Origin of the sequence: Nostoc sp. (assembly GCF_036917275.1) — a bacterium.
GTDB lineage: Bacteria > Cyanobacteriota > Cyanobacteriia > Cyanobacteriales > Nostocaceae > Nostoc.
Genome location: NZ_JBALDF010000059.1, coordinates 173,014 through 224,301 on the forward strand (window position 1 = coordinate 173,014; position 51,288 = coordinate 224,301).

Below are 51,288 nucleotides of genomic sequence, written 5' to 3' on the forward strand. Positions count from 1 at the left end.
AATTCAGTAGTTAATATTTTATTTTAATAATTTTTATGCTGAATTATAACCGTATAAGTTCTGAATTTTTTTTTAAAAAAGATTAGCAGCCTCTAAAGATTTTTACTTTTAGTAGTTTTTGAAATTGTAAAAATTATTGTAAAAATTAATATAAATATTGATTTAAATTTATATTTTGTAATTTTGAGCAGTTTGAGTAAACTTTTATAGGAAATATTATCTTTAAAAAAAGGCCTGCTACTAAGACAAGTAGCAGCCATATATAAAGTATTTATTTAGAAAAATTTTTTCAAGGTTGCTTGTCGTTTTTGTAGCTCACAACAGCTGCCCTAAGATTACTTTGGTGTTCTGAAAGAAGCCGATCGCCCTCGTCTTTTTCCAAACCAGTCCAGTGCATTAATAATGCTAGCTTAACCCACTTGCCACTACGTTCTAATAAAAAACCAGCAGCTTCCCGACTTAAGCCTGTGAGGTCTTGCAAAATTCGCAAAGCGCGATCGCGTAACTTTTGATTTGTTACCGCCACATCCACCATCCGATTGCCGTAAACTTTACCCAACTTGACCATCACCCCAGTGGAAAGGATATTTAAAGCTAACTTAGTGGCTGTACCAGCTTTCAGGCGAGTTGAGCCAGCTATTATTTCTGCCCCTGTCAATATGCGAATGTCAATATCAGCATCAAAGCTAACTTGTTCAGCTGGAACACAGGCGATAAAAATAGTAGTAGCTCCCCGCTGACGAGCAGCATAAAGCGCACCGTGGACAAATGGCGTTGTACCACCAGCGGTAATACCAACTACCACATCTAGCTGGGTAATGTGTCGCCCAGCGATCGCCGCCTCCCCATCTTCAATGCTGTCTTCTAAATCTTCGGAACTGCGTACTAGCGCACCTGCACCACCAGCAATAATCCCCTGTACCAACTCTGGGGGCGTACAAAAAGTAGGTGGACACTCAGCAGCGTCTAACACCCCTAACCTGCCACTTGTGCCGGCACCGATATAAAATAGGCGTCCGCCGTGGCGCAAACGCTCTGCGGTGCTATCAATAGCTTCTGCCAACTGAACTTTCACCGCCGCCACCGCCGCGACTGCTTTTTGGTCTTCGCTATTAAACAGCTCCACCAATTCTAGAGAACTGAGCTGATCTAGGTTTAGACTGTTAGGATTTACCAGCTCGGTTAAAAGATGCCCGCGTTCCTGCAAGTTTGTCATTTGTCCTTTATCCTTTATCCTTAGTCATCAGCCAGTTGCTAATGACTAATGATTAATTACAACAATCCTTCCAATTTACGACGCATCTTCTCTAGTTCAGAATCAGATAATTCTGGTTCTTCTAGTGGCTGTTCATTAAGGGGGAAGGTGTCTTCAACAGTATCCTCCTTCTGGGCATCTACTTGCCAGTCAGTTTCTTCCACATTCAGTTCCGGGGGAGTGACAACTAAATTGCTGTTTTCCGGGATGATTTCCCATTCATATCCAGCACTTTCGCAAAATTCCTTGATTTCCTCAGCATCGATTGGCTCTGGTGTAGGTGAGGGGAAATCTTGAGCTTCCAGCATCAGGGCAAAGCGCGTGGCGTCGTCTTCTGACTCGAACATCAGAATTTTATTGCGATCGCCCTCCCGAATCGTGTGAATCCCCTCGTTTTCCGTTCGAGCATTAAAAATTAACACAAAAAGACGCATTGGTGTAATCATCTGTCTTTTTTAAGGTCTATTAATATTAAAGTTCTAGGTTGTGCCTCAGCGAAAGTCACAGGAACAATTTATTTTCACTCTATTCAGATTTTCCTGAAAACGCCAATATTATAAGCATAAGTATTGGATCAAGGAAATACCATAACTCAACAATCAGGTCTTGGGTTTAGTTGGCGTATTCTGGAAATGGCATACTGAATCAATGTGCCAGTTAATGCTTGTGTGTGCCAGCGATATCCGGCAGTTAATACAGTAAAAGCAAATGACCAAATCTCCCAATCAAGATATTCACTTCCCGTCCCCTATCCGCAAGCGTCTATGGTTGCTGGTGTTGAGTCGCGGTAGCATTGCCTTGGGCGGACTTTTACTGTTAGGAATTGTTGTTGGTATTTGGCGGTTGTGGACTTTTGTCCAAACAGAGTTAACGCCGTTGGCACAACAAAGTCTCACGACTACACTCAACCGTCCAGTAAAACTGGGAAGAGTCACACAATTTTCGTTGACAGGAGTGGAGTTTGGGGCTTCAGCTATCCCAGCGACACCCACAGATCCAGATCGGGCCACAGTCGAAGTTGTAGAGGTAGGCTTTGACCTGTTACAACTAATTTTTAATCGCCACTTAAAGCTAGATGTCACCTTAGTCAATCCAGATATTTACATTCAACAGGATGAACAAGGGCGCTGGCTTTCCACTAACATCGTGTCGTCAGGTGAAGGCAGCGCCATTAAAACCGATTTGGACAAACTATGGTTTCGCAATGCCAAGCTGGCGTTGATGCCGCAGAACAGGGGAGCAGAGGGGCAGGGGGGCAAAGGAGAATACCCAACTTTTAACTCAGCACCGGCTAAACAACAACTATCCGCTAACAAAACTCAGCACTTACCCGTAGGATTTTCTCAACTCAACGGTTCTGCCCAACTTTTAGCAAACAACCAGTTGATCAGGTTTAATGTCGGGGGTCAAGCAGACAGTGGTGGCAGTATTTCCATTCAGGGAGAGACACGTTCCAAGGTGCTAGCAGGCAACTTCCAGTTGCGAGCACAAGACTTCCTGGCTGAGGATATTACTCGGTTGATTAAGTTACCATTGAGCTTACAGGCAGGTCGAGCGAATGGCGACTTGTTAGTTCGGTTGACACCAGGACAGCGGACTTTATTGTTTGGCAGCGCTGCTGTGCAAGGGGTAACACTTCAAATACCCAAAGTCCCGCAACTGTTGAGCAATACTCAAGGAAACCTCCGCTTTCAGGGAACGGAGTTGCAGTTAAATAATGTTAATACCAACTACGGCAAAATTCCCCTAGTGGCTACGGGAATCATCGACACTCAAGCAGGTTTTAAGTTGGCGGGGCGTGTAAATGCGGTGAGTTTGGCTAATGCCCAGGAGACTCTGAAGGTAAAACTACCTGTGGCGATCGCTGGACAAGTACAAGCTTCTTTGCAGATTACTGGATCAACTAAAGAGCCAATTCTCTCAGGTTCAGTTGCCACGATCCAAACTGCCCGGATTGATAAAGTTGATTTTGATAGCATCAGTAGTAAGTTTGAGCTTGTTACTAGTTCCTCTTTAATTACCCTAAAAGATATTCAAGGTAAAGCCAAAGTTGGTGGTGAAATTACAGGCGCTGGCACAATTCAACTTGGCAAAACCCCGCAACTGGATTTAAATTTCGCCGCCAAGAATGTCCCAGGGGATGCGATCGCAAAAGTTTATCAAACAACACCCGCGTTCCAAATCGGCAATGTCTCAGCTACAGCCCAACTAATCGGCCCTTCTACCAATGTCCAAACTGTGGTACAGTTTCAAGCTCCTAATGGAACTTACCCCGGAACTGGTGAAGTTGCGTTCCCCTCTGGGGTTGCCGCAGGCATCGCTCCAAATCGCACTGTCTCCTTCCGCAATGTGGCTCTTAATGTAAGTGGTGGTACGGTACGGGCAACTGGTAGTTACGCCAATCAGCGTTGGCAAGCTGTGGCTGTTGCCTCTGGGGTAAAATTGCAACCCTTTGTAGACAAAAGTCAACTGCAAAATGTCTCTTTAGCTGGGGCACAGTTCAATGGTCGTCTCATCCTTTCAGGAAGCACAGCACCATTTGAAATTGCCACGATTCGCACTGATGGTGCAGGAGTTCAAATTGGTGGCGGCACAGTTGCAGTTTCTAATGTCCAACTGCAAGACCAAGGCTTCTCTGCTCAACTTGTAGCTAATGGCGTGCGGTTGGGACAAATATTGAAACAGTCTCCCCTAGCTTTAAATAATCCATTGGCGGGTACGTTCCAAATAGCAGGCAACAGAGATAATTTCAGCCTGAAAACCCTGCGTGGCAGTGGTGAAGGTAGCCTTGCTATTGGCGGTGGAACGGTTACAGCTAAAAATATTCAAGTTACTAATGGTGTGTATCAGGCGCAAGTTCAGGCTAAGAATGTGCCTGTGCAGCAGTTGGCAACACTACCAAAGCAGTTCCAAGGAGCCTTAAATGGTCAGTTCAACGTCGCGGGTTCTGTTGATCCTTTTAAACCGCAAACTATTCAAGCCAGTGGTCAAGCACGGGTAAATGTTGCGGGTGGGACTATTACAGCCTCTAATATCCAACTTGCTAATGGTGTATATCAGGCGCAAGTTCAAGCTAAGAATGTACCGTTGCAGCAGTTGGCAACAGTACCAAAGCAGTTCCAGGGAGCGTTAAATGGTCAGTTAAACGTCGCGGGTTCTGTTGAGTCGTTCCAACCGCAAACTATCCAAGCCAGTGGTCAGGGACGGGTGGATGTTGCAGGTGGAACGATCGCAGCTTCTAATATCCAAGTGGCTAATGGTCGCTATCAAGCTGTAGTTAATGCTTCAGGTGTGGAATTAAATCGGTTAAATCAGCAATTGCGAGGTCAGTTTGGCGGTCAATTGCAATTAGCTGGCACGCTAGGATCATCCAAATTAGCTGATGTGCGTGCCGCTGGACAGGTGCAATTATCCCAAGGTATCCCTGGTCTTGAGCGACCCCTGACGGCTGCGATCGCTTGGAGTGGTGAAAGGCTTACCATTGAACGAGCAACTGCTCCCGGTTTAAATGTTACTGGTAACATATTAGCCAATGCTCAGGGAGCAGGTATACCGAAAATTACTGCCCTAAATCTCAACGTCCAAGCCCAGAATTACAACTTAAAACAGTTACCCATCAATCTTCCTAATCAGGTTGCTGTGGCGGGAAGAGTAGATTTTAATGGTCAAATAACTGGTAAACTGCCCTTGCCAAATGTGGTAGGGCAAATTAATTTACGAGACTTGGTTGTTCAAGATATTGCTTTTGAGCCGTTGTTAACTGGAAACATCGATTCAGCACAGGGACGCGGTTTAAATTTGAACTTAGCAGGAAATAGCGATCGCCTGGCCTTCAATTTAGATGCTAATAATCGTCCTAAATCTTTTTTAGTAAAATGGCAGCAAGCATTCCTCACAGGTAATGTTCAAGGGAATGATTGGGCACTCAAAGTCGCAAATTTCCCCTTACAAATATTGAATTTGACTCCGCCACCAATTACTCGCCTGGGTGCTGGTAAGATAGCTGGGTTGTTAACTGGGGATTTGCTGTTTAATCAGCAGACATTGGCAGCAACGGGGAATTTAGCGATCGCCAATCCGCAAATTGGCCGAGTTAAAGGCGATCGAATAGCTGCTCAATTCCGCTACGGTAATGGTAAAGCCACACTCGCCAGTAGTGAATTTGTCAAAGGCAAAAGTAGCTACGCTCTTGTCGGTACTTTTGCTCAAACCCCTAAAGGCCCTCAATTACAAGGTAAACTGAACGTCAACCAGGGAGAGATCCAAGATGTTCTAGCGATAGCACAGGTATATGACATACAAAATTTGCAAGGTGGTTCAGCACCAATCTACGGCACAGCAGCGGATCTGACTACGAACCCCCAAGGAGTGCAAAATCAAACTTTATTAACCCAAATCCAACGGTTTTCTGAAATTGAAGCTTTGGTAGCAGAACAGGAGCAACAACGACTTGATTCCACTCCAATACCAGATTTGGCAGACTTGAAGGGGACTTTCAATGGGGAAGTGGCTGTAAATACAGCTACAGCCAATGGATTATCAGTGGATTTTAATTTGAATGGACAAAACTTTGCCTGGGGTAAAAAGGAAGAACGGAATCGTTTTTATACTGCCGACCAAGTGATTGCCGAAGGCAACTTTGAAAACGGTGTTTTGAGTTTGCGACCTTTACGGCTCGAATCTAAAAACAGGCTGATTGCCTTCACGGGTAATATTGGTGGTGATGAACAATCTGGTCAACTGCGGGTGAATAATTTTCCGGTACAAGTACTGGATAATTTTGTCAAACTGCCAGTTGGAATCACAGGTAATCTTAACGGTACAGCAGCAATAGCCGGCAGCATTGCTAATCCTCAAAGTAGAGGGGAATTGCAAATCACAGAAGGAAAACTAAATCAGAACAAAATAGAGTCAGCAACAGCAAGTTTCAGCTATGCCAATGGACGCTTAAACTTTAGTAGTGCTGTAGCAGTTGCTGGGCCAAAACCTGTTGATATTACTGGCAGCATACCTTATAAATTGCCTTTTGCAACCGTTGCACCAGACAGTGAGCAAATCAGTTTAGATATGAAGTTGGAAAATGAGGGATTGGCGCTGTTAAACGCATTGACTAAGCAGGTGGTATTTGAGAAAGGTGAAGGAGAAGTAAACCTCAAGGTGCGCGGAACATTACAAAAACCTGAAGTAGATGGAACTGCTACTATTAATAATGCTATTTTTTCAGCCCAGGCTTTGCCAGGTAAGTTGGAAGATGTCACAGGTAAAGTGCTGTTTAATTTTGACAGCATCTTAGTAGAAAATCTTCAGGGTAGATTTAGCGATGGAAAGGTAGAAGCTGCTGGAGAAATACCCATTTTCAACAATAACAACACTATCAATAATCCCCTGACTGTTAATCTCGATCGGCTGGCGTTAACTCTAAAGGGACTTTACCTGGGAGGTGCTAGCGGCAATTTACAGATTACTGGTTCTGCACTTAACCCAGTAATTGGCGGCCAAGTAAATTTATTTAATGGTCAGATATTGCTGGCAGAATCTACCGATGCCACTTCATCTGCAAATAGTCGTCTCGGTGTATCACCCACCAAAGCCAATAAGCAGAGCAAATCTGAAATTGAAAATGGGACGGGAAATGCGATTGCCAGATTTAATAATCTAGATTTGGAACTAGGCAAAAACGTCCAAATTACCCGTCCCCCTATTCTCAGCTTTCGTGCAACTGGTAATCTCATAGTTAACGGCTCAATCAATCAGCCAATACCCGATGGCACTATCCGGTTGGAACAAGGAGGGGTGAATTTATTTACTACCCAATTTAACCTTGCTCGTGGCTATACACACACTGCAACTTTTAGTCCCTCTCAACCCCGCGATCCTGAGTTAGATATTCGGCTATTTGCTAAGGTACTAGATGTAATTCAAAGTAATGATTTCAGTCGGATAAATACCACAGGTTTATCAGCCTTAGAGAGTATTCGAGTCGAAGCCACTATCAACGGTCTCGCCAGCAAACTAGATAAAAATCTAGAGCTAACAAGCAGTCCGTCACGTAGTCAAACTGAAATTGTTGCTCTTTTAGGAGGTGGATTTGTAGACACCCAAGGACGTGGTGACAGTACTTTGGGTTTGATTAACATCGCAGGCTCGGCTGTGTTCAACAATTTTCAGTCAGCTTTTAACCAGATTGGGAGTACCTTTGGCTTAAGTGAACTGCGGATATTTCCTACGATTATTTCTGATAATCCGGAAGCGGGAAGGAGCAGTTCAACGTTGGAATTGGCAGGAGAAGCTGGGGTTGATATTTCTTCCAAAATATCCGTTTCCAGTATCAAAATTCTAACAACAAATGACCCCTTCCAATGGGGTATTAATTATCGGATAAACAATGAATTTCGTGTGCGTGCTTCCACTAATTTAACTGATGATAGTCGTGCAGTAGTAGAGTATCAAACACGGTTTTAAATTCTTGTCTAAAACTATTTTGAATTTTGAATTGTTAATTACTTACTGTTTTCTCTTCTCCTTGCTTCTCAATAGCTTGTCGTACCTGTTCAACATCTAATTTTAATGCTTCGTCCTAATTTTTTGATTTATACTGAGGTAAATTGGTAGTGCAACGCCAGGTCTTGGGATTGTTCCAAAAGTTAAAATAAGACACTTGGAATTTGGAATAAGGTGTAAAAAATTATGTGTATTTTCATCAACTCTAGATATTTGAATATTTTAAGATTGTCGTAGCTGATAGGAGATGATTTTTATAAATTGAAGATATAGCAGTTCTCGCTTGGGTGCAGTACAGTTTTGACCTCTCTCCAAACCTCTCTCCTTTTAGGAGAGAGGCTTTGAATTTTACTCCCCAACGCTAGAAGGGAAGGGGCTGGGGGTTAGGTCTGTATTCCATGCAATTGAGAACCGCTATATAGTAATCCAATCTGATTTATGAAAAATTGCGGTGTCCAGATCCCCGACTTCTTTAATAAGTCGGGGATCTAACTTTTTACTTTATGATTGTGATATTTAACTTAAGTGAATATTAGATTGTGATATTATCATCACCCTGCTGATTAATAACTAATCGTAAAATTGATAACCCCAAGATTATCAAAAATAGCACTAGCCCAATTGTGCAAGCGTAGCTAATTTCCAAATTGTTGAAGGCTTGCTCATATAGATAATAAACAATCGTTTTCGAGCTACTGAGTGGGCCCCCTTGGGTCATAATATATACTTCTTCAAACACTTTGGTCGCAGAAATAGCCGAAATCACCGCCACTAGTGCTAGATACGGCTTCATCAAAGGTATGGTAATATCCCAATGTTTGCTAATACCATCAGAGCCATCGATCGCAGCGGCTTCGTACACATCACCAGGAATCGATTGCAACCCCGCTAAATAAATCACCATGTAGTAACCTAGTCCCTTCCACACAGTGACAGCCATGACGCTAGCAAGAGAAATTGGTACAATGCCAAAAATTTTTGCTGGGCTAGTTAGCCAAGGAATACCTTCTGGGAAAAGTCCCAAAGCTTTCAGTAACTGATTGAGTAATCCGTTTTCTGCATACAGCCATTTCCAAGCTATTCCCGCAACCACCATTGAAATTACCACTGGGGTGTAGTAGGCGGATCTAAACCAATTCATCCCCCGTAGTTTCTGATTTACCAAAATTGCCAGCACTAAGGGAGCAATTACTAAAATTGGGACTACACCCACAAGATATAGAAAAGTATTTTCTAAGGTTTTCCAAAAAACTGCATCCTTCCAAAGCTTGAGGAAGTTGGCGAAACCAATCCATTGTGGCGGTTGGGCAATATCTTCATACCTAGTGAAGCTGAGGTAAAACGCTTGCAGTGCAGGCCAAAAGACTGTTAACGCCAAAAGAAGTAAGGCGGGTAATAAAAATAAATAAGGGGTCAGATGCTGTTTGATGAATATCCAATTTTTAGGCGTCAATTGATTCATATAAGGTCTAATAGTTGTTTTCACTTTGTCAGCAATAATTTGGGGATATGAGTAGATTTAAGCTTCAATATTCTAAAGGCATATTTTTGCGTAGCGCTAATTAATAACTCAGAGATCAACTACGATGGAAACTCAGCATAACCCGCCAATTGAACATCAAAATGTCCCCATAAACCACCGTGGACTACATGACTTCTTGTACAGTTCTGACGACGAACACACCGCCACTGAGGTGAGTATAACTCCTGAACTAGCAAACAATGGTACTGAAATCATTGACCTTGAGGTTTGGAGTGCAGCTGCTCAGAACGCTAAAATTGCAGGTGTTTACGCAGTATTGGACGCAGAACACCATGTGCAGTACATTGGCTATTCTCGCAATGTGTTGCTTTCCCTAAACGGTCATGTCAGCCAAAATGGTGAGCAAAAGTGTGCTTTTGTGCGCGTGCAAGCATTCAAGTTTCCCAAGCGTCAAGAAATGGAAGATTTACGAGATGCGTGGATAGCAGAACTCGAAAGCACACCCTCTGGTAATGCAACTGATAGTGAAATGTGGGCTAGCACGGTAGGGGAAGCTGCGAAGGCGGTAATGTCAGAGGCGGAACGTCAAGCCTACGAGGAGAAAAAGCTAAAACTACGGAAAGCAATGGCTGACACAACCCTCTCTAAAGAGTCAGAAACAATAGATGCGAGTCAAGCCGAACGTCAGCGTCAACTTGAAGCTGCTGTGGAAAACGATGACTGGAGTGTAATTATCGACGCACAGACACAGCAAACCAAGTCTTAGGTGTCAATTAAATTAGTTATCCGTGCTAAAAAATTAGTGTTTATGTGGTAACGACATACAGATATGTGCCTTTACCACATATTCCACATATTACAAATTACTTTAACGTGCATCGCCAATTAGTACAAATGGCGACCAATAAAAAGGATGACGATGGTCTGCAATTAGCTTCAACTTAGCTTGTTGCAAAGCTTTCCCTTTGGTCATACCTTGCTCAAGCAGTCTTTCTGCTTCTTGCGATCGCGAGTTTTGAGTTTGTCCCCAGGTGGGTTGAGCCATCAGCATTACTGTTATAGGCGTTAGATAAACGCCCACAGCCAAAAGACTGGTGAGAATTTTTTTCATAGAATAGCCCAGAGGTAGCTGTTTTCAATTGGGTCTAGAAGCTGTCGTTACCAACATCGTGATATTTGTGATGAACATTGCAATGTTTCTTATTAATATCGTAATGTTTGTGATGAACATCGCAATGTTTGTTATTAATATTGTGATGTTTGTGATGAACTGACTTGGGAGTTGTGGTTAGCTCGTGATCTTGTTACTGACAATCCTTTACCTTGGCAGAAATCAATCGATAAATTGACCCCTGGGAGGGTTGCGATAAGCGTTGGGAGGAGTTTTTGCGGCCATTGGTACTCCAGCTGTTCCACCCAAACCTCGCGGAAAGTCCCCTGGTTGGAAAGCAGGAAAAAAGCGTCACCGTAAAAACCGATGCCCGATTGTTAAAAAAACCGTAACACAACCACGTAAAGAGCCATCAGTTGCGGTTTAATATTAAAGATTATTTATAATTTCGCTAAGTCTTTGATTAACTCAGCCCTGCTGGGTCGTTTTGCATAACTTAGTCTAAACTCCAGAAGGTTGACATGATGATTAAAGTGTTATTGGTAGATGACCAAGGTTTAATTCGTCAAGGATTAAGAGCGTTATTAGAATTAGAACCAGATTTAGAAATAGTGGGAGAAGCAGAAAATGGTGAACAGGCGATTAATTTGGTTGCAAAATTTCAGCCAGATGTAGTATTGCTGGATATCAGAATGCCAATTATGGATGGAGTTGCAGCTACGCGAGAAATTCAAAAACGTTTTGCAGAAACTAAAATTTTAGTACTGACGACTTTTGATGATGATGAATATGTGTCAGCAGCCTTGCAAAATGGGGCAATGGGTTATTTATTAAAAGATACGCCCTCGGAAGAATTAGCTGTTGCTATTCGTGCCGTTTATAAAGGATATACTCAATTAGGCCCAGGTATAGTTAAAAAACTATTGACTCAGTTTTCTCATGTTCCACTAACCCAATCACCACCTGTACCATCTAGTCTAGCTGAACTTACTCCTAGAGAAAAAGAGGTTTTGCGGTTAATTGCTACAGGCGCTAGTAACCGAGAAATTGCCCAGCAACTCTACATTTCTGAGGGGACTGTGAAAAATCATGTTACAAATATTTTAAACAGGTTAAATTTGCGCGATCGCACTCAAGCTGCGATTTGGGCAAATACATATTTATCCTATTTGAATGAGCCAAGTTAAATAATTTGTAATTCATAATTCGTAATTGTAATCTATAGATTAGCTGTAGGGTGTGTTACCGCGTTAGAAGATAATCTCGCCAATAACTAAAGTTCAGGACTGATAGCGAAAATCCACTCAATTAAACTGAATTCATGATTTAGTTCACTTTTATATAAATGTGATATATAAAAGTAAGTTTAGGGTTTACTAATGTGAATGTGATCGGTTAAATTGGTGGTATAAGTTGTTAGCATTCTGAGTATTATGAAGCGAATTTAAACTATGGTTAATATTTGTATAAAAACCTCATTCTCTGCTTTTATATTTGCTAGTGCCACTACTTTATTGCTAGTGCAGATAGTCACAGCTAAACCTATACACATAAAAAAGCAAGTCAATCAAGCAAAACCATTAAACTCAGGAGTACGAATATACCCTGCAAATAATAGCCTACCAGCAAGCCGCTTGATTACCATTGAACGTGCGCTTAAAAAGTCTAGTAATATGCAAATAACAGAAGTAAAACTTACAACATACGAATAATTTGCAGCCCAAACAGGAATGTACAAATCATCGATTTCTAACGACCGTATGGTGTGGATAGTGACTGGTTTTGTCCAAGGTGAGTTGAGAATGTCTAGAGGTCGAAGTGTCTGCACTGATAACGCCAAACTTGTGGGATTAATCGATGCAGAAACTGGCGATTCTTTTGGTAGAAGTATTCACTGTCCTCCAAACAATCAGATAAATTTTATGCCATAAATTGGACGTAGAAGCAGAGGGCAAAATTTCATTAAGGTATACGCTGATTAGTTAGTCTGGAAACCGAAAAATGTTGAATTAAATTACAGCTTATTTAAATAATTCCAAACATTCATTTTTTAAAACGTCTTTTGTGACTTTAATATTCCTAAATGACTTAGCGATTACCTCTTCACAAGATATACTAATTTGTGATTGATTTACAGTGATTAAATCTTGAATTGAAGCACCATATACAATTTCTGATAAACCACTCCAAACACAAGCAGTTGCACACATCGGACAAGGTTCGCCAGTTGTATATATGCTATAACCTTCTAAAGAAGGGTTTTTAAGTTTAGCTGTTAAACTACGAATGACGTTGATTTCCGCATGGGCTGATGGATCGTTGTCTCTCCTTACAGTATTGTGAGCTACTGCCATGACTTCCTTATCTTTAACAATCACTGCACCATAAGGTGCATCTCCTTTTTTTGCTTCTACCAATGCTAAACGCATAAAATATTCTGGGTTCATATAAGGTGGGGTTAACATAAGGATAATGATTAATAATATCGTATTTATAATGTTATAACTGGAAATTAAGATTAGTTAATGGTCGAATATGTTACTAAGCAGACAAGAAACCGAATTTTACTTAACAGACTTGGAAACACCATTAGGGAAAGCAATTAATTTAACACTTGCTGCGATGGTGCTATTATCATCAGGAATTTTTGTGGCAGAAACTTATAATATTCCTGATTCTGTACGGTTTCAATTGCATGTAGCCGATACTGCGATCGTTATCATCTTTGCGGTGGAATATTCACTCCGTCTGTGGAGTGCAGAAAATAAAATTAAGTATATTTTTAGCTTTTATTCGATTATTGACTTAATGGCGATTTTGCCATTCTTTTTAGGAATGGTGGATATCAGCTTTATCCGCCTACTGCGATGGTTTCGGATTTTACGATTGATCAGATTTATAGATAGAAAATTTTTATTCGCCACTATCAGTACTGAAGATGGCATGATTTTTGTGCGAATATTATTTACATTATTTGCAATTGTTTTTATTTATTCTGGCTTAATTTATCAAGTAGAACATCCGGTTAATCCTCAAAATTACAGGACATTTTTTGATGCATTTTATTTCTCTGTTGTCACAATGACAACTGTGGGATTTGGCGATGTTATTCCAATTTCTGAATTAGGGCGTTTGCTAACAGTACTGATGATTTTCACAGGAATTGCGCTGATTCCTTGGCAAGTGGGAGATTTAATTAAGCGAGTGGTGAAAACTGCTAATCAGGTAGAAACAGTTTGTTTAGGTTGTGGTTTGGCTTTCCACGATGTAGATGCTGGGTTCTGTAAAAGGTGCGGTACTAAGTTACCTAGTCGCAGGGTTGATTGAGAGAGTAAGTGGTGGCGCTGAGGGGGCGTAAATTTTAGTGTATGCTACCAAGTCCAGACGCGATGAATCGCCAAGCAACGATCGCAATTTGGTTTCGGTTATTAGAGCGATCACTACCTGCATAGCTGAGATATATAGTTGTCAAATAATGGCGTGCCAATTACAGGTTTTCATTTACGCTAAAATAATCATCTTCCGGTAGCCGCTTAGGAAAGAGAATATAACCAATGCCTAACCTCAACCTCATTTCAGAATATAAAAGCTTCGGTGGCAAACTTGGCTTTTATAGTCATCCCTCCTCAACCTGTAACGGTGAAATGCGCTTTGCTGTTTATCAACCACCACAAGCAACTCAACAACCTGTGCCGATTCTCTATTTCCTCTCTGGTTTAACTTGCACTGAAGAAAATTTTCTGATGAAGGCGGGGGCGCAGCGCTACGCAGCTGAGTATGGTTTGATGCTGGTTGTGCCAGATACTAGTCCTCGGAACACAGGTATTCCTGGTGAGAATGATGATTGGGATTTTGGTACAGGTGCGGGTTTTTATGTTGATGCTACAGAAGAACCGTGGCGTCAACACTACCAAATGTATAGTTATGTCGTCCAGGAATTACCTGCTTTAATTACTGCAAACTTCCCCACGCAACCGGAGAGACAAGGTATTTTCGGTCATTCAATGGGGGGACATGGAGCCTTAGTTTGTGCGATGAGAAACCCAGAACTCTACAAATCAGTATCAGCCTTTGCACCTATCACTGCACCTATGCGTTGTCCTTGGGGTGAAAAGGCTTTCAGTGGTTATCTTGGCAGCAATCAAGAAAGTTGGCGTGCTTATGATGCTAGCGAATTAGTCAAACAAGTAGGATATCACAGTCCAATTCTCATTGATCAAGGGACTGCTGATCAAGTTTTAGTTGAGCAATTAATGCCACAAGTGTTTGAACAAGCTTGTGCAGATGTTAAGCAACCCCTAAACTTGCGTTACCAAGAAGGCTATGACCACAGTTTTTATTTCATGGCCAGTTTTATTGAAGATCATATCCGCCACCATGCGTTAGCGTAGCTTACCGTAGGTATCGCTTTATGAATTACAGCAGTTTTCATTTATTTCAACCTCACATTTCTATAAGATTCCTATTTGATTGCAATTTTCATATATTTGAACCACAGACGTAATAACCGAGGACATTTGGATTTGATCACATAATTATGTCATTGCGATCAGAGCGTGGCAATCCCAAACCTTTGCGATTGCTTCATTCCACTTCGTTGCATACCCTTCGGGAACGCCAGGGGCGAACGCAATGACATATCGTAAGTGATTTACTGAACTTGATATAAGTCCTAACTAAGTATGAATTTGCTCTGCCTCTAATTTAGAACCCTTTTTGTAGTGGTAATTCATGAATCGCCCTTAAAAATCATCTGATGGGAGCAAAACAAACTATTTTGTCAATTAAGCACTCACAATATCAGGCGAGTCAATCGCCGCTACACTGCCAGCATCTACCAAGGCTTGGTATACCATCGCCGCTACCTCAGCGCGTGTAGCATCGCGGGTAGGATTAAGTTGTTTGAGGTTCGGGTGATTGACGATAATCCCCTTGTTTATAGCTTTTACTACCTCATCCTTGGCATATTCAGGAATCTTTGCTTGGTCATCAAAAGCTTTGATAGTTGCTGTACCATCACCAGATAACTTTAATCCATTCACCAGTGAGACAATCACTTGCACACGCTGGATATTTTTGTTGGGGGCAAAGGTATTGTCAGGAAAACCAGAGAGAAATGAACCTTGATATGCCTGCTGAATTACCTTGGATGCCCAGAAGTCTGCTGGTACATCTTTGAATTTGATCACGGGGCGGTTTGGCGATGGGTTGAAAGCTTTTACTAGTAATGCCGCGTATTGCGCCCGTGTCATCGTAGCATCAGGTTTAAATGTGCGATCGGGAAAACCATTAACTATCCCCAATTTGATTAATTCCCGAATAAACCCACTTGCCCAATGATTACTAATATCGGTTAATTCGATACTAGGAGTAGGCGTGGGTGTGGGTGTAGGAGTAGGAGTGGGCGTGGGCGTAGGGGTGGGCGTGGGTGTAGGAATAGGCGTGGGTGTAGGAATAGGCGTGGGTGTAGGAGTAGGCGTGGGTGTAGGAGTGGGCGTGGGTGTAGGAGTAGGTGTGGGAACTGAACTATCTGCAAACTCTACGTTTCCCGTGACTTTAGACGCATTTATCTTATTTCCCACAGAAACCAGCTTGTTGGAACTGGCATTTTGCAAATCAAATTTACCGTTATTTTGTAGAGTATTGCCGCCTGGATTATTAGTACTGCCGATATCCGGTAGGGCACTTCCAATTACTGTGATCCCATCATCAGTGTTATTCTCACTGACATTGTTACGCAATACAGGACGAGTACTACCAGAGATGACAATTCCAGAACGGTTTTCGGAAATTTTGTTATCTCGAAGTGTGGGTGATGCAGTATCACTAATAGCAATGCCAAAACCTGTTTTGAAGAAGGTATTATCTTGAATTTGACCTTTGGAATTTTTAGCGATGGCAATTCCATTGGCTGCATTTTCACTGAACACATTACCTAGAATAACTGGGTTAGCATCGCCTGTAGCAAATACTCCCTCCCGCTTACAGTTAGTGAAGGTGCTATTAGCAACAGTAGGGGCAGTTGATTCAATCCAGACACCACTACCACGACTAGCCAGATTTGTTACACTCACCCCCCGGAGTTCAGCTTTATCGAGCAGCACAAATGTGACATTCTGAGCAGCAAAAGTACGGCTCAGATAGCTACCACTCCCTTCAATCAAAATACCATTACCTTTATTGGTTTCATTACCCACGACTGTCACCCCAGATGCAACCGTTAGCGGAAAGACTTCCCCGTTAGCAGCATTGTAATTACCATCTGCTAGTTGAATCTTGGTGTTATCTGTAGCTACTTTGAGCGCTTGGGTAATAGTTTTGAACGGGGCTTGTTGGCTACCAAGGTTGGTATTGCTACCTGATACTGGATTTACATAAAAAGTCTGAGCCATATTTATACTTCCAAAAAATACATAGCTATCTTAGCGCTAACCATGAAAGTGAGTAGCGGTTGATGCATTAAATTACTTAAAGTACTTGTCACTGCAAAGTTAAAAAATTATGCCAGTGCTTTTGGGTTTTATTAGTACTCGACAACTCAAAATTGCTGGGTGAGGGTGGGGAATAGTGAGTGCTGAGTTAGGAGTTTGAGGTTCTGAGGTGGATAGAATGAGTATCTGAGGTGGATGAACGAGATTCTAACTCTCCTATGCTCAAGAACAGCCTACCTCAACACATAATATTCCCTTAACCCAAGCGTATTGCCCTATACAAGGATTAGAGAGACAAAAACTGAAATTATGAATTATGAATTAATATGAAATATTACCCGTTTGAAAAATCTGTTGTACAGTTAAATTTAACTCTGGAAATGTTGGGGACTGGATGCGGTCTGTACCCCTAAACTTGCTAACTTGATACTCACCTTCATCTAAAGAACAAATTAAGATAGTAGGTTGTTTTGGTTTACCAATAAACTCCCTACCACCTAAAGCCGCATAATCAACAATCCAATATTCAGGAATTCCCATCTCTTCATAATCTGCGTATTTTTTGAGGTAATCATCACGCCAATTTGTACTAACAACTTCAACAATTACAAGAATTGATGTAGGTTGAATAACAGTAGATTCTTTTTTCCACAAAGGTTCATTTATCAAATTAGGACGATTCAACAAGAGTATATCTGGCGAGTAACCTGATTCATTTACAGGTGGTTTAACTAGTACTGTCTTGGGTATGAAGTAGGGGAGATTTAAACGGATACATTCTCTAGTCAGTTCAAAAGCTAAAAATCCTGTTACCTCTTCATGATCTCCTACAGGTTGAGGCATTTTAACAATTGTTCCGTTGTGCAATTCATAGCGCTCATTTTCTGGCTTCCACTTGACAAATTCTTCAAAAGTAAAGATTTTTGGTAAAGCTTGAGTCATTTTCGAGCCTCCAAAATTTCGGTTAATGATTTAAAGTCAAATGTGTTCATTACTAGCTAAAGGTAGCTTAAGTAATGACCTAATTATTAATTTCCAACAACCCAGGCGGTGGCGTAATTTCAATCCGCTTGGATTTCAAGTCTACTACTGGTGCGATCGCTTCCACAAATGGAATCAAAACAGTCTTTTGCTTTTTGTCAGTAGCAAATGATTCATGCAACTTCACTTCTAATAAATCATTCCCCGCAGGAATGATATCTACCACCGTACCAACGAGTTCGCCAGATGCTTGCATGAAGACTTCCAAGCCAATCAAATCGAGGACATGATATTCATCTTCGCCTAATTGGGGGCGATCGCTTGCTGGTACCATTAACTTACAACCGCGCAACGCCTCCGCCTGATCGCAATTTTCCACACCAGCTAATTTGATCACATACAAGTTTTTGTTACTGATGTAACGTCCAGTCAATAATTCGATTGGTTGTGGTTCTGTGTCACCTGAACGCAACAACCAACGTTTTCCCGGCACTTCAAATCTTTCGGGGAAGTCAGATACAGGATAAACCCGTAATTCCCCAGACAATCCTTGAGGGGAAACAATCTTACCAATTTCTAGCCAATTATCTGATTTGTCATTTGTCATTTGTCATTTGTCATTTGTCATTAGTTTGCTTCCCCTGCCCCCTACTAGGCAGTCACCGCCACACCTTTATAAGCTTCTTCAGCCACTTTTGCTAAACGTTGCATAGCAGTGGCTATCTCTTCATCTGTACCTGTGAGGCTGATGCGGAAGCATTGATGCTTGTGCGCCCACTCTTCGTCTAAACCGGGGAAGAAGCTACTTCCAGGGACAATAATCACACCTACTTGCTTGAGTTGCTGGTAAAATTCCCAGTCACTGATGGGTAAATCTTGTAACCACAACCAAGCAAAAATTGCTCCTTCACCGCGATGGAGGAACCAAGGTAAATTCTTGGGCATTGCTTGTTCTAAGCTGGTTTCTAAAACGGTAAACTTATTTTGGTAAAAGGGACGGATAACAGAGTGAGAAATTTCCACTAAAGCGCCAGAATTGATTGCATAAGCTGCGATCGCTTGGCCGTAACGTGAAGAATGGAGACCAATATTTGCTTGGAAACACTCCAACGCCTCAATCCACTTTTCATCCCCAATGGCAATACCAACCCTTTCTCCTGGTAATCCCGCTTTCGATAAACTCATGCAGTGTAAGATATTATCACCAAACACGGGTGTCATTTCGGTAAAGTTCAATGCTGGGAAGGGAGGCGCATAAGCCGAGTCAATTAACACGGGCAGATTGTAAGGTGCAGCCAGGGCAACAATCTTTTTCACCTCATCATCAGTGAGGACATTGCCAGTGGGATTACAGGGGCGAGAGAAGAGGACACAACCCGTATTTTCTGTAATCGAGAGTTGGCTGAAGTCGGGGCGATATTTAAATCGGTGGGCAGCTGCATCAATATCAAGAGTCGGTTTGTGAGCGATTAGGGCTTTTGGAACTAAGCAGATACCACCGTAACCTGTGTAGTCAGGACAGAGGGGCAAAACAATTTGTTTTAACTCGCCGCTAGGAGTGTAGCCACCGAAGGTATTCGCAGCGTAGAAGTAGAGGGTTTGACTACCGGGGGTAATGAGGATATTGCGATCGGTTAATTTTAACCCGTAGCGTTTGTTGAAGTCGTTGGCGATCGCTTCAACTAACGGTGCATAGCCCTGACTTGAGCCGTAGCGACAAACTACCTCACCATATTCTGGACTAGCCAAAAGCTGTGCAGTACAATCCCGCCATAACTGCTCTACTTCTGGCAAAATCAACGGATTACCAGCACTCAAATTAATAAACTGCTGCCCTGCACCCGCTCGTAATGTTTCGATAATATCCTTCATGATTGCTCTTACGCCAGTCAGGTTGGACATTTGAGCGCCAATTTGAGTTAGGGCAGGGTTCATAAGCTGTGACAAAATTTATTAATTGAGGGGTGGATAAATTATTTGGGGGTTGCTGCTGACATCAAGTTTACATCGTTGTAAAAACAGCTGCTGCCTTTAACCAATCTAGCTAGAGAATGATATTTTAACAAAGTAATATTTATAGTTATAGGGGCGATCGTCCTTAGTAAATACGATGAAGTGATACAAAAGTGTATCATGCGCTCAATATGTTTAAGTGAAATAATCCCCGTGCTTCAGCATTGGAGAGAACGTCAAAAAACTATACAGGAGGGCTGACATTGCAAGTTAAAGCAGCAGTAGCTTACAGCGCAGGTAAGCCGTTGACAATTGAAACCGTTCAACTATCGGGGCCACAAGCAGGCGAAGTGTTAGTTGAGGTTAAAGCCAGTGGGGTTTGTCATACTGACGCCTTTACCCTATCTGGTGACGATCCCGAAGGTTTGTTTCCGGCAATTTTGGGGCATGAAGGTGCTGGTGTAGTAGTGGAGGTAGGCGCTGGTGTCACCAGTCTCAAACCAGGGGATCATGTAATTCCCTTATACACTCCCGAATGCCGTCAGTGCGAATATTGTCTGAGTTTCAAAACGAATCTTTGTCAAGCCATTCGCTTAACTCAAGGACGCGGTGTTATGCCCGATGGCACTAGTCGCTTTAGCATTGATGGACAGATGATTCATCATTATATGGGTACATCCACTTTTGCTAACTATACGGTGCTGCCGGAAATCGCTCTGGCAAAAATTCGGGAAGACGCCCCATTTGATAAAGTTTGTTACATTGGCTGTGGTGTGACTACTGGTGTTGGTGCAGTCATTAATACTGTCAAGGTGGAACCGGGAGCAAATGTCGTGGTTTTCGGCTTGGGTGGTATTGGTTTAAATGTCATCCAAGCGGCGCGGATGGTGGGAGCAAATATGATTGTCGGGGTGGATCTTAATCCCAGCAAACGCGCCTTGGCAGAAAAGTTTGGCATGACGCACTTTGTCAATCCCCAGGAAGTAGAGGGTGATTTAGTTCCCTATCTGGTTGATTTAACAAAAGGCGGTGCTGATTACAGTTTTGAATGTATAGGTAATGTCAAAATTATGCGTCAAGCATTAGAATGCTGCCATAAAGGTTGGGGTGTCAGTGTGATTATTGGTGTTGCTGGTGCTGGACAAGAAATAAGTACTCGTCCTTTTCAATTAGTAACTGGGCGCGTTTGGAAAGGTTCAGCATTCGGTGGTGCTAGAGGACGTACAGATGTGCCGAAAATTGTTGATTGGTATATGGAAGGTAAGATAAATATTGATGATTTGATTACCCATGTAATGCCCATTGAGCAAATTAATGATGCTTTTGAATTGATGCACAAAGGTGAATCAATTCGCAGCGTGGTGACTTTTTAGCTATTAGATGCAACGCTTTTTCTTAAAATACAATTAACTGTAAGAGCGCACAGATGTAATGCGTATCAACTTCAGCCAAAATACGAGAGAAAATCCTTGTTTACAGCCTCTGGCTACAAATGTTATATTCCCTGACATCTTTGCTCATCGGCGACAGCATCGCCAACGCCGCAGCCGCTCCCGACACCTGCTCGTCAGTCACTTCCAATCCGTAACTAAATTCAGAAATAGCTGGTAGTGGTGTACTAGTTTTGATACAACTGATTTACTTATTGACAGAGTATGCTAAATCTAGCATACTAACTATTACATGAGCGAAACGCACCAAAAAGCTTTCAAATGGATTGGAAGCGCTTTAGATGACTTAAAGGATTTCCCTGAAGACGTACAAGACGTAATGGGTTACGCCCTTGATGTAGCACAACATGGGGGTAAGCATCCCGATGCAAAACCCCTGCGCGGTTTTAGAGGAGGCGGGGTTTTAGAGGTTGTAGATGATTTTGATGGAGATACATACCGAGCAGTGTACACTGTAAAATTTGCGAGGTTTGTCTACTTATTACACGCGTTTCAAAAGAAGTCAAAACATGGTATTGCTACATCACAACAAGATATAGATTTAATAAAAAAGAGGTTAAAAGCCGCCCAGGAAGACTATTCGGAACAAGCTGCTAAACAAAAGGAGTAAATAAGTGACTAAAGAAAATAGCGTTTATACTAGCAGTGGAAATGTATTTGCTGATTTAGGTTTACCTAATTCTGAAGAAAGATTAGTGAAAGCTGAACTAGCACGTAAAATCAGTGAAGCAATCACTTTCCGTAAATTAACACAAGTCCAAGCTGCTGAACTTTTAGGAATTGATCAACCAAAAATTTCAGCATTGGTGAGAGGCAGACTTTCAGGTTTTTCAATTGATAGATTATTTCAATTTTTGAATGATTTAGATAATGATGTAGAGATTGTCATCAAACGAAAATCTGAAGACCGCAAGCAAGCTCGGACAATAGTTGTTTGCTAAGTAATAGATAAAACACTTGTGACGGCATATAAGATACCCCTTTAGTTGATTCTAAAGGGATATCTTTAAAAGTTAGCAATAATCTAGCTTTGCATCGTTAGTCCCCACAATCGGCATTTCCACCCAAATGGGAAGAGAAACCAGAAAAGTTTGACACCAATGCACATCTATGATCCTTTACTATAATTAGGGAAAGTTCACGCTTGTTTTGAACTCACTATGCAGATACCACAAACCGGACAACCTGCGGTAAACCTGATGCCAAACCTCTACGAAAATGACTTTTACACTTGGACTCAAGAACAGGCTAACCTTCTGCGTCATCACCAATGGAACCTGCTTGACTTGCCCAATTTAATTGAGGAAATCGAATCTTTGGGAAGAAAGGAACGCCAAGAATTGAGAAATCGTCTTAGTATATTAATTGGACATTTACTCAAATGGGAATATCAACCAGAGCAACGAAATCGTAGCTGGTTAGCGACAATTAGAATACAACGACGGGAAATTCTCAAGTTGATGAACGAAAATCCTAGCCTAAAGCCTTACCTTGAAGAAGCACTCCAGGAATCCTATGAAAACGGTAGGGATTTAGCATCAGGAGAGACAAATCTACCACTCTCAACTTTTCCCAAGCAATGCTTATATCCTTTTGAGGAAATTCTGAGCGATCGCTTTTATCTGGGTGAGCCTGCCACAGATGATTTAATGGGATAAAAGCAATGTTTAATCCCTCTCCCCCGTCTCCTACCCCTGTTAAAGAACTCCCCATCACGGTGTCAGATAATGGAAAGCCCCGTTGTGAGGGCAATTGTGGAGCAATTCATCCGGGCAAATCAGTCTCCTAGACGGCAGGAAAGGCAGCTTTGAGAGGAAATGAATTCCGTGGTAGAGCCGGAACTTATTTGGCGTCGTCGCCGTTAAATACGCAACACGACGCCACGAAACCCGACGACGAACGAGAAAAATCCGGTAGTACAGATGAATTAGAACCAAGTAGGACCATCATCATCATCATCCTCTCCATCACTTACTTCCTCCGGATCGTGCCTCCCTGTATCGTCTAAACCTCTAAAAGAAGCCTCTACGGCAGCAGGTGCTAAGATCCACGAGTCGCTAGCATTTTCCACGGTAGTTATATAACCATCGTATTTTGTATCGAGAGCTAGGCTTTGATTACTGTAGGAGATGTTGGTGATGCGAACGCGATCGCCATAGCGAATTGGACCTGCATCGCCATCCGCTTTCGTAATCTGCCAGCTCTGTTTATCCTCATCGTAGCCATCTTGCCAATAGTAACAATCATGGCTATCCGCAAAAGCCCCCAAAACATTACTGTTGCTTATTGCTGATTCTGTCGTTTTGATTTTAATGCGGCTGTTGGATTGAACCTCGCCATTGCCGCCCACAAGTTCAAGTTTTGCTAATTTTTTTTTCTCTTGGCTCAACTTTGGCCAGTTGTAGCGTCCTTGTTCAACTGCAATTAAGTATTTACTGCTCTCATGCTTGATATAGAAGGTATCACCAAATTTAACGACATCTTGATTAGACATGAGGATGTTCTCCTGATTAATTACATATTTGTGTTACCGAAACTTATCCAGAAGTAGCAAAAGGTTTCTTGACGACCTCAACAATCAACCGTTACACATCTATCACCCAACGCATAAAGTCTTCTCCTCAATCCCCACCATCCATCTAAATCGTATGTAAGCGATTGGTGCGCCCGTCCATATAATGAACTCGGTTGAGGAGTTTTTTGGCTCCAGTGCGCTTTAGAACCGAAGCGCATGTAACGTATTCGTGACTGGTATCATAGTGATTGTCATTATTTGTAAGTACTATTTCTTACGAGACATTCTCCCACTTTTCGTCTCAAGTAAAATACATAAAGATCATATTCTGAACGCAAAAATATTGCTCCTTTTACTATAATGAAGTAAATTTGTCAATACATAATATTCAGACTTTAACTATTAACAGCTAATCTATTAAGAATAGTATCAGCGCCATATCTTAAGATTTTTTAATACATAAAAAGCTATTAATATTCTCTAGGTTTAATAAAATCTTCTCATAAGTAATGGACGATACATCAAGTAACTCATCGCTCAATTTCGAGAGGTGCTTAATCTGGTGTTGCATCATTAAAACTGTTTGTCCGACTGCGCCAGTCTCGCCTAGCTTCAACTTGAGAAGCTGAACCCCGTTGGAGATGGGAGCAACGGGATTCCTCAACTTGTGAGCTAGCATCGCAATAAATTTATCTTTCAAGGCGTTTTGGTTCGTCAGTTTCTGGAAAAGTTGAAGGTTGGCGATCGCAACTGCTGTAGTGTCGGTCAAAATCTTAAGCATTCCGATCTCTTGGGGCGTGGCTAGGTGTGGTGTACTCCAGTAGGCTTTGATCGCATCCAGTGGATCAGAAATCCGTATGAAAACCATCACTAAAATCTTGACGAAAGTCACTTTGTAAGTATCAAGAGGAATTCGAGCATCCTGGTTAATGTCCTCAATCACGGCTGCTTGTTTATTGAGCATTGCCCAACTGGAGATGCAATACCTGAGCGGAAAACGCAAACATTCCAAACAAACTTACTTGGCGATCGCCAAATAATACTCAAATCGCCGTTGGAGTTGTTCAACCGTCAAATTTTGAGTCCAGTATTCCACTAGGGCGTGACCAAATGCCCAGGCGTTGCGATCGGGTGAAGTGGAATTTTCCAGGATTAGCGGCCAGAGGGATAGCAATTCAAAGTTGAGCGGGTTAGAGTTACTTGCATTCAAAAGCGAGAAAAGCTCATATCCCATTTGAAGTTTGCCAATTACAATCGGCAACTGTTCCACGGAAATTTGCTCCGCCAGCATATACGCTAGGGCTGGAGATCCGGTTGAGAGTGTAGAAACAAACTGGAGGACGGGACTTTTGAGCAATGCCGCTAGTCCCTGTGTTGTCGTCATCTGGAAAGTATAGTGGTCGATAATTTTGGCAGCGGCGACGGTGCGGGCTTCTAAATTACGCAAAAAGCGGGCGAGACGGAGTTGCTTTGTTGGTGCGATCGCATTTATTAATCCTAACGATAGCGCCTCTACTCCCCAAGCGATTCTACTTGTTTTGCTGTCACCTGTAACCACGGGTAGAACTAGATTACAGAAGTTTCCCAGCAGTTTGCTGCGATACTCAGTAGCTTCTCGGATGGCAATTTCCTTGGCGCGATCGCCCCATTCCCAATCATAAGGCGGTTGCCATTCGCGGATCGGACGCAGGCGATCTACTTGAGTGATGATCGCGATCGCAGGTAAATCTGCAACTTCTGCTTTCATATCTTGCAAAAAGTCTACATCCATTTGCAGGGCAGGATCGAGAGCAGGGGTAACTAACAGCAGCAAATCTGCATCAGTGGCATAATCAAGCACTAGGTCTCGAAGAGCAGCACGGTTGACTTGTTCATAACCAGGTGTATCCCAAAGTGTCAAGGCTTCCCCACTTTGAGTCTGCCATTGATAATTCTGAATGCGATCGGTACTGGGTAAAACATCTACCTCTGCTAAATCCGCCTGAAATAGTGTGTTAATTAGGCTACTTTTTCCTGACCCTGTGCGCCCCACCAGCAGAATATTAACAGGTTTTTGCTCAACTACCTCGGCTGGTTGAGCTTGAGTCAGGATTTCTCGGAGTGTTTGGGTTTTTGCTTTGGGTAGAGTTGGGGTAGAAACAGCGGTTGCTGAAGCTGGTAATGTCCCACCTCCGTAGAGAGCGATCGCCTGTCGGCATAAGTTTCTCAAGGCAGCTTCCCGGAATAACTGGCTCAAATTCCCCAATAATTGCTGAGTTGCCTGGTTACTAGAACCCTTGCTGACTTGTTTTGCCACCGCCGCCACTGGATTTAAGACCCACTGTGCCCAGTTCCAAGCTTTCCAGAATTTCCGAGCCGATGGTTCCAACTTTCGATAGACCTCGTATCCTTGGTATGCTTGCCCAACTGTCACCTGATTAAGGACAGGGGATAACTTCTGCATCCACTGATCCATGTCATCCACCGTTCCCCGAATCAGCCCATAAGCTTGGGGGACGTAAATGTTCAGCAGGGGATATTGAATTTGAGGATTGTAGATACGAGCGATCGCTACAACCAAATCCTGGCATCGTGTCCAAAAAGTTTGCCAGTCTTCCCAAATCGGGCGATCGCTCTGTGCTGCTTGCAGTATCTCTTGGAGTGCGGTTTCTGCAAGCTTTGTGACATCACTTCCCACTCGTGGCCCTACTGTATCCTCTGCTGTCGATTCCAGTTCTTCGCGGACTTGGGTTAATACAGCTTCCACTTGGTTAACAGCAGGTTGAGTCCATTTTACCAACAGCCAACGCCAACCCACAAATAAAAAGGTGAATACACCCCAAATCCAATTAATGCCCCACGCATGAATTTGTGAACCGGCGGCTACCAGTAAAAAAATGATGATAAAAGCGATCGGGATTGCTAAGACGACCCACTGCCACGGTTTTAATCGCACCATTGCCCTATACCTGCCTTGATTAGACTTCTTATATTGCTATTGTCGATCTAATTATCTTGTGGTGAGTTCTGGATTAATGCGTGTATTAAAGTGTAAGAATTTGCTGGTAATAGCTTACACTGCCTGCTAGTTCATATGATCTGTTGGGGTAAAAGTGGAGATTTGCCTACCTTTAAGATAATATTTACGTGAATAAATCACAAAAAACTGCCTTGTGGACGTTGAATTATGCTTGTAGATTTTACAGTCGAAAACTACCGCTCAATTAAAGAACCTGTAACCCTAAGTGCGGTTGCTCAAAAACAAAGCGATCGTCAGACAAGCCAAAGCAGCAAACGCAAACGGGTGAAGTCAGATCATGAAATTGCACCTGGATATCATGTTGAAGGGTGGGACATTGAGCTTTTACCTGTTCTAGCAATTTTTGGAGCTAATGCATCAGGCAAGAGTAATGTTATTCAAGCTCTGGATTATTTATTGCTGATGATGTTTCATGGTACACAGGAAGCAGTAACATTGCAGAGAATCTTTAAATATGCAACATTAAACCCTTTTAAATTAGATAGTATCTCTATTCATAACGCTACAAAATTTGAGTTAAGAACTGTATTTAATAATGCTATTTATACCTATTCTTTAACACTTAATCAGAATCATATACTATTAGAAAAATTGGACTATACTTTAAATACAACTAAGCGTCCGCGCCGTTTGTTTCATCGTCAATGGAATGAGGGTAACAAGAAATTTATATGGAAAACTGGTGATGATTTTGCTGGAGCGCATAATCAACTTCAGGAGAATATTAGAGAAAATGAGTTATTTATTACTACATTAGTAAAATTGAAAGTAGATAAAATTCAGTCTTTTTTAGATTGGTTAAAAGCTGCTTCACATGGAATCAGTTTGAGGATTGAAGATTTATTTTTAGCTATAATTACGGAGAATCCAAATATTTCATTGTTCAATAAATTACTTAAAGAAACATTAAAGATTGTACAAAAATTCGATACGGGACTGTCCAGAATAGAATTTCAAAAAAAATCTGATGAACGGATTGGCTATAACATATATGCTGTACATAATACTAATGACGGTAATGAAATTCACTGGCTTTTTGATGAAGAGTCTCTTGGTACTCAGCACTTATTTCAATTGGCATTCCGCATAGTATTCTCTCTGGAAATAGGAGGATTGGCAATTGTTGATGAATTAGGCACAAATATTCATCCTAATATTGTAAGAAGTATTATCAGAATATTTCAAAATTCTAAAACCAATCCAAGAAACGCTCAACTAATTTTGACAAGTCATGATAATACCTTACAAAGAAACAACTTGTTACGACGCGATCAAATTTGGTTTACTCAAAAGCGCTCTGATCAAAGCACTGAGTTGTATCCTTTGACTGATTTCCATGTGCGAAATGATTTGGCTATTGACAGAGCTTATTTAGATGGTCATTTTGGAGCCGTTCCGTTTCTCCCACCTGAAGAGGAAATGATCTTACAGGGTGATGAGCAGTGCCAAGAAAGTTAAACCGTCGCCCACCTAGTAGAAATATTGCTCAGAAAATACTAATTGCTTGTGAAGGAAGTAAAACAGAACCAATTTATTTTAATAGTATCCGCAATGAATTACGTTCATCAATTTTAGATATTATTGTATTACCTCATCAAAACAGAACTGATCCACGTAGCATTATTGAAAGACTCATCGAAGAACGACAGCAGAGGAAAGATAACCAGCAGTGGAGTAAAGAAGATAAAGCTTGGGCTGTTTTTGACGGAGATGAGCATATTGAAAAAAGTCTGGCAAATTGGCAAAGTGCAATAAATCGAGCTAAAAGCCAAAAGATTGATCTGGCAATTACAAATCCTTGTTTTGAACTCTGGTATCTAATTCACTTTCAAGACCATTTTGCACAAATCACTCGCGATAGATTAGTTAATTTGCTTGAAATGCATATACCAGACTATGACAAATCAATGTGCTTGTATCCAAAACCATTGAAATCCTTAACTCAACAAGCAATTCAACGTGCTGAGAAGATTGCAAAGCAGATAGAACTAAATGAATTATCTGAGCATTCAAATCCCTGCTGTAGTGGCTTGCCTAAACTGATTAGTAGTTTATTAAGTTTAAAGAATAGTTAGAGAAATTACTTAAAATTATTTTAATCAGCTTTATTTAATTAGTGCGTGATTACAAAAATGGTGGTTGTTCACGCGTCGTGGCTTTATTTGAATAATTTATGCGATCGCTAATGGAGTAATGATAATAGGACTTACGCACACTCTACGAATTCTCGGCGCTCTTGGCGTCTTGGCGGTTCGATAAATTAAGCTTTTTGGCAATTTTTGCGTAAGTCCTAGATAAATTTCATAATCATATAGGGTAGTTTTAAAGACAAGCCGAACTTGCAAAAGTCCGGCTGAGTTTAATCAATCGTCTATACGCAGCAGCTTGCGGTAAAACAGTTGTGAAAAATCGGTTGCACGATGACGTTTATAATTGTCCATAAGTTCAATTAAAAAATTAATAAACTCAAAACTGGCCATCATCAGTTCATAACTTAGATCAGCGTTGCCATCAAACTGGATTCGGCAACGCGTTAAGTCTGAGGGTAAAGTACCAACATTCCAGGAGGCTACAAAGGGGACATGCTCACTGGCTTCTATCTTCCGTTGTCCCTCCAAGACCCCTTTTTGATAGAGACTGATGGCATAGGGTAAGAAATTGCGCTTAGCACCCTGAATGTAAGGTAAGTAAACGCTTGCTTGTTGTTGAGTGACAGGCTGGAGTTGCTCAATAGACATTGTTAAATATTCTTCAAGTTAGTTAGCAATTGGGGATATTAACGTTCTTTTATTACTCTCATTAGAGAATATTTAAAACCTTGTTTCTCCGTGCTTGGTTCCAAACAAGGATTTTTTTGGTAATGCTTATCAAGCGGTGAGCATCTTATTTTTCTATTTTCAGAGATATAAAAGAGCGTTAGTAGCTCTTAGTAGTATTCCCAAAAAATGTGTCTAAAGCACACAGTAGGGGAGCATGGGAAGAAGAACTATTGACCCATAGCCCATGCTCAATGTCCCATAAATGAAGTTACTGCTAAGAAATATTAAAATTTCGGTTACAATGATGCTGCATTAACTTTTATCGAAGCTGGGGGCAATAACACTAAAAATCCTCACTGAAAAGTGGTGGATGTCCTTATTGCTATTGCTGGCAACGATAAACTGCTGCTATCTTGTGATTACTTTTCCTAATCTGGAGTTTCCATTAGTGAAAGTCCGATACAGGCTTCCTACCCAAGTGGTTATCAAAGGAATTAAGCCTCTGTATAAGAGTAGTAAAGGTGGTTAACACAAGGTAATTAAGCACAGTGACGGTGAAAACAAAGGTAGTCCCAGCGGCTTGTAGCTTAGGGATAGCGGGTATTGCAGTTTACCCATTTCGATTAATATCGGGAAAAGTAGCTTGGGGATATTTGTCCGTAAAATTACTAACTGTAGACAAATACTGGTTTTTAAATCAACTAACCTATGCCAGCGAATTCCTGGCCCGAAGAAGATTCTTATCAAGAGCTTGATTCGCTCAACTCCTTGTTGTCTGACCTATCAGTAGATGAGGAGTCAGCGTCTGAGACAGAACCTGTGTCTTTAACATCCCAGTTTCAAGGTCGTAGACGCAAAGCCGCTCTAGTCTTGACTATTGTCTGGAGTGGCACGATCGCTCTACATTTAGTTTCTTGGGCTTCCATATTAATTCTAGGACTGACCACCATTCTAGGATTTCATGCTTTGGTGGTAGTGTTTGCTAAATCCCGTCGCTATCCAAAAGAAATACAGGGAGATTTGCCCTTTATATCTATGCTAGTGGCTGCGAAAAATGAGGAAACGGTAATTGCTAAATTAGTCAATAATCTTTGTAATCTGGAATATCCAGGTGGGCAGTACGAAGTATGGATAATTGACGATCACAGCAGTGATAGCACGCCACATTTATTAGCAGAACTAGAACAGAAATACGAACAACTGAAAATACTAAGGCGTTCAGCAGAAGCTAGTGGTGGCAAATCAGGGGCGTTGAATCAGGTATTGCCGCTGACAAAGGGCGACATTATAGCAGTCTTTGATGCTGATGCCCAAGTGGCACCAGATTTGTTACTAAAGGTAATACCTTTATTTCAAAGGGAAAAGGTAGGGGCGGTGCAGGTGCGAAAAGCGATTCTGCAAGCAGACGCTAACGCGAACGCCAACGCTAAAGAAAACTTTTGGACTAAGGGTCAAATGGCAGAAATGGCACTTGATACCTGGTTTCAGCAACAGCGGACTGCCCTTGGTGGTATTGGCGAACTGCGGGGCAATGGTCAATTTGTCCGGCGTTCAGCCTTGGAAAGCTGCGGTGGCTGGAATGAGGAAACCATTACCGATGATTTGGATTTGACAATCCGCTTACATTTAGAAAAATGGGATATTGAGTGTGTTTTTCATCCAGCGGTGCAAGAAGAAGGAGTGACAAGTGCTGTTGCACTCTGGCATCAGCGCAACCGTTGGGCAGAAGGCGGTTATCAACGCTATTTGGATTACTGGGATTTAATTCTCAAAAACCGCATGGGAGGGCGCAAAAGCTGGGATTTGCTGATTTTTATGCTGATTATGTATATCTTGCCGACAGCAACAGTACCAGATTTATTAATGGCGATCGCCCGCCATCGTCCACCAATGTTAAGTCCGATCACAGGCTTGTCCATTTCTATGTCGATGGTAGGGATGTTTACAGGTTTGAAACGGATACGTCAAGATCAGAAATTCCCACTTTCTACATATTTTCTGTTGCTGGTGCAAACCCTGCGTGGCAGTTTATATATGTTGCACTGGTTAGTCGTCATGAGCACTACTACTGCCCGCATGTCGGTAAGACCAAAGCGCTTGAAATGGGTGAAAACCTTGCATACGGGGAATGGGGAATAGCCCTTAACGGAGAATTTAAAATTTAAAATGCAAAATTAGCAATAATAATTTTGCATTTTTTTATCGGAATTCAAAGGAATTCCCCATCCGTCTGTAGCTTAGGGGATGGATAGCGGAAAACGCAAGCGGAGCGCAGTAGACAATTGCCTTTGAATGTTAAAATAGAAAAGTGAGTATGAGCAACTGTCTACGTGTTGAAGCATTCTAGTTTTGGTGAGATTCCGGCGCAGTAAGTCACTACTGTTTTTAAGCAGCAAGCCTAAACAACTGACAAGCAATATCAGAATGCAGAGCGTACCTCATGAGGCTGAGTGATAGACTCTGAAAGCTTAAATCCAAACCATAAAAGTAAGCCCAATTCTTACGCCTCTTGTATGGGTGTTAGTTTGAGGGTCTAGAGGGATACTTGAATGTCCCACTGTCATCACGAGATGTCAGGAATCCCCATCCGCTTATGCGGTGGGGTGGTTCAATCATCATCAACTTCTGATTCCTCTACCCACTCAGATGTAGTTATAGAATCGGAGAATTGTGTTGAATCCTCTGCAAAGCGGATAATTTGTCCGTTGAAGAATTCTGCCAGACGTTGAGCTGCGATCGCTACTTCGTCAGGTTCCCAATCAGGTGTGGGTGTTCGCTTTGGCGCTGTAGGCAAAGCGAACACCCCATTTTCATTTGCTCCATTTCCATTTACCCCATTTCCATTCTTTCCTACCGGCTCGGTTTTTACTGGTGCTGTTGCTGGTGGTGGACTTGGTGGCTGTGGTACTGGCGCTGAAGGTGGAATTTGCTGGTTGTAACTGGGAGTAGGCGGTTGCTGAGGGCGAGTAGAGTCTTTTGGCGGAGGAGCTTTTTTAGCTGAGGTAGGAGTTACAGAGCTTACTTGTTCCAGATTTACTTGAACTTCACGCTTAAAAGTCTGCTGGAAAGCTGCCTTCATCATCGGCAGATCAGATTTGAGTGTTTCATACCATTTAGAACCTTTGACAGCAATACGCGCTACAGTACCGTTAAACTCTATTAGCTGGCACATTTGCCCCAATAAAGCTTGTCTGGAAGGCATCGGAAAATTAGCACGCACCTGTTGCCAAACCTGAGTTAAGTCATATTCTGCTTCTTCAACAACTTCTGAAGTTACTGGTTCGATTTTCGCAGGCGGCACAGGAACAGATACAGGTTCTGGGGTTGGTGGTGAAACTGAGTTAGCAGCAGAATTGTGATTTGTTTGCCGTTCAACTGCAGGAGATGAAGTGACGGGCTGATTTTGGGCAACTGCTAGGTGAGAATTGTGATTTATTTGCCGTTCAATTGGAGGAGATGAAGTGACGGGCTGATTTTGGGCAACTGCTAGGTGATTGGGAGATGCAGAATTGTGATTTGTTTTCGGTTCAGCTAGAGGTACAGAAGAGACGGGCTGATTTTGGGTAACTGCTGGAGGATAGCTTGGAGATACAGCAAGTGTGTTAAGCGGCGCGACACTTGGGGCTTGTGGCTGAATAATCGTCGCACTGGGTAACAATCCTAATAATGTTACCTCTAACCACAAACGCGGCTGGGTGGTATTTTTAATTTGCACTTCAGCTTCTCGCAGGTGTTTTTGTCCTGCTAAAATCACGCTCATATCAAAGTATTGAGCAAACTCAACCAGCGCTGTCCAGGTTTGCTGAGTACAAGCAACCAAATCGTGGCGGTTGGGTGCAGTTTTGGCAATAAGTAAATCGCGGTAGAAGGCGGCGAGATTTTGCAGAAGAGTTAGCGGTTCTCGACCACGATCTAGAATGTAGTGAATACAGTCTAGAACTGCTTCAGGTTTATCTTGAGCGATCGCATTTAAAAGCCCCAGTAAGTCTTGTTCGCTCACTGTCCCCACTAAATCCCAAACTCTATCCGGTGTCACAACACCTGCTAACAAACCCAATTGATCGAGTAGACTTTCGGCATCTCGTAACCCTCCCTGAGCAAGTTGGGCTACCAAGGTTACAGCATCGGGTGAAATATGAATGTTTTCTTTAGATGCGATCGCACTTAAATGCTTTACCATCGCTTCTAATTGAATGCGTCTAAAATCAAACCTTTGACAGCGCGAAATAATTGTTGGTAACACCCGTTGCGGATCTGTTGTCGCCAACACAAAAACTACATATCTCGGTGGTTCTTCTAGTGTCTTTAGTAGCGCGTTAAATGCCTGAGTACTGAGCATGTGACACTCGTCGATTACATAAACCTTGTAGCGACACTGCACAGGAGCAAACTGGGCTTTTTCAATCAACTCGCGGATATTATCGACACCAGTATTACTAGCGGCATCGATTTCAATTACATCTAAGGCGTAGCCCTTGGTGATTCCCTGACAAACTTCACACACCCCGCAGGGTTCAGCAGTAGGCTTGTCACTTTTGAGACAATTGAGGGATTTAGCCAGAATCCGGGCACTAGAAGTTTTCCCCGTACCTCTAGGCCCAGTGAATAAATAGGCAGGGGCGATTTTGGATGTGCCGATCGCGTTCGTGAGGGTGGTAGCGATCGCCTCTTGTCCCACCAGTTCAGCAAAACTTTTGGGGCGATATTTGTGGTGCAGGGGTTCGTAAGACATGAAAATATAGACTTCAATGCCTTTCAAAGTTAATTACTAGCACCGAGTCGAGTTTAGGATTCAACTATTTTAAACTCTCGTACCTGCTTTGTTTGTCGATATTGCCATAAGGCAAGACTCAACTAATGCCGTAAATTTTGGCACTCAGGAAACTTGCAGCCAGAGCATATCTTTTACTATGATTTCAAGATCAATCGTATTGGAATTATAGCATATCATTTAGTACATTTGTTCTATGAAGAGTTGGGAAGATTAAAGAAATAGACAAATCCCCAAGTTTCTTTCTTCAATAAGGGGTTAGTAGTACACCACATCAACAATAGACCTCTTGCATAAGTCGAATAGACCCCCCTTAATCCCACGCCACTTGCTACAACGGAGGGAACCTCCGCAACGCAGTGGCTCCCCGATATATTGGGGGGAAACTTTAAATCTTGCCCCCTCCCCTTCATAAGGGGAGCCACTGCGTTGGGCGGCTCTGCCGACTTGAAGCAAGTGGCGTGAGGGTTGGGGAGGGGTGATTCAAGGATTTTTGCAAGAGGTCTAATGCTTTGTGGATAAGTTCGTAGTAAGGACTTTAGCCCTATATTAAATTCGGGCAGTCGTTTATTGAATTCGGGCAGTCGTTTATTAAATTCGGGCAGTCGTTTATTGAATTCGGGCAGTCGTTTATTGAATTCGGGCAGTCGTTTATTGAATTCGGGCAGTCGTTTATTGAATTCGGGCAGTCGTTTATTGAATTTGGGTAGTCGTTGATTGAATTCGGGCAACCTCCAATAATTTACATAGAACCAGGGTGAGGTTTCTTTAAGCTATTCGACGTAAATTGCGTCGAGAGAGAGTGTGTTTTAGGGAGGATCTACGTTTCAGGCTTCAGTATCTAAGTCCTATACTTGTCTCAAGCAAGACTCAGAACATATAAAGAATATCGATAGTTTTTAAGGGTTTATACTGAATAACTTTTAAATAAATGTTGTTATATTCTCAATGGGCAACAAAAATGCCTTTTCAAACTACTCTCACAAACTTGTAATTTAGAGACTGATGCTAGATAAACTAAGGGTTTTAGGTTTATTTAGTTAAAGATTTTTATTGTTGGATAACCATAGCAATTGTGTAGTCTTTGTCTTTGTTCTACAAAGAATCAAGATACTATTTATGTGTGCTTTTAAATACCAAAAAGTCAGGAACGCAACATTTAAACACTAAACCAAAAATTTTTTACAACTATGAATTACAAACCAAGTCAACTGCTTTTTATTGATGCGACTGTTAATGATATTGAGACTTTATTGCAGGGGGCTTTACCTGGTATTGAAGCGCATATCCTTTCTGGTGAGCAAGATGGTGTAGTCCAAATTACCCAAATTTTGCAACACCGTCCAGAAGTTAATACAGTTCACATTGTTTCTCACGGTGCGCCCGGATGTCTGTATTTAGGTAATAGCCAACTTAACCTTGATACCTTAAAAAATTATACTTCACAGTTACAGGGGTGTTCAAGAGAAAATCTCAACTTACTTTTATACGGTTGTAATGTTGCTGCTGGTGATGCAGGAGAGGAATTTCTCTACAAACTACGTTCCTTAACTGATGCTAAAATTGCTGCTTCCGCAACAAAGACAGGTAATGCAGCATTAGAAGGAGATTGGGATTTAGAAGTGACTCTGGGTGAGATTACACCCAAACTCGCTTTTAGTCATCAAGAAATAGCAAATTATGCAGGTATTTTAGCCCCCACAGTACCATTTGATGTTTCATCAGCATTTAATGTTGATGCCATTGTCAACCGTACTGGTGGAGTTACTGACACTACCCAAACGGCGGTTGATGCGACTAACAGGGCTTTGATAACTCAATCCTTCGCGACTTTTGCTAATAGTACTTTGGGTAATGGACTGCCAGATAACGGATTGTTTAGCGCTACTAACTTTCATCCAGATATTCAACTCAGTTATAGAAACAGTGACAACGGCTATAATGCTCATCTGATTAAAACCTCTACTGGGAGTTTTACGTTTAATGTTTCTGGTCAGTATGCTTATGTGCATCTAGGTTTAACTTCAACGGAAGGAAGCAGCAATGTCGACTTGACCTTAAACTATAGTGATGGAACAACGAAAACTACTAATAGCCAAACGATTCCCGACTGGTATAACGAAATTACCGAATCGAAAACGCTTTACTATCTGATTAATGACTTAGACTTAAGTAATGCTGATGCGACTGGCTTTAACAATGCCAATGATCCGGCAATATTTGGGGTAAGGTTCTCAGCGAATGCAGCTAAGACGCTTCAGAGTATCACAGTTGAGAAAACTGCTTCCACAGGATATTTAGTCTTTTTAGGGGCGACGGGAGAGTTGAATACTGCACCTACCCTCAATACTCCCACTGTCATCAGTTATACTGATACACCCAATGATGACACCTTTACTGCTCAAACTGGTACCTTAGCTGCTAGTGACCCAGATAGCGAACAAACCCTCACCTACGGTATTGATGGTGGTACAGTCAATGGCACAACTGTCAATAAAATCGGCACTTACGGTACACTTAGTCTCGACACCAGCACCGGAGCATATACCTTTACACCCGTTGATAGTGCAATTGAAGCACTGACAAGCAACGCTACAGAAGGATTTAACGTTACAGTTAGTGATGGTACTGCTATTGATAGCAAAACCTTAAATATTAACCTGACTGGTGTAAACGATACACCGACTCTCAATACTCCCATTGCTATTAATTATACTGATACAGCCAATGATGACACCTTTGCCGCTCAAACTGGTACATTAGCGGCTAATGACCGAGATAGTGGACAAACTCTGACCTACGGGATTACTAGTGGTACAGTCAATGGCACAACTGTAACCAAAATCGGAGCCTACGGTACACTTAGTCTCGACACTACCACTGGAGCATATACTTTTACACCTGATGATAGTGGAATTGAAGCACTGACAAGCAACGTTACAGAAGGATTTCCCGTTACAGTTAGTGATGGTACTGCTACCGATAACAAAACCCTAGATATTAACCTCATCGGTGTAAATGATGCACCCATCTTACAAAATGCGATCGCTGATCAAATAGCTCAACAAGATACAGCTTTCAGCTTTACTTTTGATGCTAATACCTTCAATGATGTGGATGCCGGAGACAATCTTACTTACTCAGCAACTCTACAAGATGGCAGTAATCTACCTAACTGGTTGAAATTCAATGCAACTACGCGCACATTTAGCGGTACACCAACTAACGCCGATGTTGTCAATCTAACAATTGAGCTACAAGCTAAAGATAATGATGGTGTAAGTGCCACTGACACCTTCGCATTAGCCGTCGAACCCAATAATGGCACACCTACCCTTAAGCTTTCAAAAATTGCGGATGATATCTTTAAAATCTCTAATAGCAGTAGCAAATCAAAACTTCAAGTTACTCTCACTGGACAAAGCTCTAATCTTGTAAATGAACTAGGAGTGTTTACCGTTGACGATGCTCAAGGTAATATCAATGGTATTGCTCCAGGCGCAGCAGGTTATGCCCAAGCAGCTTTAGACCGAGCTAAGGTAATTTTCTCTGCTATTGCCAATCTTCCCAATGGGTTTAATACCGACAATTTGATACATCTGTTGGAATTTAACTCCGATGATAACTTCAGATTTTATTTGGTGAAAAATAGTACAACAGATGCTGTACGAACTGGAGTAACTCCACTCACAGACATCCTATTTTCTGATCCTTTAACGCAAAAGATTACAGATTTGGGGAATGATGACTTTTCCCTTGCGTGGAAAGATGGTGGTAATAACACTGCTGACTTCAATAATCTGGTAGTAAAAATTCAGTCCACAAATGATTCATTACCTCTGGGTACAAATCTGCAAGGAAACTCCCAAGGAGAAGTGATTGATTTGCGTGGTGTCACAAATCAGGTAAAAGCTGATTTTGTCGTCAACAGAGAAGCAGATTTCAAGAATTTCATCGGCTTCTATCAAGTAGCTGATGAAAATGGTGGCATTGACACCAACGGAGATGGTAAAGCAGATATTCTCACCGGACAGGCTGGTTATACTGAAGCCGCAGTTCGGGGGCGGGTTGCAGGCATTGACTTGACAGTTAATAACCAAGGTAGTGCAACTTTCACAGGAACTTTCCAGCCAGGTTCTATCTTTGTACCATTTATTATTAGTAATGGTACGCCTGATGCTTTACTTGATAGCAATCCAAATAACGATCCAGCAGTTTACTTCCCATTCTTAGGAGCTAACACTGATAAAGTAGATCACATTCGCTTGTTAGGGAATAATGTTTTTGGCTTTGAGGATTTAGCAAGTGGTGGTGACAAAGATTTCAACGATATGATTGTGCGAGTCAATCTGACTATCGCCTAGTACCGCAAGGCGGAAGTCACTCATTCAAAAGTCAAAAGTCAAAAGTATTACGGAATGGGCTTTTTAGGGTTCTTAAATGGTTGCTATATTTACGCCGTGTTGTACTAGTCTAAATTATTAAACATCGCCTATACTTAGTCGAGCCAATGTTGAACAATGTTGTTAAGCATCATTGGTTTAAGTAAGGAGCGGGAATAATTAAAGGTTTATAATAAGGGCTAAAGCTGAATGGCACTGAGTTTAATTACTTGTTAAAGCAAGCAAGGGGTGCAGGGGAGCAGAGGGAAAGTTGCAGTAAGTCTTTCCGCTTTGCCCAATGCCCTAGAGGAAAAAAGAGATTTTCTGTCTATACATACATTTTATTGACTGAACTAGCGCCATAGTCCAATGCGATCGCTACAATTTTAGGATAAGCAATATTCGATGGTGCAGCAGATGCTCAAGCGGCTATTTCAATGGCTCAAAAAGCTTTTTCAGAGCTTGTTTGGTGGAAAACAGACTGCCTCAAAATCTAGGGGGAATGTGGAAAAAGAACCAGCACCACCCCTAAGCGATACGGATCTGGAATTTCTGTTTACCGAACTGTTGCAAGGAGTGCATCAAGCACGAGGGGAAGCATGGGCCCAAAAGTGGCTGCATAATATTGAACATCGGATTACAACTGAAGACTGGGTTGAATGGTTAGGGCGCTTTGGTGAAAGATTGCTAGCATCACCTACACCCAATAATGAAATAGCTGCGCGGTTGGTGCAACTGGGTGAGTTGGGCATCGGAGAAATTGGAGATGTTGCCTATAGTATCGGGATGCAGTTGTTGACACGCAATCAAGGTGAACCAATTTGGGAATATGAAGAACCAGATGCTATTAGCACGATGCCATCTGAGCCAACCGCCCCAATATTAGAGTCAGCAGATGTGCCAGAGAACCTCCCGGAGGGAGAATACCAAACTGTCACGCTAGAACAGTTGTTTGTGATGTTGCAGGAGGATGAAAGCTTACGCCAGCAGATTGCTCAACAACTTGCCGTTGAGACAGATGATCCCCAAGTGCTTGTGCAGGCATTAATTAATCAGTTATATCCTGCTGGTGAATCGACTGTAGAGCAAACAGAAAATTAGTTGAATCTGAGAATTGTAACGTTGTAATGCTGGACTCTTGAAGTTTTGTATATTTTTTGCTAACCTGCTACGGATGCGTTATCCGGATCTAATTAGTTTTTACGTAATTGATGATTTTTTTAACACAACGATGGCTACAATCTAGAAAAACAAAATCCAAGAGTGTGGCAGATGCTCAGGCGGATATCACAGTCGCTTAAAAGATTTTTAAAGCGCCTCATTAAAAGTAAGCAGACTAGTTCTCTCAAGCGTGGGAGAAGACATAATCTGGTGGAGATACTACCAGAACTAACCAATGCGGATCTGGAACAATTGTTTATCCAATTGCTAGAAGGCGTGCATCAAGCACGAGGACAACAGTGGGCATTGAGGTATCTGCAACGGGTCGAAAATCGCATTTCGGCTGAACGCTGGATAGATTGGTTGGTGATGTTTGGCGAAAGCTTGCTAGCTTCACCGACGCCGAATCCTCTATTAGCAACACAGATGGTGCAATTGGGGGAACTTGGTATTGGCAGAATTGGAGACGTTGCCTATGACATTGGCATCCGGCTGATGCAAAACTTACCCACACAGATAGAGTATGAGGAGAATCAGGCGCAAGATGACACAGAAACCACTCCAGGGCAAGAACTGATTCGCAATTTAGGCGAACAGTTATGGGAATATGATGAGCAAAATGTAATAGAAACTACTCCAGGGCAAGAACTGATCCGCAATTTGGGGGAGCAGTTATGGGAGGATGATGAGCAAAATGTCGTAGAAACCACAGAAGAAATTCTCCCAACTACACCTGGGCAAGAGCTAATCCGGAGCTTAGGTGAGCAGTTATGGGAATATGATGAGCCAAATGTTGAAGCAATAACGCCAGCGCCCGAAAATGCCTCTTTTGAAGAAAGATTGACCGAGAATTTAGAGGAACTGGTATTGAAGTATGAACGAGAAGATGCCCAAGCCACAATTAGAGAAAATCTTCCTCTCCCCGCAGCGGAAGATTCAATCACCTCATTAGCCGAACTGAGGTTCGGTGATGAAGAGAAAGTTATTTCAACTAACACACCAGTAAATCTCCTTTCCACAAAACAAAGAACTGAATTAGCAACGTCTGACTCAGTGGAAACCTGGGATAACACTTTGACCAATTTAGAGCCAAATGTAGCTAATACCTTAGATGAGTTGTGGGTAAGGTTGGATCAAAGTACCAATTTAGTCCAGCAACTTGCTTCTAACTTGGCAGTTCAAAGCAGCAATTCCCCTGGTATTATTGAGCGACATAGCGATAATCCGATTACCCAGGCTCAAACGTGGTTTTACCAAGGTCTAAGCCAAGCTAAAACAGGTGATTTGTTAAGCGCGATCGCATCTTATGACCAAGCCATCGAACTGCAACCAGAATTTTCTGAATATTGGTTTAACCGAGGCTTAACGCTGTTTCATTTAGAACGTTTTGATGAAGCGATCGCATCTTACCAAACCGCCACAGAACTGAAACCCGACTACTACAAAGCTTGGTACAACCGGGGTGGAACTCTCGGAGAATTAGGATACTTTGAAGAAGCGATCGCTTCTTTTGACAAAGCCATAGAAATTAAGTCAGACTATCAAGAAGCTTGGTCTAGCAAAGGTTTGGCACTGCTGAAGTTAGGTTGGCTACCGGAAGCTATTTCTAGTTATGATCAAGCGCTACATCTGGAACCAGAAGACCAGGAAAACTGGTATCACCGAGGCATAGCTCTAGCTGTAAGCGAACAATTTGCAGAGGCGATTATATCTTACGACAAAGCGCTAGAAATTGACCCAGACTACCACGAAGTTTGGATAGACCGGGGTGTAGTCCTGTTTAATTTAGGAAGGTGGTCAGAAGCGATCGCCTCCTGGGACAAAGCACTTTCAGTTCAAGCCGACTTCTACTTAGCTTGGTACAACCGGGGTATAGCGTTAGACAATTTAGGACGTCGTGTTGAAGCGATCGCCTCCTATCAACAAGCGATCGCCATTAAACCCGACTTCCACTTAGCTTGGTATAATCAGGCAGTAGCATTGTTTTATTTAGAACAATTTGCCGAGGCGATCGTCTGTTATGACAACGCTTTGCAAATTAAACAAGATTATTGGGAAGCTTGGATTGGTCGTGGAACCGCCGTTGGCAACTTAGTGAATGCTGACGGATTGCTGAATTTGTCGAGTAGTATAACAAATCCCGCCTTACAACAGGGCGGCTACGAAGGAAAATTAGCCAGCTACGAAGAAGGGTTAAAGCATCTGCGGACAGATACCCACCCAGAAGGTTGGGGTAGATTACATGTTGCGATCGGTAATACTTACTACGAGCAGGGCAAAAAACATACCAATACCCGCGATTATTGGCGCAAAGCTGCATCTGAGTATCATCAGGCGTTGTTAACCCTGACACTAGAATATTTTCCGCAGTTGCACTTAGAGGTTTTACAATCTCTAAGCAAAGTGCTGATGGGTTTGGGACAAACAACACAAGTTCAAGAATTACAGCAACGCGGCACAGATTTATTGCAACAATTATTGAGTGAAGAAACTCGCTCTGACGAAAGTAAAAAACAGCTAGCTTTGAAATTTACAGGCTTTAAGCAGTTGGCAGTTGATTTAGCTGTAGAGTCTGGCGATTTAGTTGAAGCCTGGGAAATTGCCGAACAAGGCAAAAATGCTTGTTTAAACTGGCTACTTTCTGGCTGGAATGATGAGATTTACTCACCTGAGTATGGCGCAATTCAACAACTATTCAATCCCACAACAGCAATTATTTACTGGCATGTTAGTCCAGTCGCCCTACACACATTTATTCTCAAAGACCAAGCGCCATCACCCATCCTCCTATTTACACCCATGCAAGATCCTGGGGCAATACCTTTAGGAGAAGACGCTATCCGTCTAAATGAATTGCCGCTACCCGAAGCAGTGCAACGCCTAATTGAATTTGAAAGTTGGCTAGAAAATTGGCATCAACAATACCAAGAATATCGCAGCACGGCCCAAGACAAAGAAAGTAAAAGCCAGCATTCTTGGCGAGTTGACATGGAACAGAAGCTAGTGCAACTGTATAACATCCTGAATATTTCCACAATTGCACAGGAACTCGGAGGCATCACCCAACTGGTTTTAATTCCTCACCGTGACTTGTACAGATTGCCCATTCATACCCTTTTCCATCTCGCTTCTCCATCTCAAGAAGAATTGCCGAATGTGGAATCAAATTTCACCGTCACCTATCTGCCTAGTGCCCAAATAGGTTTATCAATAAAAACTGAAGAGATTTGGCAGTGGCAAAATCAGTTATTGCTTAGTGTTGAACATCCTGAAAGTGCAGGTTATCCCACACTAAAATTTGCTAAACTTGAGTCTGAAATTGTGAGCCAAATGTTCAATAATCTTCAACGAATTCAGGGTTCTGAAGCTACGAAAAATATTGTCGAAAAGTCCTTATTTGATAATTACAACATATTTCATTTTACGGGTCGTGTCACTAATAATTTGGCTGAACCTAAAAAGTCAGAATTAGCATTAGCAGGTGAAGATAAACTTACTTTAAATGAAATCTGCCAACAGAATCTAGCAGGTTACAACCTTATTACCCTCTCTGCTTGTGAAAATTTAAGTACTAGCAACCACACTATCAGCAGCGAATATGTGAGCTTAGGGAGTGGTTTTGTGAGTCAGGGCGTTCCTCATGTAGTGAGTACTCTTTGGAGTGTAGAATCTTCGGCTAGTGCCTTGGTAATGATCGAGTTTTACCGACGATTACACCCTAATAAATCAGCAGTTACTGCTTTAGCTGAAGCAACACGATGGTTAAAAGAACTAACTGCCGGAGAACTGACAAAATGGTATGAAGATATCTTGAATAATTTGCACCCTGAGGAATTACGAATTCAAACTTATTTAGCGACACAACTATATAGAAATAGTAAAATGGCATCAGATAAAAATCTTTATAATCATCCTTACTACTGGGCAGCATTCACGATTACGGGTAAGCCAAATTAATCTTTTGAAACTTCGTCAAAATAATTCATAAGGTCAATCTAAAATCGTAAGAATTCAGCAGTCACAATAGTGGAAGAATCAGGAGCTAATTTACTTTACTCATGAATTTACTTGTGATATTAAACCTTCTATAAATTCTGATCTCTGAACTTTTCCCAATAATCTAATCTTAAATTTAGGACTCTTAAAGTCTCTGCTTGGGTACTCCGCTTTGTTTTTTTTTCCGATTTAATCCTAATTTCTGTAACGCCCGACACATTGCACTTCGGCCTACCGAATTTCCAGTCTTGTCTGCAAATAATTCACACAACTCTATCAATGTTGCATCTGGATGTGATTCAACTAATTCTCTCAATTCTATGTCAGCATTTGTTAGATGACTAAATTGTGGCTTTCCTCGCGGCTTGGCTTGTAAATTTCCTTCAAGTTTTTGTTGTTTTACAAGCTTTTGGACTAAACTCTTTGAAACGGAAAATATGTTAGCTACTTTCCTGATTGAGATATTTTTCTGAAGATGTGCTGCAACTATTTTTTCTCGAAGATCGAGAGAGTATGATTTCATTTAAAAGCATTTATATTTTAATCTAGTGTACCTTATAACAGACGGAAGTGCTGTATGCGCGAATGGCTAAATGATAATAATTTACCTACGCTGTCTGAGCCAATTCCAATTATTATTTGTAGTAAGAGTGTTCCAAAAAATAAATTATCCAAAACCTGTCATTGCGAGCGCAACGAAGTGTAGCGAAGCAATCCCAAGATATTGCGATTGCTTCATTCCGCTTTGCTCCATTCGCAATGACAATTGGGCACTTTTTTACTTGGAGTACTCTAAAGCTTTGGAATGCTTTTATGCTAAAGATTTGATATTATCTGGCAGACATGATTGAAAAACCTGCCAATCTTTTAAAAAGACTAGCAGGCATGGCTTATCATCAATCGGAGCGGCGGGATTCGAACCCACGACCTCCACTACCCCAAAGTGGCACGCTACCAAGCTGCGCTACGCCCCGGTCAGAATTATTATTCTATAGCAAAACTCTAGGATAATCAATAGGCAAATTTAAAAAACCTTAAGTATCCCAGTAGCTTGCAGTAAATCTGGAACAGCAGAAGCATCCCATTTACCTTCTACACACCGCCCTGTATTCAAGATGAAGCGCAGACTGTAAGCATGAGGATAGCCTTCCACCTCCATCCATAATAAATCGCTTTCAGCTTCACAAGCAATTTTTTCCTCTTCCATCAATTCAGTTGCGAGTTGCTTCATCGTGTCTGCTAGTTGTGCTAGTAGACGGCAAAAATCATTCAACTCGGCTTCGGTTAACTCAATTGCCCAATCATCTGTACCGACTAAACCTTTAAAATCAGGTGCTTCGGGGTTCCAGCCAATACGCCAGCCAGATCCGCTTTTTACAACGCGTTCCATAAAAAGTTAAAAGTTAGGAGTTATTAATTTACAACTCATAACTTTCCTATTACTTCAGTAATTCGGCACCTCCTCGTTGGGGTGGCTGTGGGGTAGTTGATGTACTAGGATTGGCTGTGGTATTCGAGTTAGGCGATAAAGTATTTTGAGAAGTCGGATTAAATATATTGACTAAGACTTGCACTAAAGCATCTCGCTGGCTGCGGGTGAGTCGGCTGATGGCTTTGCGATCGCCTTCTAGAGGATTTTCCCGTAGTGAATCATTTCCTGGATAGCTAGTATCATAGATAATTTCGTTCGCACCCAGGTAATCAGCTAAAGTTAGCTTCCAATCTAAGCGATAAATTGGGGCACGCCCTTTGGTATAAATATGATATTTAATCAGGCGATTTACCAAGGTGTTGTTTTCGGCAACTTTTCCATTTTCTTTGCTGATATAGTTATTTTCCCGTGGTAAATTTGGCAATTGCTGATATACTTTCTGCCAAACATCGCCAGGAGTAATTCTCTGAGCGATCGCAGGTTGGATGCTAAATAAATTTGTATGTATTGATTTGTCAGCCCCTGAACTCAAAACAATTACACCCACTACCATTAAGGTAGTGAGTGTCTGCCAGTGCTTGAGTCGGGGTTGAATGAACGATAAATTTTTGCTCATCCTACCTTCTCTAAAGTCTTTTTTTATATCTCACCAATAATCTCTGGCTGAGTCAATTCATCGGACATTTCGATAATTGCCCTTAGCACTGGTTTCATCATCACATCTTCGTTACTTTCAAAGTCTTCATAACGCCGACGTTTAGCACGATTTGCCACCTGAACCGTAATCCGGTAACGATTTGAGGCTGCACCAATCAGCTCCTCAGACCGATGCATAATTTGAGACTGAGTTGTCTCGAACTTAGAACGCTTTAGCATAATTAGTGGTTTTTGGGGTCATTCCCCAGTGTAGCAGTCCTGATAAATCTGCCGCTGTGTATTTAATCGTTAGCAACCTCTATGTTGATAGAGGTTGAGAATGTTTTAATCACTTTATAAGTTAAGTTACTTATAATACTACCTAACTAAAGTGACACACCCTTATGGCTGACCTTTTGGAAACTGCTGTCAACGCGGGAAACTTCAATACCCTGGTAAAGGCTGCTGAAGCTGCAAATCTCATAGAAATTCTGAAGAGTCCTGGTTCTTTTACACTATTTGCACCAACTGATGAAGCCTTTGCCAATCTGCCAGAGGGAACTTTAGATTCGCTACTACAAGATATCCCCAAGCTCAAGAAAATTGTGGCGTATCATATCGTTAGTGGGGATGTTCGGTCTGATGACTTGGTACAAATTAATGAGGCAGCGACGCTTGAGGGGTCAATTGTAGCCATTGAATCTGCCGACGGCAAATTTAAGGTAAATAACGCCAATGTCCTCAAAACAGATATTTTGACAGACAATGGCGTGATCCATATTATTGATGGGGTGTTGATGCCTGCAATGGTGGCGGGAAGCTAATGCATTGGTTATGAGGTATGGGGCATTGGCAAAGAAAACTACTATTCCCCAGTCCCTAGTCCCTAGTCCCTAGTCCCCAGAATGCATCCACTGCGTGCAGGAAGAGTTAATGACAACTGCTGAGTTTCTGCTTCACCATTCCACTCAACCTCAGCAGTGCCATATAACAACTTGTTGGGTTGAGTACGCAAACTGACGACATCTGCATTCGCTGTTGCCGAACTTGTGCCAGCGTTGATGGCAATTATCAATTCCTCTGTCCCCAAAGTTCGCGCAAAGATATAAAGTTGTCCTTGAGCATAGAGGACTTGGTAATCACCTGTACGCAACGCTGGGTAAGTGTGGCGCAGGGCAATTAATTGACGGTGACTATTGAAAATTTCTCGCTCCCATTTGGCTTCTAAAGGAAAGCTACGACGTGAGTCAGGGTCTATGGCACCAGGTAAACCAACTTCATCACCATAGTAGATGCTGGGGGCACCGGGAAAGGTGAGTAGCAGTAGAGTTGACAATTCCACGCTAGCTTTATCGCCGCCTGCAATGGTCATCAATCGCGCTGTATCGTGACTTGCTAGCAAATTGAGTTGAGTTAGCTGAATTTCCCAAGGGTAAAGTTCCAGTACTTCCTGGATTTTAGTGGCGTACTCAGCAGCAAATAAGGGTGGGTAGGGTTGATAGTCACGGCTTTGGACTTGTTCTAAGACTACGCGATCGCCAGCCGCAAAGGCAATTGTTGGCCCGGTAAATAGATAATTCATTACCCCGTCAAATTGCGTCCCATCCAACCACTGTCGAGAATCTCCCCAGACTTCGCCCACTATGTAAGCTTCGGGATTGACTGCCTTAACGCGATCGCGGAATTCCTGCCAAAAGCCAGGAGTTTTTATTTCAAATGGTACATCTAACCGCCAACCGTCGATGCCGAATTTAATCCAATATTCGGCAATTTCCATAATGTATTCCCGGACTTCTGGATTGTCGTGGTTAAATTCTGGCAAGGCACGATTTCCCGCCCAACCTACGTAGTTTGCTCTTAATTCACCAGTGTAGGCTGCGAGAGGCCAGCCTTCGATTTTGAACCAATTTACCCAAGGCGAATGGGGGCCATTTTGTTAGCTAAGGTCGGAGCGTCACCACTCCGCCTCGCCTTCAGAACCGTGCTTGAGACTTTCACCTCACACGGCTCCTCAATGACTTGGTGTTTGTCACACATACCTCTATTACCCATAGGGCTTAGGCGGTTAGAAAGGATTAGCATCTAGCCATTCCTCACTTAACTCTTCTTTGCCGACAGCATCTAAGGCTGTTACGTTATCGTGGCAGTGTCGATGAAGAATTTGATAGTTTTTGTATTCATCTTTACCACCTTTGTGGCGGGGAATAACGTGATGAATTTCCATCCGGTCTTCATCTTTGAAGTACAGTCCACAATGAGTGCATTTCCCTTGTTGTCTTTTTAGTAGTATAGCTACTCTTTTGTTTGCTTCCGGGTGTTGCCCCATTCTTGAACTCCAGTAAATCCAGTCTCCGTCGTAAGGGCTGCGGTTCCCTTGCACTTTGGTGTGTCTGATAATTGGCGTTCCTGCGTGAGAACGAAGACGCTCTTTATCTCTTGTCGCAAATTTCCATCCTTCTCCAGAATCTATCAGCCAGTACTTATTGCTGACCCAATGCTTGTTCTTTTGTGGATGGCGACGGTCTGCCCAAGCTCTTAATTGGTTGTACATTAAGTAATCTACTTTTGTAAATGTAGATTTACTTGCTTGAGTTGAGTAATATCTAGCCCATCCTGTGATTATTGGATTTAGTCTTTCTATTAGCACCGATTGCGGCGCTGACCTATGGGCTTTGATGATATTCCCTGTTTTCTCAAGGTGTTCTTTAACCTTCTTTGCGCTTGGGGTGATTAGCGGCTTAAATCCAAGGGGTTTGCCATTGGTATTTTTGATTACGCGGTTCTTTCCTGTAGGAAATTGCCTAATATTAAAACCAAGAAAATCAAACCCTGTTCTTCCTTCTAACTCATAAAGAGTATGAGTTAGGTGTGTTTTACTTGGTTTAAGCTCTAAGCCCATGTCCTTTAACCAATCTGCGATTATCTGCTGGCATCTTTGGACAACGGTTAAATCTTCGTGCATTATTACGAAGTCATCGGCATACCTAATAAGTACGGGCGATAGGATTTTTTTACGTTTTCCGTTTACTTTAGGGTTTGTGACAGGAAATGCCTGTTTTATCCGATTTTCCATACCGTGGAGAGCTATATTTGCCAAAAGCGGAGAAATAATCCCGCCTTGTGGTGTACCCTCAGATGTAGAGAATAGCCTTTTGCCATCCATCACTCCCGCTTTTAACCAAGCTCGAATTTGCCGACTAATGGTGGGGGGTGTATTTAATTTTCTTAGCAGAGCTTCATGGTTGATGCGGTCAAAGCATTTGGAGATATCAGCGTCAAGTACATACTTGGTTTTAGCTTTTACCTCGCTAAATATTGCCGCAATCGCATCATGGACTGAGCGTCCTGGTCTAAAGCCGTAGCTATTTGCCTCGAATTTAGCTTCCCATTCGGGTTCTAAGGCTAATTTGGCTAATGCTTGCAAAGCACGGTCATGTATTGTCGGGATACCAAGCGGTCTTTTCTCCTCTGTTCCTGGTTTGGGAATCCAGACTCTTCTGGTGGGAGCCGCTTTCTGTCCTAATTTTAGGTTATTTACCAAGACAAGGCGTGCTTTTGGGGTTAGACTTTTCAATCCATCCACACCTGCCGTCTTCTTTCCTTGGTTGTCCTGAGTTACTCGACGTACAGCCATGCATTTTGCTGACCAGGATTTCGTTACTAATCTCTGGAGTTTGTGAACTGTCTTGACATCTCCACGTTGAGAGGCTTGGTAAATCCGTTTTTGCAGCTTAAACACTCTACGCTCTAGCTTGCGCCAGGGTAGCTTGCTCCATTCATACGTAGTCGTTAACTCGCTCATAACTTATAAACCGCTATTAGAGGCTTTACCTTCCAAGTCACCGTGTCTCCGTCAGCTTATCCCTAATGTTACTTAGGGCATTTGCTTCTGAGACAATCCCTCCTAGCTCAATGCTTGCGCTGGCTACTACTCAGTAATCGACCTTTCCTGAGAGCATTGAGTAGGTTACTTCGTTCCTGATTTCCGTTGTTGCGTTGGTCTTAGAGTCTCTCTATCCACCGGGAGATTTTGTGGATGCAAACTAGCACGAGGACATTGCTAGTTCTTTTTTTGATAGCCCTTTTAGATGACTACCACTATCTCCTTTCCCTTTTGGGCAAGCCAATAATCCGTGTAGGCTTGTTCACGATTACGATGGTTCAGTCGAGAGTTCGTATTCCTACTCATAACCAACTTTGCTAGACGGGATTCTCAAGTCGGATTCTGAGTTACCGCCGTGATTCCCCGCTTCACCTAGTTAAGCTGCCAAACTTAATCAAGTGGGGGACTCGCTGTTACTCCTGCATCTGGAGAGATGGAATTGATTATTTTGGCGTTTTGCCCCTAGCTGTCTTCGCTTTGTTTGGCTCGGCTAGTTATCTCACCATCACGGAAATCAAGTTGTCAAGGTTCTGTTACCTTGCAGTCATCCCTGAGTATTACTACTCATTTAGACTAACGAATCGCACCTAAAACGTCGTGGAAAAAGAAAAAGCCACGGCTGGAATGGTTAAACACGCCATCCAAAACGACTTTGATATTCCGTTGATGGGCTGCGTCTAGCAATTCCTTAAAAGCCTCGTTACCCCCCAGCATCGGGTCAACTTGATAATAATCGTGGGTATGATAGCGGTGATTACTAGCGGATTGAAAAATGGGTGTAAAGTAAATCGCGTTGATTCCCAGATCCTGTATATAGTCTAAACCTTCCATGATGCCCCATAAGTCGCCGCCTTTATAACCTTGGAGTGTTGGCATAGCGTCCCAATCTTCCCAACGGGCTTCACGCAGCAGCCGTTTGCGCGGTTGTTTGCTTCTGGCAAAGCGATCTGGAAATATTTGGTAGAAAACAGCGTGTTTTACCCAGTCTGGTGTTTGAATTTGCATGAATAACTTTTTGTACCTTCAGAAGCGATCGTTGCAAATATTAGCTTCTTTATGGCTCCTACTTATGATAGAAAATCTGTGATTTCTCAGTAGTCATTATCGATTTATACCCATTTTTTATGAAACAAGGGGCATCCCCTTGTTCTAAAGCAATCTCGCAAATAATCGCTATTAACTATTCTGACTACAATTTGTTAGTGTTTAATATTTATTAAATTTATCTTTTTGATTTATTACTTAATTATTCTTAATTTTATTTTATTCACTTTGTCCGTAATGATTTAGGCAGACACTGGATTAGTTTAATAGCTTCATAAAAATTCCCAGTGACCCCAGTCTTGGGTAATTCTTAGATGCGGCTGCTCAAAGATGTCTCACGAGCCAGAGAAAATCACTATGAGGGAGACATAATTTATGAATATGAGTTATGAATTAGCAATTGTCTTAGGAATAACTTCCCGCCTCCTAAGAGGTTGTTTGAAAAGTGGTTAGCTGTGATTAAAATCACCCCCCTTAATCCCACGCCACTTGCTACAACGGAGGGAACCTCCCTTCGGGTTCAG

The 51,288-nt window shown here is 42.1% G+C and carries 37 protein-coding genes, 1 tRNA gene and 2 pseudogenes; 17 read left to right on the forward strand and 23 right to left on the reverse strand.

What is annotated here, in order from left to right; all coding sequences use genetic code 11:
- Positions 1-289 precede the first annotated feature (289 nt).
- Together murQ and V7K35_RS23030 are read right to left on the reverse strand one after the other, a co-directional pair.
- A complete protein-coding gene (gene murQ, locus V7K35_RS23025; protein WP_335081962.1) occupies positions 290-1,216 on the reverse strand; it encodes an N-acetylmuramic acid 6-phosphate etherase in 927 nt (308 codons plus the stop codon).
- Positions 1,217-1,272: 56 nt separating this feature from the next.
- Positions 1,273-1,701 (reverse strand): DUF3110 domain-containing protein, encoded by a 429-nt coding sequence (locus V7K35_RS23030; protein ID WP_335081964.1) that lies wholly within the window; start codon positions 1,699-1,701, stop codon positions 1,273-1,275.
- Positions 1,702-1,963: 262 nt separating this feature from the next.
- Between V7K35_RS23030 and V7K35_RS23035 the strand changes: the two genes are divergently transcribed.
- On the forward strand, positions 1,964-7,717 hold the full coding sequence (locus V7K35_RS23035; RefSeq protein ID WP_335081966.1) for a translocation/assembly module TamB domain-containing protein: 5,754 nt from the start codon (positions 1,964-1,966) through the stop codon (positions 7,715-7,717).
- Between the two features lie 571 nt (positions 7,718-8,288).
- Here the strand turns inward: V7K35_RS23035 and V7K35_RS23040 are convergent.
- Entirely contained in the window at positions 8,289-9,218 is a 930-nt protein-coding gene (locus tag V7K35_RS23040; protein ID WP_335081968.1) for a carbohydrate ABC transporter permease, read from the reverse strand.
- Positions 9,219-9,342: 124 nt separating this feature from the next.
- Here V7K35_RS23040 and V7K35_RS23045 point away from each other — a divergent pair, with 124 nt between their 5' ends.
- Complete coding sequence (locus tag V7K35_RS23045; RefSeq protein ID WP_335081971.1) at positions 9,343-10,005, forward strand: GIY-YIG nuclease family protein; 663 nt, start codon at positions 9,343-9,345, stop codon at positions 10,003-10,005.
- A 102-nt stretch (positions 10,006-10,107) separates the two neighbouring features.
- Here V7K35_RS23045 and V7K35_RS23050 read toward each other — a convergent pair whose 3' ends face one another.
- Positions 10,108-10,350: a CHAT domain-containing protein gene (locus V7K35_RS23050; protein ID WP_335081973.1), complete on the reverse strand. Its 243-nt coding sequence runs from the start codon at positions 10,348-10,350 to the stop codon at positions 10,108-10,110.
- A 524-nt stretch (positions 10,351-10,874) separates the two neighbouring features.
- Between V7K35_RS23050 and V7K35_RS23055 the strand changes: the two genes are divergently transcribed.
- Both V7K35_RS23055 and V7K35_RS23060 read left to right on the forward strand, forming a co-directional pair.
- Positions 10,875-11,537 carry a response regulator transcription factor gene (locus tag V7K35_RS23055; protein ID WP_335082042.1) on the forward strand — a complete coding sequence of 221 codons (663 nt, stop codon included), beginning with the start codon at positions 10,875-10,877 and terminating at the stop codon, positions 11,535-11,537.
- Positions 11,538-12,080: 543 nt separating this feature from the next.
- On the forward strand, positions 12,081-12,281 hold the full coding sequence (locus V7K35_RS23060; protein ID WP_335081975.1) for a hypothetical protein: 201 nt from the start codon (positions 12,081-12,083) through the stop codon (positions 12,279-12,281).
- 90 nt (positions 12,282-12,371) lie between these two features.
- Here V7K35_RS23060 and V7K35_RS23065 read toward each other — a convergent pair whose 3' ends face one another.
- Entirely contained in the window at positions 12,372-12,797 is a 426-nt protein-coding gene (locus V7K35_RS23065) for a nucleoside deaminase (protein ID WP_335082044.1), read from the reverse strand.
- An 88-nt stretch (positions 12,798-12,885) separates the two neighbouring features.
- Here V7K35_RS23065 and V7K35_RS23070 point away from each other — a divergent pair, with 88 nt between their 5' ends.
- Positions 12,886-13,677 carry an ion transporter gene (locus V7K35_RS23070; protein WP_335081977.1) on the forward strand — a complete coding sequence of 264 codons (792 nt, stop codon included), beginning with the start codon at positions 12,886-12,888 and terminating at the stop codon, positions 13,675-13,677.
- A 34-nt stretch (positions 13,678-13,711) separates the two neighbouring features.
- Here the strand turns inward: V7K35_RS23070 and V7K35_RS23075 are convergent, their stop codons facing one another.
- Positions 13,712-13,837: a hypothetical protein gene (locus V7K35_RS23075; RefSeq protein ID WP_335081979.1), complete on the reverse strand. Its 126-nt coding sequence runs from the start codon at positions 13,835-13,837 to the stop codon at positions 13,712-13,714.
- A gap of 67 nt (positions 13,838-13,904) precedes the next feature.
- Between V7K35_RS23075 and fghA the strand changes: the two genes are divergently transcribed.
- On the forward strand, positions 13,905-14,741 hold the full coding sequence (fghA, locus tag V7K35_RS23080) for an S-formylglutathione hydrolase (protein WP_335081981.1): 837 nt from the start codon (positions 13,905-13,907) through the stop codon (positions 14,739-14,741).
- 393 nt (positions 14,742-15,134) lie between these two features.
- On the opposite strand, the gene V7K35_RS23085 is transcribed toward fghA, so the two are convergent.
- The 4 genes from V7K35_RS23085 to V7K35_RS23100 form a co-directional block, all read right to left on the reverse strand.
- Positions 15,135-16,742, reverse strand: coding sequence for a DUF1565 domain-containing protein (locus V7K35_RS23085; protein WP_335081983.1), 1,608 nt, complete (start codon positions 16,740-16,742; stop codon positions 15,135-15,137).
- 360 nt (positions 16,743-17,102) lie between these two features.
- On the reverse strand, positions 17,103-17,723 hold the full coding sequence (locus V7K35_RS23090) for a Uma2 family endonuclease (RefSeq protein ID WP_335081985.1): 621 nt from the start codon (positions 17,721-17,723) through the stop codon (positions 17,103-17,105).
- A gap of 79 nt (positions 17,724-17,802) precedes the next feature.
- Positions 17,803-18,369: a ribosome maturation factor RimM gene (gene rimM / locus V7K35_RS23095; protein ID WP_335081987.1), complete on the reverse strand. Its 567-nt coding sequence runs from the start codon at positions 18,367-18,369 to the stop codon at positions 17,803-17,805.
- A 44-nt stretch (positions 18,370-18,413) separates the two neighbouring features.
- Positions 18,414-19,697: a valine--pyruvate transaminase gene (locus tag V7K35_RS23100; RefSeq protein WP_335081989.1), complete on the reverse strand. Its 1,284-nt coding sequence runs from the start codon at positions 19,695-19,697 to the stop codon at positions 18,414-18,416.
- Between the two features lie 281 nt (positions 19,698-19,978).
- Between V7K35_RS23100 and V7K35_RS23105 the strand changes: the two genes are divergently transcribed.
- From V7K35_RS23105 to V7K35_RS23120, 4 genes are all read left to right on the forward strand, one after another.
- A complete protein-coding gene (locus V7K35_RS23105; protein ID WP_335081991.1) occupies positions 19,979-21,088 on the forward strand; it encodes an S-(hydroxymethyl)glutathione dehydrogenase/class III alcohol dehydrogenase in 1,110 nt (369 codons plus the stop codon).
- A gap of 310 nt (positions 21,089-21,398) precedes the next feature.
- Complete coding sequence (locus V7K35_RS23110; RefSeq protein WP_335081993.1) at positions 21,399-21,776, forward strand: type II toxin-antitoxin system RelE/ParE family toxin; 378 nt, start codon at positions 21,399-21,401, stop codon at positions 21,774-21,776.
- A gap of 4 nt (positions 21,777-21,780) precedes the next feature.
- Positions 21,781-22,107: a helix-turn-helix domain-containing protein gene (locus tag V7K35_RS23115; protein WP_335081995.1), complete on the forward strand. Its 327-nt coding sequence runs from the start codon at positions 21,781-21,783 to the stop codon at positions 22,105-22,107.
- 219 nt (positions 22,108-22,326) lie between these two features.
- Positions 22,327-22,824 carry a DUF29 domain-containing protein gene (locus V7K35_RS23120; RefSeq protein WP_335081997.1) on the forward strand — a complete coding sequence of 166 codons (498 nt, stop codon included), beginning with the start codon at positions 22,327-22,329 and terminating at the stop codon, positions 22,822-22,824.
- Positions 22,825-23,093: 269 nt separating this feature from the next.
- On the opposite strand, the gene V7K35_RS23125 is transcribed toward V7K35_RS23120, so the two are convergent.
- The 3 genes from V7K35_RS23125 to V7K35_RS23135 form a co-directional block, all read right to left on the reverse strand.
- The gene (locus V7K35_RS23125; protein WP_335081999.1) at positions 23,094-23,660 is read right to left on the reverse strand and encodes a hypothetical protein; all 567 of its coding nucleotides are present in this window, start codon (positions 23,658-23,660) and stop codon (positions 23,094-23,096) included.
- A 463-nt stretch (positions 23,661-24,123) separates the two neighbouring features.
- Positions 24,124-24,645, reverse strand: a complete 522-nt coding sequence (locus V7K35_RS23130; RefSeq protein ID WP_335082001.1) for a histidine kinase dimerization/phospho-acceptor domain-containing protein — start codon at positions 24,643-24,645, stop codon at positions 24,124-24,126.
- 54 nt (positions 24,646-24,699) lie between these two features.
- Positions 24,700-26,619, reverse strand: coding sequence for a GTPase family protein (locus tag V7K35_RS23135; RefSeq protein ID WP_335082003.1), 1,920 nt, complete (start codon positions 26,617-26,619; stop codon positions 24,700-24,702).
- 228 nt (positions 26,620-26,847) lie between these two features.
- Between V7K35_RS23135 and V7K35_RS23140 the strand changes: the two genes are divergently transcribed.
- Together V7K35_RS23140 and V7K35_RS23145 are read left to right on the forward strand one after the other, a co-directional pair.
- A complete protein-coding gene (locus V7K35_RS23140) occupies positions 26,848-28,158 on the forward strand; it encodes an AAA family ATPase (protein ID WP_335082005.1) in 1,311 nt (436 codons plus the stop codon).
- Positions 28,143-28,775: an RloB family protein gene (locus V7K35_RS23145; RefSeq protein WP_335082007.1), complete on the forward strand. Its 633-nt coding sequence runs from the start codon at positions 28,143-28,145 to the stop codon at positions 28,773-28,775. Before V7K35_RS23140 ends, V7K35_RS23145 begins: the two co-directional genes overlap by 16 nt.
- Positions 28,776-29,063: 288 nt before the next feature.
- Here V7K35_RS23145 and ebsA read toward each other — a convergent pair whose 3' ends face one another.
- The gene (gene ebsA / locus V7K35_RS23150; RefSeq protein ID WP_335082010.1) at positions 29,064-29,438 is read right to left on the reverse strand and encodes a type IV pilus biogenesis protein EbsA; all 375 of its coding nucleotides are present in this window, start codon (positions 29,436-29,438) and stop codon (positions 29,064-29,066) included.
- Positions 29,439-30,167: 729 nt separating this feature from the next.
- Here ebsA and V7K35_RS23155 point away from each other — a divergent pair.
- Positions 30,168-31,598, forward strand: a complete 1,431-nt coding sequence (locus V7K35_RS23155; RefSeq protein WP_335082012.1) for a glycosyltransferase — start codon at positions 30,168-30,170, stop codon at positions 31,596-31,598.
- Between the two features lie 469 nt (positions 31,599-32,067).
- Here the strand turns inward: V7K35_RS23155 and V7K35_RS23160 are convergent, their stop codons facing one another.
- Positions 32,068-34,191, reverse strand: coding sequence for a DNA polymerase III subunit gamma/tau (locus V7K35_RS23160; RefSeq protein WP_335082014.1), 2,124 nt, complete (start codon positions 34,189-34,191; stop codon positions 32,068-32,070).
- Between the two features lie 1,229 nt (positions 34,192-35,420).
- On the opposite strand from V7K35_RS23160, the gene V7K35_RS23165 reads away from it, so the two are divergent.
- The 3 genes from V7K35_RS23165 (at position 35,421) to V7K35_RS23175 (ending at position 43,730) form a co-directional block, all read left to right on the forward strand.
- The gene (locus V7K35_RS23165) at positions 35,421-38,594 is read left to right on the forward strand and encodes a DUF4347 domain-containing protein (RefSeq protein WP_335082016.1); all 3,174 of its coding nucleotides are present in this window, start codon (positions 35,421-35,423) and stop codon (positions 38,592-38,594) included.
- Positions 38,595-39,017: 423 nt separating this feature from the next.
- Positions 39,018-39,713: a hypothetical protein gene (locus V7K35_RS23170; protein WP_335082018.1), complete on the forward strand. Its 696-nt coding sequence runs from the start codon at positions 39,018-39,020 to the stop codon at positions 39,711-39,713.
- Positions 39,714-39,884: 171 nt separating this feature from the next.
- Positions 39,885-43,730 carry a CHAT domain-containing protein gene (locus V7K35_RS23175; RefSeq protein WP_335082020.1) on the forward strand — a complete coding sequence of 1,282 codons (3,846 nt, stop codon included), beginning with the start codon at positions 39,885-39,887 and terminating at the stop codon, positions 43,728-43,730.
- A 184-nt stretch (positions 43,731-43,914) separates the two neighbouring features.
- On the opposite strand, the gene V7K35_RS23180 is transcribed toward V7K35_RS23175, so the two are convergent.
- The 5 genes from V7K35_RS23180 to V7K35_RS23200 all read right to left on the reverse strand — a co-directional run bounded on the left by V7K35_RS23180 (position 43,915) and on the right by V7K35_RS23200 (position 46,077).
- Entirely contained in the window at positions 43,915-44,292 is a 378-nt protein-coding gene (locus tag V7K35_RS23180) for a helix-turn-helix domain-containing protein (RefSeq protein WP_335082022.1), read from the reverse strand.
- A gap of 377 nt (positions 44,293-44,669) precedes the next feature.
- A tRNA-Pro gene (locus V7K35_RS23185) sits at positions 44,670-44,743 on the reverse strand.
- A gap of 50 nt (positions 44,744-44,793) precedes the next feature.
- A complete protein-coding gene (locus V7K35_RS23190; protein ID WP_335082024.1) occupies positions 44,794-45,159 on the reverse strand; it encodes a DUF1818 family protein in 366 nt (121 codons plus the stop codon).
- A 49-nt stretch (positions 45,160-45,208) separates the two neighbouring features.
- Positions 45,209-45,817, reverse strand: a complete 609-nt coding sequence (locus V7K35_RS23195) for a hypothetical protein (RefSeq protein ID WP_334797856.1) — start codon at positions 45,815-45,817, stop codon at positions 45,209-45,211.
- Between the two features lie 23 nt (positions 45,818-45,840).
- Positions 45,841-46,077 (reverse strand): DNA-directed RNA polymerase subunit omega, encoded by a 237-nt coding sequence (locus V7K35_RS23200; protein ID WP_334797857.1) that lies wholly within the window; start codon positions 46,075-46,077, stop codon positions 45,841-45,843.
- Positions 46,078-46,241: 164 nt separating this feature from the next.
- On the opposite strand from V7K35_RS23200, the gene V7K35_RS23205 reads away from it, so the two are divergent.
- Complete coding sequence (locus V7K35_RS23205; protein WP_334797858.1) at positions 46,242-46,661, forward strand: fasciclin domain-containing protein; 420 nt, start codon at positions 46,242-46,244, stop codon at positions 46,659-46,661.
- Positions 46,662-46,723: 62 nt separating this feature from the next.
- On the opposite strand, the pseudogene V7K35_RS23210 reads toward V7K35_RS23205, so the two are convergent.
- The 3 genes and pseudogenes from V7K35_RS23210 to V7K35_RS23220 form a co-directional block, all read right to left on the reverse strand.
- A pseudogene (locus V7K35_RS23210) lies at positions 46,724-47,773 on the reverse strand (alpha-amylase family glycosyl hydrolase); the annotation flags it as partial.
- Between the two features lie 129 nt (positions 47,774-47,902).
- On the reverse strand, positions 47,903-49,639 hold the full coding sequence (gene ltrA / locus V7K35_RS23215) for a group II intron reverse transcriptase/maturase (protein WP_335082026.1): 1,737 nt from the start codon (positions 49,637-49,639) through the stop codon (positions 47,903-47,905).
- A 669-nt stretch (positions 49,640-50,308) separates the two neighbouring features.
- A pseudogene (locus V7K35_RS23220) lies at positions 50,309-50,725 on the reverse strand (alpha-amylase family glycosyl hydrolase); the annotation flags it as partial.
- Positions 50,726-51,288 lie beyond the last annotated feature (563 nt).

Bases quoted from the DNA above. Each gene is read 5' to 3' on its own strand.
- V7K35_RS23045 (WP_335081971.1), top strand. From the start codon at position 9,343: ATGGAAACTCAGCATAACCCGCCAATTGAACATCAAAATGTCCCCATA.
- V7K35_RS23195 (WP_334797856.1), bottom strand. From the start codon at position 45,817: ATGAGCAAAAATTTATCGTTCATTCAACCCCGACTCAAGCACTGGCAG.
- V7K35_RS23040 (WP_335081968.1), bottom strand. From the start codon at position 9,218: ATGAATCAATTGACGCCTAAAAATTGGATATTCATCAAACAGCATCTG.
- V7K35_RS23055 (WP_335082042.1), top strand. From the start codon at position 10,875: ATGATTAAAGTGTTATTGGTAGATGACCAAGGTTTAATTCGTCAAGGA.
- V7K35_RS23035 (WP_335081966.1), top strand. From the start codon at position 1,964: ATGACCAAATCTCCCAATCAAGATATTCACTTCCCGTCCCCTATCCGC.
- V7K35_RS23090 (WP_335081985.1), bottom strand. From the start codon at position 17,723: ATGACTCAAGCTTTACCAAAAATCTTTACTTTTGAAGAATTTGTCAAG.
- V7K35_RS23170 (WP_335082018.1), top strand. From the start codon at position 39,018: ATGGTGCAGCAGATGCTCAAGCGGCTATTTCAATGGCTCAAAAAGCTT.
- ltrA (WP_335082026.1), bottom strand. From the start codon at position 49,639: ATGAGCGAGTTAACGACTACGTATGAATGGAGCAAGCTACCCTGGCGC.
- V7K35_RS23165 (WP_335082016.1), top strand. From the start codon at position 35,421: ATGAATTACAAACCAAGTCAACTGCTTTTTATTGATGCGACTGTTAAT.
- V7K35_RS23205 (WP_334797858.1), top strand. From the start codon at position 46,242: ATGGCTGACCTTTTGGAAACTGCTGTCAACGCGGGAAACTTCAATACC.
- fghA (WP_335081981.1), top strand. From the start codon at position 13,905: ATGCCTAACCTCAACCTCATTTCAGAATATAAAAGCTTCGGTGGCAAA.
- rimM (WP_335081987.1), bottom strand. From the start codon at position 18,369: ATGACAAATGACAAATCAGATAATTGGCTAGAAATTGGTAAGATTGTT.
- V7K35_RS23135 (WP_335082003.1), bottom strand. From the start codon at position 26,619: ATGGTGCGATTAAAACCGTGGCAGTGGGTCGTCTTAGCAATCCCGATC.
- V7K35_RS23130 (WP_335082001.1), bottom strand. From the start codon at position 24,645: ATGCTCAATAAACAAGCAGCCGTGATTGAGGACATTAACCAGGATGCT.
- V7K35_RS23030 (WP_335081964.1), bottom strand. From the start codon at position 1,701: ATGATTACACCAATGCGTCTTTTTGTGTTAATTTTTAATGCTCGAACG.
- V7K35_RS23200 (WP_334797857.1), bottom strand. From the start codon at position 46,077: ATGCTAAAGCGTTCTAAGTTCGAGACAACTCAGTCTCAAATTATGCAT.
- V7K35_RS23175 (WP_335082020.1), top strand. From the start codon at position 39,885: ATGCTCAGGCGGATATCACAGTCGCTTAAAAGATTTTTAAAGCGCCTC.
- V7K35_RS23120 (WP_335081997.1), top strand. From the start codon at position 22,327: ATGCAGATACCACAAACCGGACAACCTGCGGTAAACCTGATGCCAAAC.
- V7K35_RS23085 (WP_335081983.1), bottom strand. From the start codon at position 16,742: ATGGCTCAGACTTTTTATGTAAATCCAGTATCAGGTAGCAATACCAAC.
- V7K35_RS23065 (WP_335082044.1), bottom strand. From the start codon at position 12,797: ATGAACCCAGAATATTTTATGCGTTTAGCATTGGTAGAAGCAAAAAAA.
- murQ (WP_335081962.1), bottom strand. From the start codon at position 1,216: ATGACAAACTTGCAGGAACGCGGGCATCTTTTAACCGAGCTGGTAAAT.
- V7K35_RS23070 (WP_335081977.1), top strand. From the start codon at position 12,886: ATGTTACTAAGCAGACAAGAAACCGAATTTTACTTAACAGACTTGGAA.
- V7K35_RS23190 (WP_335082024.1), bottom strand. From the start codon at position 45,159: ATGGAACGCGTTGTAAAAAGCGGATCTGGCTGGCGTATTGGCTGGAAC.
- ebsA (WP_335082010.1), bottom strand. From the start codon at position 29,438: ATGTCTATTGAGCAACTCCAGCCTGTCACTCAACAACAAGCAAGCGTT.
- V7K35_RS23180 (WP_335082022.1), bottom strand. From the start codon at position 44,292: ATGAAATCATACTCTCTCGATCTTCGAGAAAAAATAGTTGCAGCACAT.
- V7K35_RS23125 (WP_335081999.1), bottom strand. From the start codon at position 23,660: ATGTCTAATCAAGATGTCGTTAAATTTGGTGATACCTTCTATATCAAG.
- V7K35_RS23110 (WP_335081993.1), top strand. From the start codon at position 21,399: ATGAGCGAAACGCACCAAAAAGCTTTCAAATGGATTGGAAGCGCTTTA.
- V7K35_RS23140 (WP_335082005.1), top strand. From the start codon at position 26,848: ATGCTTGTAGATTTTACAGTCGAAAACTACCGCTCAATTAAAGAACCT.
- V7K35_RS23050 (WP_335081973.1), bottom strand. From the start codon at position 10,350: ATGAAAAAAATTCTCACCAGTCTTTTGGCTGTGGGCGTTTATCTAACG.
- V7K35_RS23155 (WP_335082012.1), top strand. From the start codon at position 30,168: ATGCCAGCGAATTCCTGGCCCGAAGAAGATTCTTATCAAGAGCTTGAT.
- V7K35_RS23060 (WP_335081975.1), top strand. From the start codon at position 12,081: ATGTACAAATCATCGATTTCTAACGACCGTATGGTGTGGATAGTGACT.
- V7K35_RS23160 (WP_335082014.1), bottom strand. From the start codon at position 34,191: ATGTCTTACGAACCCCTGCACCACAAATATCGCCCCAAAAGTTTTGCT.
- V7K35_RS23100 (WP_335081989.1), bottom strand. From the start codon at position 19,697: ATGAACCCTGCCCTAACTCAAATTGGCGCTCAAATGTCCAACCTGACT.